Genomic DNA, 55,389 nt, shown 5'->3' with positions numbered 1-55,389 from the left:
AATGTATACAGCGGCATCGTGGATCAGTGTTGATACTGCATTCTCATCGATTCCTGTCTTGTCCTCCTGAACGTGTACCTCGCTGGCATAACCCAGTGTGGCAAAGAAGCTCATTGATGACTCAAATATATGTCTCACGTCCTCCTTTGCAGATACGACATATACCTTTGCCTTTCTGCTAGGTGGTACGTTCATTCCTGTACGAAGGTTTCTGATGGCACGGACTGCTGCCTTGATAGTGTCAACAGCGGCCTCGTCAGCCTCAAAGTTCCACTCGTCTGTGTACTCAGGCCACTTGGAGATCATGATCGACTCCTCCTCGTCCTGAATGTTGCAGAAGATCTCCTCTGTGATGAATGGCATGTATGGATGAAGAAGCTTAAGTGCCTGGATCAGAACTGTCTTAAGTGTCCAGAGTGCTGCTGCCTTTGTCTCATCCTCATCGTTGTAGAGACGAGGCTTAACCATCTCGATATACCAGTCACAGAACTCCTCCCAGATGAAGTCGTATACCTTGGATACAGCGATACCAAGCTCGAACTTCTCCATGTTGTCTGTCATCTCTTTTGCAAGTGTGTTGACCTTGGACAGGATCCAGCGGTCAGCTATTGTCAGGTCTGACAGCTTCACATTTGTGAAATCTGCCTTCTCCATGTTCATCATGATGAAACGTGTTGCGTTCCAGATCTTATTTGCAAAGTTTCTGGAATTCTCAACTCTCTCCCAGTAGAAACGCATGTCGTTTCCAGGAGCATTTCCTGTTATAAGTGTCAGACGAAGGGCGTCTGCACCGTACTTATCTATAACCTCAAGCGGGTCAATACCATTTCCAAGTGACTTACTCATCTTACGTCCCTGGTCGTCTCTTACAAGTCCGTGGATCAGCACATGCTTGAACGGGCTCTTGCCTGTCTGCTCAAGTGCTGAGAATACCATACGGATTACCCAGAAGAATATGATGTCGTATCCGGTTACAAGCACGCTTGTAGGATAGAAGTATTCATACTCAGGTGTCTTATCCGGCCAGCCAAGTGTTGAAAATGGCCACAGTGCAGATGAGAACCATGTATCGAGCGTATCCTCATCCTGTGTGAGATGTGTACATCCGCACTTTGGACATACTGTAGGTGTCTCACGGCTGACGATGGTCTCGCCGCACTCGTCACAGTACCATGCAGGGATTCTGTGTCCCCACCAGAGCTGTCTTGATATACACCAGTCACGGATGTTCTCAAGCCAGTGGATGTATGTCTTGTCGAACTGCTCAGGCACAAATGAGAGCTCATCGGTCTTGATGATGTCAAGTGCTGCCTGTCCCATCTCCTTCATGCGGACGAACCACTGAGGCTTGATCATAGGCTCTACAGTTGTCTTACATCTGTCATGTGTTCCTACGTTGTGGCTGTGTGGAACTACCTTTACGAGAAGTCCCAGTGCGTCAAGGTCTGCCACCATCTGCTTTCTTGCCTCGTAGCGGTCCATGCCTGCATACTTGCCTCCGAGCTCATTTATGGTTGCATCATCGTTCAGTATATTTATCTCCTCAAGATTGTGACGCTTTCCAACCTCGAAGTCGTTAGGGTCATGTGCAGGTGTGATCTTTACACATCCTGTTCCAAACTCCTTGTCAACATATGGATCTGCGATAACCGGGATCTGTCTGTCTGTAAGTGGCAGCTCCAGCATCTTTCCTACTATATCTGTGTATCTCTCATCGTCAGGATTTACTGCAACGGCTGTATCTCCGAGAAGTGTCTCCGGTCTTGTGGTTGCTATCTCCACAAATCTTCCAGGCTCTCCAACTACAGGATAGTTGATATGCCAGAAGAATCCGTCCTGCTCCTCATGTATAACCTCAGCATCTGATATGGAAGTCTTACATACAGGACACCAGTTGATGATCCTTGAGCCCTTGTAGATGTAGCCCTTCTCGTACAGTCTTACAAATACTTCCTTGACTGCCTTGGAACATCCCTCGTCCATGGTGAATCTCTCTCTGTCCCAGTCAGCGGATGAACCCATCTTCTTGAGCTGGCTCACGATACGGTTGCCGTACTCTTCCTTCCATGCCCATGCATGCTTTAAGAACTCCTCACGGCCGATCTCTTTCTTATCTATTCCCTGCTCCTTCAGCTTCTCTGTAACCTTGACCTCGGTTGCGATGGCTGCGTGGTCTGTACCAGGCTGCCACAGTGCTGAGTAGCCCTGCATTCTCTTGAATCTGATAAGTATATCCTGCATTGTATTGTCCAAGGCATGTCCCATGTGAAGCTGTCCTGTTACATTTGGAGGTGGCATTACGATCGTAAATGGCTTCTTGCTCCTGTCAACCTCTGCGTGGAAATACTTCTTCTCCTCCCACTTTCTGTAGAGTCTGTCCTCTATCTGGGAAGGATCATATGTCTTCTCTAACTCTTTCATCTCATTCTTCCTTTCTATTCTTCCTGATCTCTTACATGTTGATATATACTTTTACAAAATTTTTCACAAAAAAACCCGCTCTCCGGACATTCTGTCAGAAGGGCGAGTAAATATTCGCGTTACCACCTTGTTTTGTATCTCATCTTATCCTATAACGGGAACGCCCCGGCATGGCCTATCCTTATCATGATCTTTCAGCCATGCAGCTCAGAAGCTACCTTCACAAGTCTCTGTCAGGAACGGTCTCACAGCCCACGAACCATTCTCTCTGTCTGACTCCACATGCTACTCCTCTTCGTCACAGCATTTGCATATATCTTCTTTATTCATTGTGATAGTACAACATAGGCTGGCTGTACGTCAAGCACAAAGTCATCCTATCTGGTTTCTGAACTGATCCTTGAGTGCACTCAGGATGGAATTCATACGCCTGTCATAGTCCTCTATGTCGCCGTGCATTCTGTTGTACACAGCCTTCTGGACTTTGTTGTATATGGACATCTCATGTACATCCTCCTTTGAATCAGCGATCTCGTTCATCAGATCGTCCAGGAATCCGGCCGGCATACCGCGCTTTCTTATCTCCCTCTGGAGTGTCGCCGTGTCCACCGTCACCGCCATTACACAGAAGTATTCTATCAATGACTCATTGTTCTTATTCAGCGCAAATGCTCTGATGAAAGCATCCTTTGCCTCCTCAAGCTGAAGATTGCCCGCCAGCGCAACGCCTTTGTTGTGATATATATTTCCAAGGAACTCATCGTACTCACCATGTGACTCCTTGTACTCTATGATGTCATCGTATATGGCGTCAGCCTTGATGTAATGCTTGTACATCATGTAGCTGTCAGCTCTCTTCTTGTCCAGCTCATACGGCTTGAGAGTCCTGATCCTCTTGCACTCGTCCATGAATTCCTTCACTTCATCCTTGCTGTAGAACTCACCAAATGTAAGTATCTCCACCATGATATCCTGGATATACGCATTCTTGGCATTGAGCGCGTCTATCTTGTCCGCAAGATCCTCCATGTCTATGGCCGTTCTCAGCCAGTTGCTGAGTCTGTCCGCAAGGTCGTCTTTACCTATGAGCACCATATTGTTGAATATGTAGTAGCACAGCTCCTCATATGAATATATGGTTATCTTCGTATTGAGGAATGTGTACGGATTGTCCGCTGTCTTTGTCTTACAAATAATAATTCCACTCATATGTGTATCACTCTCCCGGATCAAAATGCTGTCCTCTGAGGTATGACGGGATGCTGAACGCACTCTGCTCATACTCATCGGAATCTTCGTCATCCAAATCCTCTTCATCTATGGTTTCTTCATCGTCCGGCTCTGACTCGTCGATCTCAGTCTCGCTGTCATCTGCATCGTCTGTAATGTCATCTGATTCTGATTCGTCATCATCTACCTCATATGCAGCATCCACTGATTCCGTTTCGTCATCATCAATTTCATCTGAAATGTTCTCAGGATCAGAGACCGCATCATCTTCTAACTCTTCAGCCTCCGTCATATCCGCCGCATCGTCGTCAATCTCTTCCACAACATCCTCTGCTTCTGTTCCGAAATCATCCGGCTCTTCCACAGTCTCCGGCTCCACAGGTGACGCTGTTCCGTAATATACCACAGGCTCTTCATGTACCTCCGGCTCGGCTTCCACCGTCTTTGCATTACCATGCTCCACCGCCGGATCTTCGCCTCTCAGTTCCTCGGTGTCACCCATGCGTATCCTGAGCTCCTCTTCCCTTCGCGCCGCCTCAAGCTTCTCCGCATGCTTTCTCCTGATGGCTCCTATATCAAATTCTTTTCTGTATATCTTATTTGTGGTAGGATACAAACTTCCAAATCCAAGATCACGGATGACTATCGCGCCCTTATCCGCACCATAATACTCCACGGATATCGACAGCTTTGTCGTCTTCTTTGGTCTCGCCGGAAGTCCGTATATCTCCACAGTCTCCCGCCATTCTTCCTCAGTCAGTATATCCTGGTATACGATCTGTATCCTTCTTGTGTTGTCGAGGAATACCTCTATGCTTCCGCGGGTGTTGAACCACTCAAGCCCGCCGTATGCTATCGGCCAGAACGTCTTCTTCTCATCCATGAGATTTATTCCGATATTTGTCTTGACCGTCTGCTCCGTATCTATAAAATATCTGCTGAGCGCCTCCGTGTACACACCGCCAAGCGATCTGTAACATGCACCCTTTGTATATATATTCTGTCCAACAAATACCCTTCTGCCCTGACACAGGACCGCCGCCGACTGCTTCATCCAGTTGTCAGCAAATCCTATTCCCGTGAGGAATACAGAGGATATAAACACCTGTGACATACATTCCTTAACTATATCCGCAAATGCCTCATCCATATCCTCATGGTATTTTCCAAATCTTTTCATGTTCATCCTGTCATGGAAGTTCACATGCTCAACGGTCACTATCAAAGGATATTTCCTTGTCATATCTATCCTGTAAAAATCCAGCCCGCTCCTGCCGAAATCAAACAGTCCCACGCTGTTATTCCTGAGCGGCTCAGGCTGTGCAAATATATAGCACAGGCCACTGTCCAGATGGCTCACTATATTAAACTGGTCATGGGTCAGACGGAGTGCCGACTTAAGTCCTCTGACTGCAGCTATGATGCGCGGATCTGTGTCAGCCACTGTGACTGTCAGTTTCTTTATCACAAAACCCTCAAACTGCTCGGTAAACTGTCTTATATGCAGTATCATCATCTTCACAAGAAGATCTCCCGCCTTATAATTACGCCCCGCAACTTCTATATTCTCATTTCTCAGGGTACGCTCATACACCTGATCCACAACCGTTCCATTTTCCTCGAACCTGCAGGCTGAAGCCTTCGCCCCTGCACACCAGCCAGCCAGATCTATGAACTTGTAAGCTTCACTCTGTCCGTCATCCGACTTTTTGTTGTACGCGCTGTAGAACATGATGTTAGGGAGCATATATGTATCCCTCGCCTCCTTGTGGTACACCGATTCCGGCTCCCGCGTGTCAACATTATAATAACTAAGCTGTGTATATTCCGGGCCAAGATCCAGACCCAGATATAACTGTGTGTCAGACATAAATTATGCCCCTCCTTGTGAAAAATCAAAAAGTTAAAGCAACATCAAATTGGCGTCGAAGAAATGGCTGTTGTACAGATATGTGTCCATTGCCTGTATGAGCTCATGGTCATTTCTTGTCTCCTGGCTAACCAGCATGCTATTGATAAGTTCAAAGCTGCTGCTTCCATCCTTATGGAATGTCTCATTTTTGAGTATGTCGCTCTCAACCACGACTGAAGTTCCAACCACTCCATCGATGGAGTAGACAAGCGACTCTCCGTGGAATACGACAACTTCCTTAACATACACTCCCGGAATTATCTCATTCATCCTCTCGGATTTGTAGTTTGCCATACTGCTGCTCTCCTGTCCAAAGCTGTAGCTGACCCATACCTGCTTTCCGCTTTCACCCTTGAATATGACATATGTCTTGAATCTCATATCCCCTGGCAGCTTTACGATCGACTCAAATTTTCTGAAGAACGGAAGTATCTTGCTGTATTCTATAAACTGTTTTACATTTGCCTTGATCCATTCCTGCTGCTCCTCAGTGTATCGTCCACTTCGGTTGCTAAAATAATACAGCAGGCTCATTCTGGATATCTCGTCCTTTATATTGCCCTTGGCGATCTCCTTGTACAGATCCTCCATTATATATGAAGGGATCTTCTGATCCTTTATAAAATACTGGTGCGCGCAATATCTGAGGAAAGCTTTCACCACCATGCCTCGGCTGCGGCCGCGATAGTACACCTCAAATATATCGTATATGGACTCTATATATCCGTCCGCGAACATCATCTGTGCGAGTATGTTCTCAGACAGCATATCAATATTTCTGTAATTTGAATTGACCGACTTGAAGAGATTTGCCATCTCCTCGAGTGATCCGTTGTAATTGTTGATGAGATATGACAGTATCTTCTGTCCGGCGTACCCTCTCCTGTATATATACACGCATATGGATATGAGCAGCCTGCTCTCATCGTATCTCTTGTCATCGATTCCAAACTCGGCTATCTTGATCAGCTCATCTATATCCACATCCACATAGCCAAATCTGTACATTCCCTCAAATGCATTCTCATACATATCCAGAGCTATATAATATGTATTTATCCTGGAAGCATATGAAGGATCCACGTAATCCAGATCTATCTTGGACAAATATTTTCCGAGAATGTCCGCATCGAAATTCTCATGATAATACTCAACCATATGGGTAAGCGCTTCCTGTCTCACCCTGTAGCTCACCTCAGGGCAGAGTGCGATATCTCTGGCAAGATTTATCTCCTTTGCATCCCTGTGTGTAAATATATCTATATCGTTGTAGAGGAACAACAGGTATCTGTAATCCCTTGGACTGTACTCGTGACAAATGTCCAGATAGCTCCTCTCGTCTACGATTCTCTCCATTCTGTACTGTACGGTGCTCACATATCTGCCGCCGTTGTCATCCAGAAGTGTGACTATGGCAGACGGCGATATTATCTCTACATATGCCTCACCATTAACCACCGGAACCTTGACCTCTCCGCCAAGCTCACTGTGGGATACCAGTATGTGTGTTATATTCTCATTATCACACACGAACTTTCTCTTGAATATTATGTTGATGAGCTTTGTGGCAAATTCCGGTTTCACCGTATCAGGATCAAGGAATTCATCGTATATGACTGTCAGGTCATCGCTCACATTTCCCTGAAGTATCATCTTCTCCATGAAACGCTCAATGGCAGGGACAAAATCTCTGTACACCGACTTCTGGTTCTCCTTGTTCATGATGACATTTGCATATATATATGCCAGCTCCTCGTCCGTCAAAACGTTCTTGTAACTGAAATATCTGAGTATAGCCTCCGGTATCTCATCGTAGTGGTTTTTGTCCATGCTCCTGATAAAGCATTCATTCAGGCCAACATACTTGAGATCCTTGTCCGATGCGTCACTGTAATATCTGTGATAACACGGATCGTACATCTTATTCTTGATCAGTATTCCACAAATGGCATCCAGAGTCGTCCTGTCATGCCTCATATCGTATATCTGCTCAAGCATCTTAAATGCCTGCTCGTCAAAATCCTTCTGTCTCGAAGCAGTCTTGACAAACTCCACGATGACATCCTCTGAGACAAATTCATTTCTCATGCCCCATCTGAGGGCTGCGATCTCAAGCGGTGCGATCTTCTTCATCATGAGAGGCTGCTTGTTGAACATGTCGCATATCTCAAAGTATATTACCGGACTGTTTACACCTGAGTTAAACAGCTTCTGTATATCCTCGTAGAGAACCCATTTGTCCTCTGTATAATTCACATCCACAAATAACAGTATCCAGAAATAGAACAGCCTGTTCTTGTCATTTGCCTCAAATCTTTCTCTGACCATGGCAGCAGTTCTGTCTATGATGAACTTCTCCCTGCGCAGAAGCGACTTCAGGTAACTGAGATAACACTTCTCCATGTCCTCCATGCTTGTGAAATTGGCATCCGCATCTATTCTCAGAAATTCCTGCTCGACAAATTCCGTGTGTCCCTCCAGGATCTGCATATGGAGCAGTCCCAGCCTGTACATGCCATACTCCGGTCTGTATTTTATAAGGGTGTTCAGGGCATCCCTGGTCTCCGCTATGTACTTCTTCAGATCGATCTTGTCCGTTCTGAAGTCAATATATGCACGGATCAGAGCCTCCTCCGCCCTCTTGATGGTGAATCTCGTCTGCCTGCTCTTTGGAGTCATCTTGATGACCTCAGGCTTTCTGATGCTCACCTGTATTCTCATATTCTGATAAGTGTTCCATATATAAATGTAACCCGATGACTCCCCGTCGTGGATCTTCTGCGGATCTATGAGGAAACTGAGGTCAAATGTGTTGCCATCGAAGCTGTTCCACTTCAGCACGCTGGTCTCCGGTATGAGGAAATCGCAGTCCGATGCTATCTTGGTATTCGTGTAGCCCCAGGTGTTCTTGGTGATCGTAACCGATGCCCTGACCAATTCGGATGGCATCTCAACCAGCAGATCGTTCTGAGCCACGGACAGTGTGAGTGCCCTCTTCTTGTGTGTATACACAAGGAATTCCTCCATGGCCTGTCCTATGGACAGTGACATTCCCAGTGTGTCATACACCCTCTGAAGCTTTTCATCCCTGCCTATAAAGGTGCGCACAAAATCCTCGCTTCCGAATATCCTTATGGCATCCTCCCAGTTCTCCTCTGCATATGCTGCAAACTGGAACAGATCCTCGAGCTTCTTACCCTCGACCTGAATATATGGAGCGACTATAGCTATATGATAAGGGATGATAAACTCTCCCCCATCAGTGATTATATTTATATGACCCTTGAAGGATTTACCTTGCTCAATTCCTCGGGCGTCAAATGAATAGCTGACTCTGTTCTTCCTGCCCACAAATGTGTGACTCTTGAAATCCAGTATATAGCGGCTGTCGTATACCATCAGTTTCACTGCACAACTGTTTGAAGAATCCACTGTAAACTCTCCATCATACACAGTTCCCGCCTCGATATTCAATTCTATCTTGCTGACTGATATGGCTACCGCTGGTCTGTCAACCTTAAACTCACCACGAGCATACTGTTCAACTATTCCCTTCATCGTCTGGTCTCCTGTATCTATTTCTATTGTCTTTTTGTCAAAAATCACTCATAGTGGTTGTATTTGAAGCTTCCAATCGGTATAATTGACAAAAAGACATATATTCAGATTATAACAAAATATTGTCTCTTTTTAAACAATATATACAGAAAAATAACTTAAAACAACTGAAAAAGGGGTTTTTTTATGAAAAATGGGGTTATCAATCTAAAAACAGAGAATCTCCTCAGTCAGGTCGAAACTGTTCGTGCAGATCTTAACATGAATCCACTGGGAGTTCCCGAATCTGTTACTAAAGCTATTGCGGACAACATGAGTCAGTTATCAGTATACCCTGATCACACCACAAAGAAATTAAAGGAGGCCATATCCGCATACTCCGGAGCAAAGACAGACGACATAATCGTCGGCGGTAGCTCCTATGAATTTGTCAAGATACTGTGCGAATTTACCTCGCCTAAGAAAGCTATCCTGATAACACCTGGAGCACAGAATTACGAAAAGCTGCTCTCTATGAACGGCTGTGAGATAATCTACTACTCCACACCTGAGGAGGAGGATTTCACCCTCGATATCGCAGATTTTATATCGAAGTTGTCAGAGGACATCGATATTATATTTATATCGAATCCTAATGGTACAACATCACAGATAATCGATGCAGAGTCTTTGGAATTTATAGCCAAGATATGCGATGGCAATAACATAACCATGGTCGTTGACGAGGAATACATGGATTTTGTTGATGATCTGGAGAGTAATTCTGCCATTCCTCTCACATCGGAATACGAGAATGTTATCGTGCTGCGAAACACAACGAAATTTTTTTCAGTTCCCGGACTCAGGCTGGCATATATGATCACACCGAATCCTGTTCTCAAGAAAACACTTGAGATCACCGGACTGCCATTTGCGATAGGCAAGCTTGTGGAGGTCGCCGGAGTCGCCATGTTCACCGACGAAAAATACATTGCCGAATCAAGAGAGCTCATCAGAACCGAGCGCAACCTTGTGTACTCGGCACTGTCCACCCACAAGTCGATCAAGCTGTACAAACCGGCCGCCAACTTCATACTGATCCGTATCCTGAGGGATGCTATTTCCGCGGGTGATGTGGTGGATTACTGCATGCCAAAGGGTCTTTATATACGAAGCTGTGCTGATATAGGCGGACTCGACAACAAATACATAAGATTCTGTTTTATGAATCCAAAACAGGATGACCTGCTGGTCAACACCGTACTGGAAATAGTCTAGGAAATTACTGTTTTATTTACAGACAACATAATAATAGAAAAGGAGAATTTAAACTATGGAAAACATGACAACCAAGATCACATCGTCTTATAACAATGCACTGGACATCAAGGTGGTTGACGGACACTTCGCAACCAACCACTCCCATATCAACAAATACATCGACATGACAACCCTCAAGAGCAGAAGAAAAATGGCTCTGGCCGCTGCCAAATCTATGGCAACTGAGTACGTGGCAACCACCATCGTCGATACCATCGTATGTATGGATGGCACAGAAGTTATAGGTGCATATCTGGCAAATGCCCTCACAGAGAACGGTATCGTGTCCATGAACCAGCACCAGACCATATACATCATGACACCTGAGGTTCATTCTTCAGGCCAGCTCATATTCCGTGATAACCTTCAGCCAATGATCAAGAACAAGAACGTTCTCCTTCTCCTTGCATCGGCAACCACCGGCAAGACAATCAAGCAGAGCATCGAATGTATTGAATACTACGGTGGAAGCATCTCAGGAATATCAGCTATCTTCTCAGCTACAGACGAGGTTGCAGGCCACGAGGTTCACTCTCTGTTCAGCAAGAAGGATATCGACGACTATGCTTCTTATTCCGTTGACGAGTGCCCTATGTGTAAGGCCGGCAAGAAGATAGAAGCCATTGTCAACAGCTATGGTTATTCGATGCTGTAATACCACAGAAACAACACAACCTTTCCCTCGCCGCTCACATAAACTAAAACGGCTGCCTCGATGGCATATGGCCTTTCTTACCGAAAACCACATACCATCAGGGCAGCCGTTTATTTTATATTATTCTATTTCCCAAGATAAAATTTCTTTGACCTTTTATGATATACGATCACTCCGGCCAGTGCACCGATCACCGCTGCCACAATAAACCATGCCCATGTCGGCACATCTTTGATATTGTAGCATCTGATGTTGATCCACATCTGGTTGATATCCTTGGTGGCATCCTCATCGAAATACTCCATGACCGCACTTCTCTCTATGGCGTCCTGTGACGGATACTGAGCCCCAAGCTGTCTGTTGACCTGTTCCGCAGGAGCTCTGAGAACGTAGTCAGGATCTGAGTTGTCCCCTGTGAAGAAATATCCAAGTGGATAATCAACAACATCCTCCTCGTCATCCTCTGCACCATAAGTGTAATCCAGATAAGAATATACCGTATCGTCATCCCCACCTGCTATGACTGAGGTATAACCAATGTAATACATGTTGCGGACTGCATTGTCAGGTCTTGACACAAAGTTGATAAACGCCTCGGCCGCCTGCTTTCTGTCAGCGTCACCGTCTATTCCATTTTTCAGCATGACCCATCCGTCAAAGTACAGATTTGTGCACTCCTCAGGGACCGCAAAGTCAAGCTTCACACCATCCTCCTCAGCCTGATCCATGGCATAAACTGCATCTCCTGACCACTGGTAATTCGCAACAACCTTTCCTGTTATCATGTCTGCCTTACCGCTGTCAGTCTCAAATGAATACACATTATCCTTTATGTCCTGAAGAAGATCCTGTGACTTTGCTATAGTCTCAGGACTGACATCGTTCATGATATCCTTGAGCTGCTCTGAGTAATCATCCTGAGCCCTGAATTCAGTGTCCATCAGCTTGTCCCTCTGCAGTGCTCCGACTGCGGCAAAGTAGGAATCTCTGACATTGTCTTTTATGGTGATCTGTTTTGCAAACTTAGGGTTGTTGAGGACTGTCCATGTTCCCGCCTCGTCAGCGGTCATCTTCTCCGGATTGTACAGAATTCCCGTAATTCCAAACATGAAGCCAGCTGCATATTTGCTCCAAGTCTCTCCATTTATCTCATGCGTCTCAAATGTATCTCTGATGTATGGCGACACACCATTTATATAATAATTCTTGTCGTTGTTCTCATCGAAAAAGTCATCGGACAAAGGCTCAAGCTTGTTCTCAGACATAAGCTTCATGATCATGTACTCCGAAGGACATACAAGATCATACACATCGCCGAGAGTCAGCATATTATAGAGATCCTCATTGGTGCCGAAGCACGAATACTGAACATTCACCTTCACACCATAATTCTCGTAATACCAGTTCTCGAAATCCTCCACCATGGAATTCTCACCAAATATAGTTGTTCCATTGTCCAGTTCCAGGGCTTCGTCTTCATCCCAACCACCCTCGTCAATGTACTCTTCCCAGCTGCACACCCTGAGAGTGACCTCTTTTTCAGTAGCAGATGCGCCGTCACTCTTGACAGAAGCAGCATCTCCTGTATCCTCCGCTGCCATTACCGGCAGCATCTGTCCGGCAAGCAATGAAACAGCCATGACTGCTGCCGCCAGCTTTCTGGAAATCGAACGTCCAAAACATCTATGTCTTATCATCGCTCCACCTCTTTCTTTCTTCCGGCCACATTCATAGCCACAACGATTATGACAACCAGTGCAAATATGACTGTTGAGAGCGCCCACAGGGCTGTCTTAACTTCCGTCTGTGAACCTTTTGTCGCATTTACAACGTAAGTACTTATGGTGTCAAATGTCGCAGGCTTGGTGTATGTCGCGATGAAGTAATCATCCAGTGACAGTGTAACAGCCAGCGCAAATCCCGAAATAATACCCGGAAGTATCTGAGGTATCACTACCTTTGTGAGTCCCTGGAAAGGTGTAGCTCCCAGATCTAACGCAGCCTCATACAGACTGCTGTCCATCTGCTTGAGCTTTGGCACCACTGACAGATATACGAAAGGTGCCGACAAAACCACATGGCCGATGACAAGTGGAACATAGCTGTCCTTGCTCATGCCAAATGCAACTATGAGCAGTATACATATAGAGAAACCTGTCACAACATCTGCATTTACAACAGGCACCTCATTCATGGCATTTATCGATGCTGAAGCCCATTTTTTTGAATAAAAAGCACCTATGGCACCGAGTGTTCCGAGTATGGTTGCTATCAGTGCTGAACCTGCGGCCAGAAACACAGTTCCAACGATCATTGACCTCAGCTCGTCCTTGGTGAACAAAGTCACATAATTGTGAAGCGACCATCCGTGAATGCTTCCGATATTTGCCGATGTTGTAAAGCTGTAAACAGCCAGTATCAATATAGGCATATATATGAGAAGAAGCATAATGCATATAAATATAATCTTAGACCATTTCTTCATTATAACAACGCACCTCCTCTGCTTCCGCCGTCGTCATCCGTGTACTTGTTTGTCACAAGTGTGAATACAAGTATTATCACAAGAAGGACGAGTGCTATCATGGAACCGCCGTTCCAGTTGTATGCTGAGAAGTAGCTTCCTATCAGACTACCCATGATGTATGTGCTGTTGTAAAGCATGTCAAGCACAACATAGTTAGTCATAGATGGCAAAAATACCATAACTATTCCGCTGACGATTCCCGGAACGGTGAGCGGAAGTGTAACCTTGACAAATGTCTGGAAGCTATTTGCCCCAAGATCCACAGCGGCCTCCATAAGGCTGCCGTCAAGCTTCAATATGGTTGTGTATATAGGAAGTATCATAAATGGCAGAAAATCATATGTCATTCCTATAACCGAATTGAGAAACGGGTGGAATGCCAGATTGCCCTCTATAACCGTGAGTACCTCCTTGAGTGCTGTGATCCTCAGTGTGAAGTTGATCCACATCGGGAGCACGAACATCATGACAATTACCGATTTCCTTTTCATCTCACTTCTCGCAAGTATATATGCGATCGGATATGCCAGCAGCAGACACACCAGAGTAGTCACTATGGCAAGCAAAAAGCTGTATGCCAGAGTACCTATGGTGTTCGGGCTGGTAAAGAATCCCGTCAGATTGTCAAATGTAAACCTGCCCTCGCCGTTGGTGAAGGCATAATAAATAATTACAAACAGTGGTGCAACTACAAAGCATATGAGAAATAATGCGTATGGGATGCCCAGCTGTTTTCTTGAAAAACGTAAGCCGTTCATGTTCATCCCTCCATCTATTTCTTAAGTGAAAACTTCATCTTATCCTCTGGAATTATCAGGCTGACTCTGTCCTCCATGTTCCACAGGTACTCGTCATCCACGATAAAGTCCTCCTCATTGTCAGTTCTCACCACATAGCTGTAGTGGTCTCCCTTATATATAAGATTGATGATATGTCCGCAGATTATACCAGCTTCCTCGTCATCACTCATGTCGATATCCTCTGGAAGTATAGATACTATTACCTTGATCTTCTCACGGTCTATCGCCTCACCATTTGCATCCACCAGCACGCCATCCTTCATGGCTGAACCCGGAACGATCTCCGTGAGGTCGCATGATACCTTACCGTCAAATACGCCGAGGGCATAATTTCTATTGACTGAGCTCTCAATCTTGTTGATTGCAGTCTCCGATATCATGATGTGTATTCCATCAGGTTCAACATTGAGGCCAACCTTGTCTCCAACCTTGGCGGACTTTGTGGTCTGAATAACTATCTCATTCCTTCCGGACTCAACGGTGATCTCATAGTGAACACCCTTGAACACAACAGATGTCACAACTCCCTTTACAGCGCCCTGTTCAGGTGTGGTGATCATCACATCCTCCGGCCTTACTACGGCGTCCACCTTCGTTCCAATCTCCACGTCATCCAGACAGACAAATTCTGCACCACAGAATCTTACCTTTAACTTGCCCGTCATAATTCCGTTGAAGATGTTACTCTCGCCTATGAAATCCGCAACAAATGCATTCTTTGGCTCATTATATATATCTTCAGGAGTTCCTATCTGCTGTATCTCACCCTCGCTCATGACAACTATCTTGTCTGACATGGTGAGTGCTTCCTCCTGGTCATGTGTTACATAGATAAAAGTGATTCCCAGCCTGTCATGCATTCCCTTGAGCTCTATCTGCATCTCTTTTCTCATCTTGAGATCCAGTGCGCCAAGAGGCTCATCCAGAAGAAGTATCTCTGGCTCATTGACAAGAGCTCTCGCTATAGCTATTCTCTGCTGCTGTCCACCCGAAAGCGTGGCGACTTTTCTGTCCTCAAAGCCCTCAAGGTCAACCATTTCAAGGACCTTCTTGACCTTCTTCACGATCTCTGCCTTAGGAAGCTTCTTGAGCTTGAGGCCAAATGCTATGTTGTCAAAGATATTCAGATGTGGGAACAGCGCATACCTCTGAAATACCGTGTTGATAGGTCTCTTATTTGGTGGAAGCTTGCTGATATCCTGTCCATTCAGTAATATCTCTCCTGAAGTAGGAATCTCGAATCCTGCTATCATTCTAAGTGTCGTGGTTTTTCCGCAGCCTGAAGGGCCTAAGAACGTGACGAACTCGCCTCTCTTCACTTCGAGGTTAAAGCCGTCAACTGCTGTGAATCCATTGTCATAGGTCTTGACAATGTTTTTCAATTCAATGATATTGTTGGAATTATTGTTGTTTTTTTCCATTTATTTCCTCCTTAAGTATCGTGACATACTCCGTCACTTACTTACAGTGCCCCAACAAAGCGCATTTGTCATCTGCCATTCCAAATGGACGACAAGAGCGACCGCCCCGCCGTCAGCGGACAACAAATCCACGCTCCATGTATCACTGCTGTATATCTCACCAGCCCGGGGAGCAAATAACGAAAAGCCTATCTGATAGCTCTCCTCGCATGAGCACAACTTTATCTTGCCCTCATACTGTCGGGGAATCAAAAACATGTTAAGAAAAAACCCCTTTATGATACCGGGTGATGGCATGGATCACGGTTAGTAGCCCTATCCACCTGCCTCTCCATGTCGAGATACATTTTAAGGCACGGTATCCAGGGTAAAATAGCTAACAGACTTCCTATTTTTCCCAAAATCCATGAAGATCATTCTGCATTTTATGCAGAAAAATCGACCCTGTCTCCAAACATTCCGCATATTCGCGGCTGCATCCCTGCAATTTGAAACAAAGTCGATTTATTCTAACATATAATCATTGGTAATGATATATATTTTCATTTAATTCTTTAACAAAACAGGTCGTTACCTGCTATTTCATTCTGAACAATTCCGGAATGACTCAAGAGGCAGTCACATTTTACTGAATCCGTCAAATCCGAATCGCTATTCAAATAATAGCTAATAAATTCTAGATCAGAAGTACCGCCAACTGCACCAGTGCTGACAGCCATATGAGAACCACCAGATATATCTTTGCCGCTTTTGTCATGTCGAACCTCCACACACATCCCTTTTACAACTTGTTATTATTATGTTCTACGAGAGGGATTTTATGCCTGAACAGGCACAAGTTTACGCAAAAATCATCTGATGATACTTCTTTCCGTTTTCCCATATTTCCATGTATATACATACGTAAGCTTCATCTGCCCGTGCTCTGACTGCCATTCAAGATGTCCGTCTTTCATCCGAAAATCTATGCCCAGCTTGTCCGTGTCTATCTCTCCTGGCTGGTATGTTCCATCTTGACCGTCACGAGATACATCGCCGATACCAGCGACCTCGTATCTCACCTTCTCAACATCCGCCTCCACCTGCGCTTTGGCCATGTAACCAGCCGCAGAAAACATAGCCAGATCAAAAATCACGGATACAAAGCCAGCCAAAAGTACAGTCATTATCTTCTTGAACAGATAGGTTCTTACCTTTCTGTCATCGACTGGTTCAAGCCTTCCTCTATATCTTCTATTGTCAGACTGTCTATAATATACAACTGCCCCAGTCACCCAGAATACAGCAACAATACACAGGCATATTCCAGGAATCGACACTCCGGGGAGCCAGCGCCACCACCCTACATAATACTTTATAACCACCACTGCAAAACAAAGTGCACATGCAGCCGTGATACATGCTGATATCACGCTATCCCTGTCCCTTCCATCAACGATGCAATAATCTTCTCGTTCTCTCGGCAGATTTTCCAGCACACAATTATATTTCCTTCTGTCATCTGGAACCTCATATCCGGCCTTGATCAGTTCTCTCAGGTACAGCCATGCGTCCATGCAGGCAAGCCACAAACCAACCATAGGGTAAAATGTAATAACGCTGGTCACCATCATAACATCGCAAAATGTACTGACAATATCATCAAAAAACACACCACAGATCATTCCTGCAAGTGTAGGAACAGATACCACCACCGCGGTGATCAGAATTATACGCATTACGCGCCTGTCATATTTTATCTTCATACGTCTTTACCCCATTTTTGAACATCAAATAACTTACTATCTCTTACATGCACTACATCAATGCCAGCCCCACAAACATTTTAACTGCTGTCTCTATGATCTCATCCGGGAACTCGAATCCCGCCGTATGGAGCTGGGCATGATCCTCACCATCGCCTACGCCGAAGAATGCTCCCTTTGTCTCCTGCAGATAGTATCCGAAGTCCTCCGACCACCTCATCGGTTCAGCAAGTTCTGTAATCACAATATTCTGGTCAGCAGCACATTTTCTAAGTTTGTCCACATTCACAGCATGATTTTCCGTTGCCGGGAACCGCTCTATCTCCTGTATATCAAGGGTGAAGCCCCCATCGTCCGCAGTATTTTGTGCAATCTGCTTTATCTCATCCACATACCCGGCAAATACCTTTTCTCTCTCAGCCCTCACCGTCATGCGCAACGTTCCTTCTGATGCAGCCACACCGTAATTGGCACTTCCAATATCCATTCCGATGAGCGTCATCCTGACAAATCCCCTGCTGCGGTTGTACTCCTCAGTAAGCTTCTCTATCTCCAGCAGCAGCCTGGCAAGCGCAGGCCCCGGATTCTTTCCCGCCTCAGGATATGCCGCATGGCTGGCTGTCCCTATCATATGTATCTCAAGCCCCGTTGATGCGCATGCAAATGTTCCATCTATCGTCAGCACATGATTTCTCGGATATCCCGGTATGTTATGAAGTCCATAAATCTCACCTATATTCTTCTCAATTATAAGATCTCTGCACAGCCTTGCCCCGGCACCGATCTCCTCGCCGGGCTGGAAAATGAAATAGACGTCCCTGTGCGTATTTCCGCATTTTTCCATTGCACGGGACAGCCAGGCCGCAGCCCCACATAATATACTGCTATGTCCATCATGCCCGCAGTAATGTCCCGGCTTTCCATCCTGCCCACACACTGCATCCATGTCTGCCCTGAACGCGATCGGCGTTCTTTCTTCATCCCCTATTATGTCATAAGAAGATTTCAGCACCGCATAAAACCAAGCACCTCTATCCACGATCTCAAGGTCAGTATTCTCCCTGAGAAACGACATGAGCATCGCCTTAGTCCGCATCTCATGCATCGAAGCCTCAGGAATGCTGTGAAGCCTGCGCCTGAGGTCATATATCTTTGTCATCAGCTCTTTGTCAATTTCCATAATGCCTCCGTGCTCCTTCTCATCTATCACAGCCCAAGACACATCCTTACAATACCGAGTATCAGCATATGCACTGGATAGAACAGGTAATTCACCAGCTTATTCTGCCTGCCGCGCTTGCCATTGTATGTCAAAGTCAGTCCAAACCCCAACAGTGCCCACGGTTCCTTGAACATCGCCAGGTAGCAGAACGGTATTGCAATTGCGGACTTTTCATGAAATATATACAGGAAATATCCTATAAGTATGGCATGGTAGTCATAATCAACCGCAAGATTCATCGATATAAGACACACTATGGCAACTATCGGTATCGTTGCTATAAACCATACTGCCTTGGGAAGCTTCTCCATTTTTTTCCTCAGCACATCAATGATCCATATCATTGCCAGCACCATCGCCAATGTAAACATAATATTATTTGCATTCCATTCAAAGAATACGCCACTGGAGAACATGTCATAAGGGATCTCAGATATCACGCCAAATATAAGCAGCATTCCAAGATACTTCCACTTGTTTCTCGTATGAAAATATCCTTCCACCAACATATATATGAATATCGGGAAAGCTATCCGCCCCAGGACATCAAATACATCACTTACAGCCGATATTATTCCACCATCCAGATACGGATACAGCAATGTCTTATTCGTATGATCTATGAGCATTGAAATGAACGCTATATACTTAAGCTGTGCTCCGGAAAGCAGACCTATTCCGTTCAATGTTATTTTTCTGCACGTTTCACAAGTTGCACCCTCTGCCTGCTCAAAGTTATTTTTTATTTTATAATTATGAACTTTCATGCAATTTCTCCTTTGTTTTCCCAACATTTACTGATGTTTTAGTCCTAATAAGTACAGTAGTCGTTTTTAGGCCCCCGCACTTATGCACTACCACACTTTTCAGCAGTGTTTTCACTATAAGTATAACATAACTGCATTGAATAACAGAGCTTAACTTTTTTTCAATACGCTTAAATTTATGACATTGCGCATTTACATGTAGTCAGCATATTTGCTGGATAAATAAACAAAATACCAGTCTGCAAAATCAGATGTTTTTCTAATCTTTGCAAGCTGGTATCCGATCACCCTCTGTGTCAATCAGAGCATATGACCTATATGTTCAGATCGTATTTCTCCACCTCAAGTTCCACACATCCGTCAGTTTCAAATACAATAGCCTGAGCATTGCGCGGTGTATATATAACTGTAGACAGCACTTGTTCTCCATCATTTACAAATATCTCTATGGAATTCCAATCCATCACTATTCTCATTTTTGAAAGTCCATTGCCATTCTTGATTTTGACCTTGCGCACACAGTTTGTATCACGTATCCATCCCGCAAATGTTCTGTCTATCTCAAGCATTTGTGCTCCCGGGGTATAGCTGACATTGGTTTCATGAATCTCATTCTTTGCAAAGTGCATTGTAAAATGTCCGCATTCAGCTTTCTTTATATCAACTGTCATATCGATAACTCTGCCGTTAATGCCTTCATATGTCTTCTCACCACGCAAAGTATCATTAACTACCAGCTTGTTCTGCCTGTATCCACAAAGCTCTCTGACCGGAGTCTGAATCAGCTTGCCGTCAGAGATCATTAGTTCTCTTGGAACTGCCATCATACATGCCCACTTCTGTCCACGTGGCAGCGTATTTACGCTGTCCCAAGACTGCATCCAGCCAATCATCACTCTTCGTCCATCAGGTGTTCTTATAGTCTGTGGTGCATAAAAATCAAATCCACTGTCCACAGATACCGCTTTTTCATACTTGAAAATATGTTTCTCTTCATCCACATCGCCTGTGAAGAATACCACGTTATTTCCATTGTGAAACTCTCCATCTGCTGACATGTCCTGTGGGGATACTATAAGCACCTTATGTCCATCCATCTCAAAATAGTCTGGGCACTCCCATACTGCGCCAAATCTGCCTGTTTCATCCTTTGCAAATACTGATTCAAATTTCCAGTTGTACATATCATCTGAAGAGAACAGTACAACCTGAGGGATTCCATCATATGTCCGGTTTCCAGCCAGCATATAGTACCTACCGTCCGCATCCTTCCAGACCTTCGGATCTCTGAAATCAGCACGGCTGCATTCCTCCGGCATGATCTTCCCATCAACAACAGGATTGCTGGATATTTTTTCATAACTAATTCCATCGCCTACAGCCATACACTGGTTTTGTATAACATTCTTAGTTCCACCAGCCAGTTTTTCCTCAACTACTCCTGTATAGAACAATACATGCTTCCCGTCATTCTCTATTGCAGTTCCTGAAAAGCAGCCAAATGCATCATAATCCGAGTCAGGTGCCAGTGCTGTTGGAAGCTCCTCCCATCTTATAAAATCATCTGAGGTGGAATGTCCCCAGTGCATAGGTCCCCACTCCGTGCTGTATGGATGGAACTGGTAAAACAAATGTGCCTTTCCTCCATATATTGAAAACCCATTTGGATCGTTTAACCAGCCCACCGGAGTTGTGAGGTGGAACTCCGGCTTGTCTGCTCTGTCTACTCTGTTCTTTTCTATATATTCATCTGCCTTCTGGCATGTATACATACTGTGACCTCCTTCTGCTTGATTAGATTGTTTTTTCGGTTGTGCTGTCAAAGAAGTGCAGCTTATGTGGCATGAATACGAACGAAACCTTGTCGCCTATCTGGCTTATCTCATACTTTGATACTCTTGCAACAGTCTTGCTTCCCGCAAACTGGAAATACAGATTATTTTCATTTCCCGTCCACAAGAAGATCAAACCGCCCACACCCTTTTATTTATCTGAGGTGTGGGCGGTTTTTATCAAAACTTTTGTCCTATAAGTTTAAATATCATTCTGTCTACTGCGCATGCTCGAACTGATGCTCTTTGTAGTGATGAGCCTCCTCCAGCATCATGTCCTTGACCTTCATAAGTCTGACCTGGGTGCTTCGCTCATTCTCATCAAGCTTCATGCTTATATACTTTATTCCCTCCCGAGTCTCCGGGATGATAACATGCTCAAGAGCATTTACACGCCTTCTGGTCTTCTCTATCTCCGCTGCGAGCATCTGGCAGGACTTCTCCACCTCCGCCAATCTCAGCATATCAGGAAGTATATCCGAGAGGGACTTCACTGCATCGTCCAGCTCTCCAGATGTAAATGCAAATCCATACGAATAGATGTCATTTGAATTTGCGCTTTTCGTCTTATAGTCGTACACAGGAATATCAACACTCATTACATTCCTGTCGCCAAGGGCGATCCGCACCTCCTGCTTCGGAGCCATGAGCGCCGTACTCAATGTCTGCTCATTCATACCCGCCTTCGCTATTACAAAGCCTGTGTTGGCAGCTTTGATGCCAGCCTCAACCTTCTTTCTCAGTTCCATATTCTCTCTTGCCATGTCAAGGAACTGCCTCATCAGCTCATCTCTTTTATCTTTCAGGAGCTTATGGCCTCTGGATGCCGTGACCAGCTTCTTCTTAAGCCTTGTCAGCTCCATTCTGGTTGGATTAACCACAACATTAGCCATCTGTCTTCTCCTTTCTTCCAAATATATTTTCAAGCTACTTGACATGTATTACAAAGACAACGTGTATATGGCAATTTTGCACGAATGCTTTAAATATATAGCAATCCACTGCATTACCATGAGCAGGACATTTGAGCCCGCCGGTACTCAGCGAGCATGCGAGCGCTAGTACCGCTGCAGGGTGAAACGAGCGAAAGCGCTCCTGCTCAGGTATGCAGTCGAATGCTATATTTCACAATCTTCCCGCAAAATTGCCTACCCACTACTTTCCGTAATACATGTCAAGCCACTTGTCGTCGATACGTTTCAGCTCGGCTCTAGGAAGAATGGAGAGAAGCTTCCAGCCTATGGCAAGTGTCTCCTCAATACTTCTGTCGGTGCCGTACCCCTGGGATACATACTCCTTCTCAAATGCCTCTGCAAACTTTGCATATATAATATCTATATCCGAAAGTGCCGACTCACCCAGGATAGTCATAAGTTCCTTGGCATCCTTTCCTCTTGAATAAGCTGCAAATAACTGGTTCATGGTGCTGGCATGATCTCCTCTGGTCTTGCCCTCACCGGTTCCCTTATCCTTAAGTCTGGACAGTGATGGAAGTACATCGATAGGCGGTGTGACTCCCTTTCTGTACAGCTCTCTTGAGAGAATGATCTGTCCCTCTGTGATATATCCCGTAAGGTCTGGTATAGGATGAGTCTTGTCATCCTCAGGCATGGTCAGGATCGGTATCATGGTTATACTTCCATTCTTACCCTTCTGTCTTCCGGCTCTCTCATACAGAGTTGCCAGGTCAGTGTACATGTATCCAGGATAACCACGGCGTCCCGGAACCTCTTTTCTTGCGGCTGATACCTCACGAAGTGCATCCGCATAGTTCGTGATATCCGTGAGGATTACCAGAACGTGCATGTTCTTCTCAAATGCAAGATACTCAGCGGCGGTAAGTGCCATTCTAGGTGTGGCGATTCGCTCAACAGCAGGATCATTTGCCAGGTTGATGAAGAGGACTGTTCTGTCTATGGCACCAGTCTCCTTGAAGCTCTCTGTGAAGAAGTTTGCCTCTTCAAACGTGATACCCATGGCTGCAAATACGACGGCGAATGGCTCATCTGTTCCGCGCACCTTTGCCTGTCTTGCTATCTGTGCTGCAAGCTGGCTGTGCGGAAGTCCTGAAGCCGAGAATATCGGCAGCTTCTGTCCTCTTACCAGTGTGTTCAGTCCGTCTATGGCTGATATACCTGTCTGAATGAACTCAGACGGATAGTTCCTGGCAGCCGGATTCATCGGCAGACCATTGATATCTCTTCTCTCATCAGGAAGTATCTCAGGGCCGCCATCTATAGGTCTTCCAAGTCCGTCAAATACACGGCCAAGCATATCTTCTGATACGCCGAGCTCCATACTTCTTCCAAGAAATCTTACTTTGCTGTTTGAAAGATTGATACCTGTCGAGTTCTCAAAGAGCTGTACCAGGGCATCCTCACCATTTATCTCAAGGACCTTGCATCGTCTGATCTCTCCGTCCGCCAGCTCAATCTCACCCAGCTCATCATAAGCTACATTCTCAACTCCGTGCACCAGCATCAGAGGACCCGCAACTTCCTGTATAGTTCTGTATTCCTTTGGCATAGTCTTAGTCCTCCTTCTCTATAGCTTCCTGAAGCTCCTTGTCAAGCTCCCTGGATATCTTCTCGTACTCTTCATCCACATTCTCAGGAAGCACATATTTGAATCGTCCGATCTTTTCTCTGATCGGCATGTTCAGAATATTTCTTATGCTTGCTCCACCGGCCAGTGCCTGCGCTGACTCCTCATAAAATGCCATGATGAGCTCCATCATCAGAAACTGCTTGTGAAGCGGTGTGTATGTGTCCACATCATGGAATGAGTTCTGGTGAAGAAAATCCTCTCTGATAGATCTCGCCGCCTCCATCTTCAGTCGGTCTCCCGCTGAAAGGGCATCCATACCTACCATCTTAACGATCTCATCGAGCTCTGCCTCCTCCTGAAGCAGGGTCATCATCTTCTGTCTGTCGACCATGAACTTTTCATTTACATTTTCCTCGAACCATTTGCCCATATTGTCCACATACAGAGAGTATGAGGTCAGCCAGTTGATGGCAGGAAAATGTCTCTTGTACGCAAGCGATGAATCCAGTCCCCAGAATACCTTGACGATTCGAAGTGTTGCCTGTGAAACCGGCTCGGAAATATCACCACCCGGAGGAGAAACCGCACCGATAACCGACAGTGCACCGGTTCTGCCCTCGCTGCCGAGAGTCTTGACCATTCCGGCTCTCTCGTAGAACTGTGCAAGTCTTGAACCGAGGTAAGCAGGGTAACCCTCCTCACCAGGCATCTCCTGCAGACGTCCTGACATCTCTCTGAGCGCCTCAGCCCAACGCGATGTGGAATCCGCCATGAGTGCCACCGAGTAACCCATATCACGGAAATACTCAGCTATAGTTATACCCGTATATATAGATGCCTCTCTGGCCGCAACCGGCATATCCGATGTGTTGGCTATGAGGACTGTTCTCTGCATGAGTGAATGTCCGGTCTTCGGATCCTTCAGCTCTGGGAACTCGTTCAGAACATCTGTCATCTCATTTCCGCGCTCTCCGCATCCGATGTAGACAACGATATCCGCCTCAGCCCACTTTGCAAGCTGATGCTGGATAACTGTTTTGCCGCTTCCGAAAGGTCCGGGAACCGCAGCCACTCCTCCCTTTGCTATAGGGAAGAATGTATCTACAACTCTCTGTCCTGTGATAAGTGGCATGATCGGTGGTATCTTTTCCTGATATGGACGGCCCTTACGAACCGGCCACTTCTGCATGAGTGTCAGCTCCCTGTCACCCTTGTCTGTCTCAACCACACACACAGTCTCCTCAACTGTGAATTCTCCTGCCTTTATCTCTTTGATGGTTCCTGTCACACCATAAGGCACCATGATCTTCTGTGTGACGACCACAGTCTCCTGAACTGTTCCTATCACATCGCCTGCCGACACCTTATCACCCACCTTGGCAGTCGGCACAAATGTCCACTTGATATCTCTCTTCAGCGATGGGACTTCAACTCCTCGCTTCAGGTTGTTACCACATATCTTCATGATATCATCCAGCGGTCTCTGGATTCCATCGTATATACTGCTTATAAGTCCCGGTCCCAGCTCAACCGACAGAGGCATTCCCGTTGACTCCACCGGTGCTCCCGGTGCAAGTCCTGATGTCTCCTCGTATACCTGAACTGATGCCTGATCTCCATGCATCTCTATGATCTCGCCGATAAGTCTGCTCTCACTTACACGCACCACGTCGTACATATTTGCATCACGCATGCCCTCTGCGATGACCAGTGGTCCGGCGACCTTCTTAATCTTTCCTGTAGCCACTTAACAGCTCACGCTCCCTTCTATACTCACTCGCTCCATAGATAATTGCGAATCCTCTTTCCGATATGATTGAGGCAGTTTAGTATATCAAAATCGAATTATACCGATTTCGCAATTACCTATATCCGCTCGTTTCACCATTATTTTCTAATCATTCTTCATTAAATAATATGTCCGAGCCTACAGCCTGCTCAACGGATTTCTTTACTCCCGCTATTCCGGCCCCTGTATTGCCAGATATCCCCGGTATGAGAATGATCGCAGGCTTCATAACCTCTCTGTATCTGTCTATCTCTTTATTGAGATCCGAAGCCAGTGCCTCGGTCATATATATGACTGCATAATTGTCCTCCGCCAGCCTTTTCAGCAACGTGACCCCATAATCCAGATTATCTACAGGGAATGTATCCAGGCCCAGAGTTGCAAATCCGTATATACTGTCATAATCGCCCATAACAGCTATCTTATACATACATCTCCCTTACCCTTTCCCTGATAGCCTCCTCCGGAAGCTGGTTCAGCTTGCATGTCAATATGATCCTGACTGTCTTTATCTCGTTGAGCCTCGCCAGAATGTACGCCACTATCGGTCCCACCGTAAATGGGTTGTACTTCTGAGGCTTTATCGTTTCTATAATACGGTTGTCACACCATCTCTCAAATGCCGATGCCGACTCAGAAAGTGCCTCTGCCCCACCAGCGTATGCTGTATCTGCAAGGTATCTCTCTATCTCCTCCATGCCAGCCACCGCAGCCGTCGCCAGCCTGTCAATATCCAGAGTATTGCACTCCGCCATGGCTCTCTTCATAAAATCCTTGTTTTTACCTGTCTTCATGGATCTCACCGCTATCTTGATATCTGCAACAGCCACCGTCGTCTCTGCATAATCCCTGAGCAGGCTGTCATCTGCCTTCTTTGCAGCCTGCATGATTGCCAGCAGTGTTCCTCGGTCTATCACAGCATCGCACATCTGTCCATCTCCAGCCTGTGCCATACAGTCCCAAGCCTCCCTCGCGCAGTCTCTCATGTGTTCTGGGAGTCTGTCCCACGCCTTGTCACTTACGATGGACAGCATCTTCTGACCGTCTATCTCGGCATTGTCGAAGAACACATGGGCAGGAGTCTCCCCGGCAACCACAGTCTTGATCGCCGCCTTGAGGTTGTGATACAGATCTGGAAGTCTTATGACATCGAACACGGACATATCATCCACCATCTCAGCCACAGCAGCCCACGTCTTGTCAGTCTCCGCCCTAAGTATGTCATTTTCATCCATACTGGCTTTATCACTATCGCCCCAGCCCTTCTCTATGATGAACTGAACCGCCTTCTTGTAGGAATCCGTGGCCACGAGCTGTTCTATGACTGCCTGACTCATAAGCGTCATCTCAAGTGCCCTGATCCTGGCAACTGCATATATATATTTGTCTGCCATCTGCCTACCTCCAGCTATCTGTTATCAACAAATAATAATTCATTTACCTTGTCTGCCAAATGTTCTCTGTTCGCGTCCAGCATTGCTCTGAATGAACAGTTTTCCTCGATTCCTCCGTAGATCAGGATAAATCCTCCATCTATATCACAGTTCCCATTGGACACCTTAAGGCTTCCTCCATGAGCTGCAGCTATCTGCTCTATCTGCTTCTCAGTCTGTGGTGTAAGTCGTTTTCTGTCTTTCCCGGAGAAACATATCTCTCCGCTTTTCGGCTGTACCGACTTCTCCAGACATTTGACGATCACCTGGAAATACTCCTCATCTGGGAGCGCCACCATTGCGTCATATGCCTTATCCAGCATATTCCCAATTATTGACTGCTTTGCCGCAAGTATCGCCTGTCTCTTCTTAAGTTCTGATGAGGACTTTGCCCTGAATGATCCGGACTTTTCTGCCTGGGCAACCTTCTCTCTGGTCTCCTCATTCATCTTATCCACAGTCTTTTTGGCATTTGCAATGATGGAATCCGCGTTTCTGGCAGCCTGAGCTTTGATCTCTTCAGCTTCCTTCTGCGCTTCCTGAAGGATCTGTTCTACGATTGTTTCCAATCCCGTCATAAAGTACATCCTCCTTACAAAAAGTTATAATTTGATTCCATTTACCGCAAGAATTGATACCAGAAGTGCAAGGATCGCATATGTCTCAACCATGGCTGGGAAAAGCATCGCCTTACCAAACTGATCAGGCTTCTTTACAACTATTCCAACTGCTGCAACTGCTGTCTTGCCCTGGTGCATTGCTGATACAAGACCAACTACCGCTATTGGAAGACATGCTGCAAGCATCATAAGTCCCTGTGCTACTGTGAGCTCCTTCGGTGTTCCTGAAAGGATTCCTATGTTGGACAATGCTATGAATCCAACAAGAAGTCCATAGATACCCTGTGTACCCGGAAGAAGCTGGATGATAAGAACTTTTGCGAATTTGCTTGGATCCTCACTTACTACACCTGCTGCCGCCTGACCAGCAACTCCTACTCCATATGCAGATCCCATGCCTGCAAGAATTACTGCAAGCGCAGCTCCCACTAATGCCAAAACCGTTCCCATTGTCATAATATTTTCTCCTCCTAAAATAATGATTGACGGACGGCAATGTGAAACCATCTACTTTATGTTAGTCTTCCTTTGGTATATATTGCCTATCCGGGGTCGCTCCCGCTTATTTCACCCTGCAGCGGTACTAAGGTGCTGCTTACGCACCACCTAAGGACCGGCGGGCTCAAATTCCCCTGATAGGCAATATATACCAAACTCGACATAATATAGTTTTACGATGTTTCACATTGCCTGTCTTTGATATTTTTTGACTTTAAATGATATTCTTTTATGTTTCGGATGAGAAAATTTATGATGTGTCTTTCCTATTATTTAACTTTCAACTTCTTCTTCATTATTTTCTCATATGCAGGAACTTTACTTCCTTAGTCTCTGAAACATATACCTTGAATATCTTATTCCTACCTTTATTTCTTATTTCTGCACTTCTGTACCACTTACTATATCAACGTACTTCGTATTCTCCCTGAACGGCCTGAATGGATTGCCGCCGCCCTCGTAGAATTTGCCGAAGAACTCTACATACTGGAGACGGCATGTATGCACGTATGCTCCCAGCATGTTGATCGCAAGGTTGAACAGATGTCCTACTATAAATACGATGACGAACACTATGGCTCCGAATATTCCATCGCCAGCCATGCTTCCCATCTGGTTTATTACCTGTGCTATAACTCCCGTCGCAAGTCCCAGAGCAAGAAGCCTTGAGTACGACAGCAGATCTGACAGCCAGCCTGTCAGGTTGTATATGTCATACAGCCCAAGCGCAAGCCTGAGCACCGGATTCTTGTGGTCTCTTCCCGACATGAGCACGATGATCGCAGCTCCCACAATCGCCAGTCCGTAGCTTGTATTCTTAAGCCAGCCAGGGAAATTGAACTGCATCTGTGCTATGGATGCGAACAGCTCCGTCGGCATGAGCATCAGCACAAGTCCTGTGATGAGCATGAACCACGACAGCACGTCGCATATGAATGACTTCGCATCTCCCTTCTTCAGACACATATATCCCTTGAGTGCCAGTCCGCCGAACAAATGTATAAGTCCGAACAGCAAAGAGAATAACAAAAGCTTCATCGGGTCATCCAGCGGTGCAAACCATACCGGCTTGAACGTCACCTCGTGGTGGAAAAACGTCCTCGATACCACCGTTATCAGGTCTCCGAAAAAACCGCCAAATAATATTCCCCATATCAGTGTGGATATACCACAGTACATGAACAGACGCAGGGACTTTTGAAGTCCGTTCTCCATCTTCGGGAATTTCCTGATCAAAATAAAACATGCCAGGAATATGATGAGTCCATACGCCGCATCGGACAACATGAGTCCGAACAGGAATATATAGAATATCGCCATCGGTGTGGTTGGATCCATCTCACCTTTTCCCGGAAGTCCAAATGACTCCAGTACACCCTCCGCCGATGCGAACATCTTCGGATTCTGAAGCTGTATAGGTGCCGCTTCATCCTCCGGAACATCATATACATCAGCCATCAGGCTGAAATTCTCATTGAGTACAGCCACTACCCTGTCTGCATCTCTCTCCAGCACATATCCCGATATGACAAATGTGCTCTTTGACTGGAGAAGGCTTCCAAGAACCTTATATTTATCCGCCCTTATGCGGTAATAGTCAGCCAGAAGTCTCAGCTTGTCTCTGTCATCAGCCATGGATACTAGTTCATTCTTCTTGTCCTCTATCCACTGTTCGAACTCCCTTATATCCGCCCTGTACTTATCCGTCTTCTGTTCAGGTGTTCTTTTGGAGAAATACGAAATTCTTGTAAATCCATGGGATCTCAATATCTCCTCCACCCTCTGTGATACAGTTTTAATGGCTATTGCCACCATACAAGTCTGGTCCTTATCAGATCCTACAACAGTGACTGTGTATCCCGCTATCTCCGGTTCCGCAGAGCTTATATACCCCTGAATATCCGTCTCCGTGAGCCCCGGTGGCATAGTTCCGATCATCACATCCGTCTTCTCGGTCCCTGTGGTATTGATCGGTATGTCCATATTCAGCCACGGCGCCAATCCGTCTATAGCCACCTGACATTTGACTATTCCCGCCTCACAGCCGGCTATGTCCTTGCTGATCTCCTGGATCTTTTTAACCTTACGGTTATAATCCCATCTTCCAGCTATGATCTCCTGAATGTCAGCCTCTGACGCCTCCTGCCGTCCTTCCAGGCTGGCAAATATGGATTTCTCCTCCGGAGCATATTTATCAATTATCTGTAAGGCTTCATCTGTATTCTGTACTCTCTTCTCGTACTTTGCTCTCTGGCTTGTGGTACTCATCTTCCTGAAGTCATCAGTCTCTTCGTTATCAGTCTGTATCTCAACCATTCCCAGCGACTGGAGCTTCTCAAGAATTGCTTTTCTGTCCCTCTTCATGGCACAGATCTCAATCTTCTTCATAGGAAGTACCGCCATACATTTACCCCCTTTCTTAAAATGCCTGCAGGACTTTTCATCCCACCAGCTCTGCGATGATCATGGAAGTAACCTCGCCTTCCATGGACGATGCACGTTCCCTGAGATGTGCGATCTCAGCGGTGGCAATATCCATCGCCTTCACCGTGAGTTTCTCCTCCTCAGATCTGCCGGCTCCCTCGGCACTCTTCATGCTTTCTCTCGAAGCTGATCCTGCGGCCGCGATCATATCCGCAGCCTCCTTCTTTGCAGCAGCTACTGTATAGTCGGCTTCTTCCTTGGCCTTGCGAATGATCTCGTCAGCTTCAGACTCTGCATCGGTTATCTTCTTCATAGTCTCCTGCAGCATAACATTCCTCCCTTATAAAAATTTATGAGCAGACTCAATTCCATAAACACTTCATCAAAGCATCACTTTAGATTATTATGTCAAAACTCAAGTAATATTATTTTATAATGAGTTGGCTATATTGTAAATAAACATTTTGTAAAGTTTGTACAACCCCCTTGATATTTTTTTATTGTTAATGTACAATGTGACTATGTTGATAATACTTATGTTTATCCATTAATCATTTTTCTTCCTTTTAACGCGGTTATATGTCGAACAAATGATGCAGTTTGACGAAAACCGTATAAAAAAAGATCCCATGACAGTCTTGACCATACTGTCATGGGATTCTTTTTTGAGTATGAACGGGGTCCCCCTTACGGCATAACTTATGATACTACTCAATCATTCCGATTCTTCTTACGTGACGCTCATCATTTGAGAATGGTGTGTCGAGGAATATGTCGACTATCTTAAGTGCAAGTCCAGGTCCTATGACTCTGGCACCCATAGCCAGCATATTTGCATCGTTGTGCTCTCTTGTCGCCTGTGCCGAGAAGCAGTCGTGGCAGAGTGCAGCTCTGATTCCCTTTATCTTATTCGCTGAAATCGATATTCCTATTCCTGTTCCGCAGATGATGATTCCCTTATCACACTCACCTGAGGCTACTGCCTTTGCTGCTGCCTGTCCATATACCGGGTAGTCAACTGACTCTGTGCTGTAACAGCCAAAGTTCTTGTACTCAAGGCCTCTCTCCTCAAGATGCTTTATAACCTCCTGCATAAGCTCATATCCGCCGTGGTCACATCCAAGTGCTATCATGTTCTGATTCTCCTTTTTATATAATATTTTTTTCGAAATTAACTAACAGCTTATTATCCTGTGTCCTGCAGCCTTGATGAGACGGTTCATGATGGCGTAGCCCATGTCCCCCTCCTCAAATGACTCGCTGTATATATACTGTGCACCTATGTCATCACAGGTTCTGAGCAGACTGTACAGTCCGGCAGACACAGTTATCTCGTTCTTCTTGCTTCCGGCATCGTATACGTTCTCGCATACTCCGTCATCATAAAGACTGACATTGTCAGTGTCACACAGTATCGCAGTCTTGTATCCCTGTGCCTTTTTCTCCGCAACAAGACTTCTTATCTTCTCAGCAGCAGCCAGTCTATCGCCCTCTACTATGCTGAGTTCTCCCTTTGGAGCATAGTGTGTGTACTTCATCCCCGGAGCCTTAGGTCTCAGAGCATTGTTCATACCTGTTATCGCCGGATCTATAGTCACATCGCCAACGATATCCCTTATCATCTCCGGAGTGATATATCCAGGCCGTAATATAGTCGGTCTGTCCCCGGTCATGTCCACTATCGTCGACTCTATACCGATTCCGACTGCCCCACCGTCGATGATCATATCTATCCTGCCGTCCATATCCTGCTGCACATGCTGCGCAGTGGTCGGGGATGGTCGTCCGGACAGATTGGCACTTGGAGCTGCGATATACACTCCCGAATCCTTTATGAGCCTCATGGCAACCGGATGTGATGGCATCCTGATGGCAACCGTATCAAGTCCGCCAGTGGTCGTGTGCGGAACGACCTCTTTCTTGTTGAGTATGATGGTGAGTGGTCCCGGCCAGAATGCTTCCATGAGCTTCTTCGTGTCGTCACTCACTGTCTCCGCCAGTTCATACACGCTTGATGTCTCTGCTATATGGACTATGAGCGGATTGTCCGATGGCCGGCCCTTTGCCGCATATATCCGATGTGACGCATCCGGATTCAGCGCGTCTCCTCCAAGGCCATACACTGTCTCTGTCGGAAATGCTACAAGACCACCTCTCTTAAGTATCTCCGCCGCCTGCTCATACATGCGGTCGTCATCCACTCCTGCTTTTGCAATTATAGTGTTCATCACTTTACCTTCTTCTATAATAAATTGTTATCGCTTCTATATTATTGCATATACGCCCATATTTTAGCCCAGCACCGCATGTGTGTCAAATGTTTAGGCTATATTTGGGTAACATATATCATATAACGTCCGCCGCCGTCATATAAAATAGTAATTACACTTCCCGGGTATCACCGATGCGTACTTCCACCAAATTATACATACTTGTATTTGCCATAATATTTGCAGTAATACTTCCTCCAATCCTCTGCTACATATTTATAGTCCGTCCCGCAGACCATACAGCCGGGCAGGATACTTCCACCAATACAGGAAATGGGCGCGCATCCACCGAAGGTTTGGGCACCACAGATGCGGCAAAATCATTTACGATCCTCATCGATCCGGGACACGGCGGATTTGACCCGGGTAAGGTCAGCCCGGATGGGATCATGGAAAAGGATATAAATCTGGCCATCGCCTCAAAGCTGGCATCGGCACTTACGGATCAGGGATTTTCCGTGTATCTGACCAGAGACTCCGACAAGTCCCTGAACAGTGAAAATGCATCCAGCAAGAAGACTTCAGATCTGAAAGCCCGCACCAACCTCGCCACAAATGTAAACGCTGATCTCTACATCAGCATCCACCAGAACAGCTATTCAGCCGAGTATGTCCACGGAGCGCAGGTATTTTATTACTCCACTTCCTCCGGTGGTAAAGCCTTGGCGGAGTGCATCCAGGAGCATCTCATCTCCGAAGCCGATCCATCCAACACACGGGCAGCAAAGGGCAATTCCGAATACCTTGTTTTGCGGGAAAGTCCATGCACCGCCGTCATCGTTGAGTGCGGCTTTCTGAGCAACACAAAGGAATGTTCCGATCTGTGCAATGATGAATACCAGACCGCCCTAGCAAACGCCATCTGCAATGCAGTCTGTACATGGCATGAACAGCACGCCAAATAAAACCAGGAGCTCTGCTGTGACAGCGGCAGAGCCCCCAAATAGATGTTAAGTGTAATTCTGTGCATATAATTATGTTCTATATGCTACTGCTGCCTTTTAACCCCCTATAGGCATCACCCCCAAATAGTTTATTTTTCCAGCCCTGCCATGCAATGTAAAGACAGATGTGTTGTGATGTATTATTCTCCTTTTATGTGCCATGTGTCAGTTATGGAAATGTGTGAGCACTGTCATATCACTATCTCTGGGAATTGTATCTGAGACGATAAGAATCAGACAGAATTTGTAGAAAAATAAAGAAATGAGCTCATCTAAATATCCTGAGCACGTCCCGCTCACAACTCCACAATAACGCATAAAAAGCCATTTTCCAACCCCATTTGAGCATATTTTATGAAATTTTCATAAAAGTATACATAACGTAGAATTAGGGATATTTTTTCACGGAAAATTCCAATATTTTCTCCATATATCCTATTTACTTGCTTGACAAATGTGGTAAACTATAATACACATTTTAATACCATTAAATTATTGAAGGGGGTCGATTCTATGAAGATTGAACGTCTAAGTGAAAATCAGATAAGATGCACACTCAACAAAGCCGATCTCACCGAAAAGCAGCTCAAGATCTCCGAGCTTGCCTATGGCACACCGAAGGCAAAAGAGCTCTTCAAGGATATGATGCAGCAGGCATCTGTAGAATTAGGCTTTGAGGCTGACGACACTCCACTTATGATCGAAGCCATACCGGTATCACCAGATTGTCTCATACTCATTGTGACAAAGGTTGAAGATCCGGAAGAACTGGATACCCGCTTTTCCAGATTCTCAAAGACCAGCGAATATGATATTGATGACGATGACGAATACATGGATGATGATGACATAGATGACGATCTTGACGACAACGATGAGTCCAGGGATAACAACGGAACCATCGCAAGACTTGAGATCAGTGGATCCGGTTCCGTTCCACAGGGCGTAAGAGAGGCACTTGAGGGCATTTTCAACACCATATCCGGACTTGCCGGAACCGCAGGAGATTTTGCCGCTGCGGCAAATGGCAGCAATACATCATCTGATGACAGCACCACAGGCACTGCCGCCAGTACAACAGGCAGCACAAAGGAATCAGGTTCAGCAAGGGAGAGCATGTGCTCACTGTACATCTTTGACTCACTTGCAACCATCATAAGTGCAGCAAAACAGGTTGCTTCTTTCTACTTCAGCGAGAACTGCCTGTACAAGAATCCTTCCAACGGAAGATATTATCTGGTTCTCACGAACAGCAATAACACAAGCCAGGAATTTGTGAGAGTCTGCAATATCCTTGCAGAATACGGAACAGCACAGAAGCTCACATATGCCATGCCGGCACATTTCAAGGAGCACTTCACCGCTATTATGCCGGAGGAAGCACTTCAGACACTGTCAGCATTATAAGTAATAGCCAGAGATTCCGGCGCAGCAAAAAAGACGTACCGCACAAGCGATACGTCTTTTTGTTTTATATGTCAATATCATCATTCTCGATAACTGCTTTTGGATTGGTGTAGAAGAGCTCCGTCATGTAATCCTCTCCATACTTTCGCTCTATGTACTCAGCACACTCCCTGAGGTATGGTGCTTTATCCTCTGAATCCAATGCATCACTTGCCACAAAGTGAACAAGCTCTCCCTTGAGAAGCTTTCTCGAAAAATTCTTGATGTCATGTCCAAGATCTCCAACCACAGCCGATGCACTTATCTGTACATATGCACCAAACTGAATGAGCTCCTCGACCTTGTCCTCATCTTCCTCAAGGCATTCATACTGTTCTACATTGGCAACTATCGGTATATATCCGTCCATATTGATGTCTCTTATAGCTTCAGATATCGTCTCAAAATCCACATCGTAAGGGAATCTGATCATAACATACTTGCTGTCTGCCATGGAATCCAACTGACCAGATATGATCTTCTGGTGGTTCTCATCGTTATACTCTATCTCTCTTCCAAGATAGACTCTGTAATCCGGATCTATCTTTCCAGCTTCAACATTGAGCTGTTCCACAAGTCTGTCCAGTTTGTCTCCATCCATTATCGGATTCTTCTTGTTGTATGGCGGGGTGGCAACTATCGTCCTTATTCCCTCATCATACGCTATTCTGAGCATCTCTGCCGCTTCCCGGAAATTATCCGGTCCATCCTCTGTTCCCGGTAAAATATGACAATTAATATCTATCAGTCCAAATATTCCCTGCCCGGGAGGATTTGTTCCGTCTGTCTTCATATATCTCTCCATCCTTTATAGTACACCTGGTTACTTTGGCAAGTATACTACTCAGCCTCCTTTTTTGCAAGATAATCATTGATCTCCTGCTCAAGCTCCTCTGCATCAAGTCCGTGAACGGCTGCTGCCTCCTCAAGACTCTCTCCTGCTGCGGCAAGGCATCCTATGCAATGCATACCTGCTGCCATCAGTATTGCTGCATTTCCTGCATCAACTGCAAGAATGTCATTTATAAGCATGTCTTTACTTATCTTTACCATTATTTATATCCTCCTTAGATTGCGCTCTTACTCAGCATTCACATTATATTATACCCAATTTTAAATGTCTATCCCTTTTATTGTTACTTATTGATAAAACCCGTTGTTGATAAATATTATTATCACTTGCTAATTAATGAGTTTTGTTTTACAATAAGCGTGTGATTATTTTTACTTTATAAGGAGGAAACAATTATGGCATTCGTTATTGGCGATTCATGTATCGGTTGTGGTTCATGTGCTGGTGCTTGTCCAGTAGGTGCTATCAGCGATAATGGCGGCGTATTTGTTATCGATGGTTCACAGTGTATCTCATGTGGTGCTTGTGCTGGTTCTTGTCCAGTAGGAACAATCGCAGAGGAGTAATCTACATGATCCGTAACATTCGGATCCATGCTAAGTAACTTATACTACAACTATTATAAAGAAAACGGAGCGGTAACTCGCTCCGTTTTCTTTTTATCTTTATTCCTCAACATAAGTGTAGGATTCATTGTGCCACTGGAGCATCATATCCGTATACTCATCTCTTGACACAACTATCTCCTTGTCCTCGACAGGATCATAATATCTTATGTCTGCCTCATTATAGCTCACTATGAGAACATATCTGCCATCGCTTATCCTCGATATTACCGGTATTCCCGAACTCACATAACCGAGGAGCATATCCAGCGAAAGACCTGTAACATCTATGCCCTGTCTCTTTCCAAGAGAGTTAAGAGCCTCGACAGGATCTGTATACTGTGCTATATCATCCTCTGTCACCTGTACTCCCTGATACGTCAAAACCATGTACAGACAGTCGCCGAGTGACGCATCCACACTTCCCGTACTGCGATGGAATATTCCAGAGGCAATGGTGTTGTATTCCTGGCTCTCAGCCTGCCTGTATATTACCTCGCCTTCGCTTGACACCACTATACCTGATACAGACACTGCATAATTTATCGCATCACCCGCCACGTCATATATCTTTGAAAGTCCAAGATTGTCGTACACATGATAGGTCACCTTATCACGCACTACTGTCATTATCATACTTGCAGCATCAGGATCTATCTTTTCCTTTGTTATGTTCAGCGCCGGTATATAGCTCAGATACATATTTGACGGGACCGTAAAATACAGCCTGTCATATCCGGTTATGGATGACAGATGGGTAGTTCCTATCGTCTCCTTTGTATCGTCCTCCTTGAAGGTTATGAAATCATCGTCCACAGACTTGAATCCACTGTCGGATTTCTCTCCTCTTGTCAGATACAGCAGATTCGTATCCACATCAACCTGCATCAGATAATACCCTCTCTTTGCGTATTCCTTTATCTGCTCGCCATCGCTGTTTACTATATACAATCTGGATGCAGGTATGTTATCTCTGGACTCCTCGCTGTACCTCGTACCAACAAACGACTCGGCATCCACATCAACCTGCGCATCAGATATGCTTGACACTCCGTATACCATATCTGAGTCCTTAAAGCCATAGCATATCAGACATTCCCCTGCTCCGGCGGTTATCTCATAACTCTTTCCGGTATGCATATTCATCAGAGTCAGCTTTGTATTGCTGCTCTGGTCCTCGCTCTCTCCATACGCCATAACTTCCATGTTCACCGACACCTTGACATCGCTGGCTGACAGTCCCTCCGCAATATAAGACTGCTGTCTCGTCTTCATGTCCACGGCGTTCACCTTTCCGCCGAGCATGTAATAAAACTTATCTCCGTCGTAATATGTCAGTCTGGAGGTCTCGCTCTTCATAGCCTCATAAGGCACATTGCACTCGACGAACAGAAGCTCGTCCACCTCCAGAGTCGTATAATCAAATGTATACAGCGCAACTCCGAGCTTTCCCTCATGATCTCCGCTGTTCATATATCCATACACCGCAAATGTCATATTTCCATCTTTGTCAAAGCTTATGATGTTCATGTCATGGTCGGCGTAAGTGTTTGAGTCATTTGCATGGTCATCCATTCCTGATCCGTACACCAGAGTTATCTGTCCATCGCCGTAGTCATACATCCAGAGCTGTCCATTTCTCACAAATGCGATCTTCTTGTTATCCTCTGTATAGCGGTATTCCAGATCATCCGATGACACGATACCTATCTCATACACATTGTTTATGGCATCTATGCCGTCTTTGTCAAAATACTCGTCCACATATCTGTCATAGCTGAGCATGGTGATCTTCGGCTCAGTCTCCGTAACAGTATCTGCATCCTGTTCATCCGAATAGGCCTCATCATACGAAGCTGTTTCGTCAAAATATATTCCATCAGTGCCGGCTCCGTCCGCCTCATCAGTCTGGCTGGCAACAGGCACATCCCTGTAGCTGATCTTATAGAACTCCTTAACTGTATAATAGCTCATGACATCCTGCGATGTGATGGACATGGCTTTATATTCCATCTCGATCACCGCATAGTTAACATCTATCTCCTTTATATATGTGTTTACATCGCTTATAACCGTAGGCTTAAGTCCATCCCAGAGGAGATCCGAGTATGCATTTGCAAGGTTCACATGTCCCAGTCCGTAGGAATCTCCCGTTCCGCCGCCCGTGTATTCCTGCTTGTAGGTTCCTATGACAGATTCCGACTCCAGCTTGTCAAATGCAAATGTCGCATCGTGGAAATCCTTTGCGGCATTCAGCAGTTGAGACTCATGATAATTGTCATTTACGACCACTCTGGTATAGTATGAAGCACTCCTGCCATCACCGCTCTTAAGCTTGACAACCAGCATATACTCCATATCCTGCTTGAGATCCATTCTCGCACTTATATCAAGCACATCGTAGCCATCAGTTCCCGAGGCCGCCTCCAGATCACCCTTCTCTATAAGGGAATCTCCGGATATCGACCTGATCTCATACGAATACGACGCATCCTTAAATGCATCATTCTCCACCATTATCTCAAGATTCTTATTCTCATCTATCGGCGTCACAGAGTCCCTGAGAAGTGTGAGGTCGACCTCCCCTGTATAACCATGCATACAATTGAGAAGCGAATCGCCATAGCTCACATAAGCTAATGGCAGCTCTGCATCCTTCATCTCCGCAGCCAGATTCTTGTAACTTCTATTCTGAAATATATTGACCAAATATATTGTGATCACAAATATTGCTGCCATCACAAGTATTCTTACAAGTACATTTATTTTCTTCTTCACTTAATAAAACCTTCTTCTACGTCTTCTATGCCTGTCGCGTCTCATACAGAATTCATTGCACACAAGCAGTTCGATTATATTTCTCATAACACAATTGGCGCATCCGGGTCCCTCTGGGACATATGGCGGTTCCTCGTACGAAGCTTCACCTGCCGAAGCCATTCCTGCATAACAATCCTCCGATATCTGTCCACTTTCGCTCAGATCATCGTACACCCTTCGCGCAACACGGCGCATCTCTTCTCTGTCAGGATATTGAACAAGCATCGGACTGCCCTCATACTCGAGCTTGTCACACTCCTCCTCCACGGCCATGCTGACCTTTCGGAGTTCTTCCGGGTACATCTCCTTCATGTACTCAATATCCCTCATCATTTCATCTGTCCCATCATCACAGTCAGGAAGCATGATTCCTGTAGAACTCATACTGTATCCACCAGTCTCACCCATACCGGGTATCACAGGTGTCTTGATATTATAGACATTTCCATCCCTTATAAGCCCCCTGAGGTTTTCATCGTCCGGGCTGTAAGGAATATACTTAAATTCTTCACTCATACAAATCTCCCTATCTGCATTGTTGTGTGTCTATTACATAGATATGCAGATGGGGAGAATGTGTGAATATCTCTGTTACTTTTTTCAGAGCTTACTTTATCTGTCTCCGAATGAGATGCCAAGTGTTCTTGCCTCGCTGATGATGTCGTCATCAGGAGATACGTATTTGAGCTTTCCTGCACTCTCTGAGAGTGGGATAGCTGTAACCTTGTTGTCAAGGAATACAACAAGCTTTCCAAAATCCTTTGCCTTTATGAGCTCTGCTGCCTTTGCTCCAAATCTTGATGATATGACTCTGTCATATGCATCCGGACTTCCACCTCTCTGGGTATGTCCAGGTATTGCTATTCTTATATCCTGTGTTGTGTACGCCTTGAGCTTATCAGCCAGCTCATACGCAACTGATGGATATGGATTGTTGGCTATCGCTTCTTTTCTCTTCTTCTTTGGAAGCTCTGCGATCTCCTTCGGAATAGCACCTTCGGCAACTGCAACTATCGTGAAGCCCTTGTTGTCCTTTGTTCTCTTGTCTATAGCCTTATATACCTTATCGATATCGTATGGGATCTCCGGGAGCAGGATCACATCTGCGCCACCGGCGATTCCGGCGTGGAGAGTTATCCAGCCAACCTTGTGGCCCATAATCTCAACGATAAAGATTCTGTTATGCGATGCAGCGGTTGTGTGGATACAGTCTATTGTCTGGGTCGCTATATCAACAGCACTCTGGAAACCAAATGTCATGTCAGTTCCCCACAGATCATTGTCTATGGTCTTTGGCAGACCGATGACATTGAGTCCCTCCTCACTGAGGAGATTTGCGGTCTTCTGTGAACCATTTCCACCTAAAACGCACAGGCAATCCAGCTTCAGCTTCTTATAGGTATCCTTCATGGACTTTACCTTGTCAAGACCATCCTCAGTTGGCTCTCCCATGAGCTTGAATGGCTGTCTTGAACTGCCGAGGATCGTTCCACCCTTGTTGATAATACCTGAGAAATCAGCCGGCTTCATCTTGATATAGTTGCCTCTAATGAGTCCCTTGTAACCCTCAAGGAATCCATAGATCTCAACCTCGTCAAACAATTCATACAAACCCTTTGCGATTCCGCGCATAGTTGCATTTAATGCCTGACAGTCACCACCACTAGTCAAAAAGCCTACTCTTAACATACTCTGCACCTCTTTCTTTTATTTTTCTTATGTACACAGACTGTCTGTATACATTATAAGTATACTCTTCCCTCAAGAGCCCTCAGAAGCGTAACCTCATCTATACACTCCAGATCTCCGCCTACAGGCACACCGCTTGCTATACGGCTGACCTTGATACCGGCCGGCTTCACAAGCTTTGATATATACATCGCAGTCGCCTCACCCTCCGGGCCTGAACCTGTAGCGATTATGAGCTCATCCACATCTTCATTCTGAAGCCTTCTCATGAGCTCGGATATCCTGATATCCGCCGGGCCGATACCCAGGGCAGGATTTATAACTCCGTGGAGCACATGATAAACGCCATCAAACTGTCCTGTTCTCTCATATGCCGCCAGATCCCTCGGGGTCTCCACCACCATTATCACCTTGTGATTCCTATTTGGTGAACTGCATATAGGACATACCTCCCTGTCAGTTATCGTATAGCAACAACTGCAGTATTTTATGTTCTTCTTTGCATTCACAATGGCATCGGATAACGCCAGCGCCCTCTCCTCAGGCATACTGATTATGTGAAACGCCAGTCTCTGAGCCGTCTTGGAGCCTATTCCCGGGAGTCTTCCCAGCTCTTCTATAAGTCTGTTTACTTCTCCTCCATAAACTTCCATTAGAACGGCAATCCTCCAAGTCCCATTCCACCTGAGATCTTGCCCATACTGCTATTGTAGTCATCCTCCTGTGCTCTCAGTGCCTCGTTCACAGCCGATATGATAAGATCCTCAAGTGTCTCTATATCATCAGGATCAACAACCTCAGGATCAAGCTTGATCTCCATGAGTTCCTTCTTACCTGACACCTTTGCAGTGACAACTCCTCCACCTACAGATGACTCATACACCTTATCCTCAAGTGTCTTAGTTGTCTCCTCCATCTGCTTCTGCATCTTCTGTGCCTGCTTCATAAGATTGTTCATATTACCAGGCATCATACCTCCTGGGAAACCGCCTCTCTTAGCCATTACAATAGTCCTCCTTATTCTGATTAAATAATTTATAATATGATATCATCATTTCTTATCTATTGGAAAGTTGATCTTGTTCAGGTTCAGTATATTCTCCGTCTCAAGCCTTCCATTATCACTGTGGGAATTCCTTGTACAAAGTATCTCAAATTCAATCTCTCTTCCAAGATATTCCTCGATCACACTCTTCACATGCTCCACATTCTCAGGCTTGTCAAAGTATAACTTCGGCATATCGTCATCCGTCAGCGGGATCATGAGCAGAAGTCTTCTGTGATCATCAGACAGTATGAGCTTCGTCCTTATGGCCGGATCAGCATCATTTCTCTTGAGATATCTTCTCGCAGGAACCGACAGCTTCTCCAGTATATCATTCCAGTTCTCCGCAGCTCTCTGCAGATCCTCGAACTCTGCCTTTGGAAGCTCATTTGCCAGCTTGTCCTGATATTCCTTCATGCCCTTCTGATCTATCACATCGTCAGCCGGGCTTACGGGGGCAGCACTTTGAACCGGCGCAGCCTGTATGCCATTTGCCTCAAGGTCATCAAGCTTCTTCTCAAGCATCCTTACCCTCTCGATCAGACTTGTGGTATCAACCTCCATCTGTGGTCTGCACAGCTTTATGACAGCCATCTCAAGCACTATCCTCTTCTGTGAGGAATACTTGATGCTGGCGGCTGTATCCGAGAACACGTTTATATATCTTACTATTGTGCTCTCCTCCATATGACCGGATATCTCTCTTATGCGTTCCAGATTCTCCTTGGTCATATCCAATCTGTCGCCCTCCGCCGAGGACAGCTTGACAACGAGTATATTCCTGAGAAACCATGTAAATTCATTTACGAAACGGCCAAGCTCACGTCCCTGCCACACAACTTCGTCAACCACATCTATGGCATGTTCAACATCAGATTCCAGCACGCACTCCAGAAGTCTTGCAAATGTATCTATGTCCACAGCTCCTATGGTCTCAAGCACATTATCATATGTAAGCTTCTGTCCGAGATTGAATGCAACGCACTGATCCAGAATAGATAAGGCATCTCTCATGGAACCATCGCCGGATTTTGCGATATAATCTATCGCCTTCTTATCCGCATCAAGTCCCTCCCTGTTCATAAGCTCCTCCAGTCGATCCGAGATGACATCCACCGGGATACGTCTGAAGTCGTACTTCTGACACCTTGACGATATGGTTATAGGTATCTTGTGGGACTCCGTGGTAGCCAGTATGAATATTACATATGATGGCGGCTCCTCGAGAGTCTTTAACAGAGCGTTGAACGCTCCCGGGGACAACATATGAACCTCATCTATGATGTATACCTTATACTTGCCCTCAGTAGGAGGATATGCTACCTCCTCCCTTATCTGCCTTATATTGTCAACACCATTGTTGGAGGCCGCATCTATCTCAATGACATTAAGCGATGATCCATCCGATATGGCTCTGCAGCTTGCACATTCATTACATGGGCTTCCGTCCACCGGATGCTCACAGTTACATGCCTTGGCAAATATCTTGGCGATCGAAGTCTTACCTGTTCCTCTCGTACCGCAAAATAAAAAGGCATGACCAAGTCTATCATTCTTAATCTGGTTTCTAAGAGTGGTAACTATATGATCCTGCCCCTTTACCTCATCAAAAGTATCAGGTCTCCATTTTCTATATAAAGCTACATACGACATCACCAATACCTACCTTTGTATCATAAAACTCACACAGACTATTATATCTGAATTTACATTTTATATCAATCAGATAAGCAATATTTGAATATGGTATTGCCTGGTGCCTATACACAGAACATCTCTGTCCGCAAGCTGCCAGCTCCTGCCCGCCGGAAGCCTGATCCCATTTATGACAGTTCCATTTGTGGAATCAAGATCTTCGACATAGATCTTCTCTGCATCCTCGTATATCCTTATGTGCCTTCTACTGACGCTGATATCCTCTATAACCTGATCCGCCTGTCGTCTGTCCCGCCCCAATACAACTCCCTCCGGCGTCACCGGAAATTCAGTAGCCACAATGCCTCCGTCTTCGATCAGTCTCACAGACAGTCTCTGCTCCTGTGCGGACTCTCTGCCATCGAGATTATGCTGTGTAAGCAGGGTTGTACAGTCATCCTCCGAGCCAAGCACCGTGGTATCGCCAGGTATTTCGTCAGCCAAACTTACATGTTCCAATGCATCAACATTCTGTTTTTTAGGTCTTCTGTTTTCATCTTCCTCCGCATATCGCAGCTCTGAGCACTCCACGCCCTCCTGTCCCCGCCGTTCATCCTCAGCAGCAGACAGCTTCCTCTTCATCTCCACATAGACAAATAACTCCACGGACAGCACGATGAGTGCCAGCATTATAAATCTCACATCCGCCGCATGCCCCTGTATATAAAATTGAACAGCCGCTATTCCCGTAAATGCCGCCACAGTAAATCCTATGAGTATGAAAAATATCCTATCATATTTGTTTTTCTCCGTTGTCGGTATCGTCAACGCCGCCGCACTGCTTTGATCCGTTCCGAACACCTCATCCATCAAAAGCTCCTGCTCACGGGCCGCAGCCAAAGATTCCACATTTCTTTTTCTATTGCCGGAGCAGCATTTTTCCTGCTCACGGGCAGAGACCTCATCCACATATTTCTGCATCCGCTCCATGTCATAATTTGCCGACACCACCATGTCATATATCTCATACATAAAATCCACAAGCTCAGTGTCCCTGTGATCTACCCTCTTTATGATCTTCTCCACAAGATTCTTTATTCCCATTCTGACATCCGTTCCCTGTCCCGGCACATACACGTATCTGAAACTCTTCTCTGCATCCGAGTAAAATATCTTGTCGGATTCTATCAGAAGATTGTCCGGCTCAAGCATGTATTCTCCCGTCTCCATGACCACACTGCACAACGATCTTATGAGAGCAACAGCCTGCTCCATGGACATTATCCCCCTGTCAGATATATCGTCCAGGCTCTTCATGCCATTTATTTTGCAGTATATGAACATATCTCCGTTGATGGCCCTGAATTCCGGCTGTATTATTCCCTCGACAAAATTATTGTACAGCATGTCCGTCTCATAGGAATTTATGGCTGCTGCACTGACCTCCACCACAAAAAAAGTGTTAATTCCCTCTACCTGGCAATAACTTACCATATTCCTGCCACCTCCTAAGTTCATTTCCTACATCCCTTATCTCCTGTCTGGCCGCAGTCTTTCTGTCACATCTGCCGTCATCTATCAATATCTGTATCCCCGGAAATGACTCTCTGTAAGTTATCTCCGCAACCAGATTCTTCCCATTCATGGCCATTTCCGCATTCACACCATCGGCACATATCACGGTCTCGGATACATTTGTGGACATCGCTTTCTCTGCACTGTCCGTATCCCCCTCACCACTCTCATTGATCCTGTATTCCTCTCGGTTGTACAGTACCAGATATGCCTCCCCCGATGCCGCCGCATGGTTAAACGCTATAAACAACATGTTCATCACCACAAACACGGCACACACAAGTATCGGTGTTATCAGGCACATCTCCAGAACTATAGATCCATTGTCATCCATATATCTGACTCCTCCTGTCTTTTCTTCTCTTCTCCTATCTTTTCCCGCACTCAGAGCACTGAGGAAGTCCCCCGCACTCTGACTTTTTCTTTCTGTATATCGTCCGCTTCAAGCCGGAGCAGCCCAGCGAATAGTGATATTTGTCTCCCTGTTCAGTGACATAGATCACACCATTGCTTTTATATCTTCCACAGATCCTGCACGCCGAAAGCCCGGAATATCTGTCATCCAGAACCTCCCCACTCACGCTTCTCACAGATATCCTGATATGGTAACAGCTCCGCGAGTTGTGGTACACCGAACCATTCTCAGCCACATACACATACTCATCATCATCGTCATCATCCTGCGACCTGTCATATCCCAGGTACGCCCTCTGTCTTATCCTGTCCACGCACCCCACGGTAGATCCTCCGGCAAATGGCAGATTGATCTTCAGCATATATCTGACCTTGAGGCACACAAATCCGTCATCCGACAGCTCTGCATTTATCACCTTAACCCCGGACATTCCGCCGTCGACATATGTGTTCACCGTGCCTTTGTCATCTATGTACTCCCTGATCTTCCTGTTCGCCAGCACGAGCGACACACCATCTGCCATACCTTCAGCATACGGCCCCATGTCCGCGCCCTTTTCGGCTAGCTCATACGCATAGCTGTATTCCGCAAGATACGCAGCCGTCTCATGTAAGCCCTCATATATCACAGTCCGTGTCCGTATACATCCGGCCATGGCAAACACAGTCAGCATGGCAAATATAAACACTGGCAGCACCAACGATGCCTCCACACTGGCACTACCACGGTCACATCCCAAAGGAGCTGTCTTATATATTCTCCTGCCATACCTGATCCGAACAAAATCTATAGTAATATGCGCTTGGAGAGGCGATTTATCTTTCATATATTTACTTTTCAACATACAACAAGAGAACATATAACACCCCCCTTCAGGATATTTTCATATCTCAATAACTCACACACTGCCTGAAGCTGTACCTGTACAGTCCGTCATCTATCTTCGATACGCCCTCGTGATCTTCTATAAACGATGCAAATTTCCTGTCCTGACTGACCTCAACATCAAATGTCAGAGAATACATCATATTCTTCATCTCAAACGACTCATCCGTCTGTCTGAAATTAAGCTGTATAAGATCCGCCATCCTGTAATACATGCCTCCTTTATTCTCTATCAGAAGTATCGCCAGATAATCCCTGTAGCTCACAGCATCCACGCCTTCATAGTCCACGGAATCCAGATTCATCAGCTTGTCAAGATTGTTGATGTCCGTCACCCAGTATTCGTCTGTCTTCATAAACTGAACGCTTTTGCCGTCAAGCAGCAGCCTTATATCAACAATTGTCTCAGCATAAGCCCAGCATCCGAGCAGCAGATATTTCGCCGCCCCATAGGTGACCCCCGGCACAAGAGCCAGCACCGCAGCTATGGATGACACTTCGGCCATCTTTGCGCTGTCTGAGAGCAGATATGCCAGATTGAGCGGCAGTCTGTGAAGCACTATCCTGTTCACGACCCCCTGCAGATTGTCATGGTCATTATCCTTTCCGGCGATAATGTATTCCACCTCACACTCAAATGGTCTGTCCTGTTTCCTGTCAGTAAATGTATTGAAATTCGCCAGTGCATACCCGACACCATATATGTCATCCACTATTCCGGTCTGTGATCTCTCTCCATCCAACATGAGCTGCCTCTGGAATTTATCCAGATCGTCAAATTCTATGTCCTCCCACTGTCTCGTATCCTCCGCCTGTCCGTCTGACGGAAAGCCATCCAGATCGTATGCCTGATCTGACACCACCCGCCCGGATGGCGTGACAACATTCAGAAGTCCACCTGTCAGGATGCTTTTCAGCGCTTTTCTAGGATCCGTACCGCTCCAACTGCTCTCATCCTGATTCGACTCATTCTTACCATTTTCCACAGCTCCAGAAGCATCCTCCATGGCCTTATCCCCGGATGTTATCATCTCAAGAATGTCTTCTATTCCCTTCTCCTCCATGTACACCTTCATATGGTCGGTTATCTGCAGCTTCATATTCTCGCAGTCATTCTCCAGAAGTCCCCTGCACTCTGCCAGCGCCACATCTTCAACGCTCATATTGTCGCCCTGACCATTTTCCAGAGTATATTCCAGATAATCCTGCGCCATCTGCTCAAGCTTTCCCTCACCGTGTCCGCCAAATGTGCTGTCGACCGCCAGCAGATGATACTCCTCAAACAACTCCTTGTCGTACGCCGCCTTCACATCACAGGCTGCGCCCTCGGCCGCCATTGCGGCCTTGGCACTGCCCATTCTTATCCGCGCCATCTCAAGCACGGAGAGCCCCAGAAGCAGCATGGAGATCAGGATTATACTCAGAAAAACCGTTACATGTCCCTGATTTCTCATACAGCTCCCCCTTAATATATCTTCTTTGCACTCTTGTTGATCGAGTTCCATATGTTGTTCACCAGAGAAGTTATCTGCTGCTTGAATATGACGCACATCGCGATCAAGACCACCATTATAAGGATTATTTCGACCACTCCCATACCTGACTCATCTTCCATAAAATCTTCCCATCTCTTCATACATTTTTCCTCCTTAAAACTTATTATCTTAAAAATTTATTATTGCGGGCAGCATGACTATTACCATGACCACTCCCAGCAGAACCACCATCGGAAGAAGCAGCTTTGTCCCGGCTTCCTCCCCCTTTCTCTTCGCCATCTCCTTTCTGGTCTGCATTGCGTTCTGCTCCTCGCCCGCCATCATGATCAATATATCTCTCGTGCCTTTCTTCACATTCTGTGACAAAAGCGACATGAGCTTTATATACATCGGCAGATTTATCCTGTGCCCCATGTTGTAGTAAGCCTCACTCTCGGATACTCCTGCCTGGATCTCATTTAGCGTATAAATCAGTTCCCTGGTCAGAACACTCCCGCCCTGATCCGTACCGGCACAATCTTCCCTGCCACTCTTCACTATCCTTGCAAATGCACCTCTGACCGTGACTCCTGCTCCAAGATAGAGCGTCAGCTTATCCACAAGCTCCGGGTACTCCGACATGAGCTCGTCGGATCTCTTTTTTTCCATTCCCTGGATCTTCGACCTGTTTCCACCCCATATACAAATGGCTGCGAAACCACCGAGAAACAGTATCATAAGACCGCTTCCGCCTCCCGAGGTGGGCCTGACCGCATATCCGTTTATCTGCTCCGGCAGCGCCACCTCGCTCGAATCTCCACTTCCCGCCTGTATCTCCCTGATGCCTTCCCTTATATCCTTCAGAGCCTTTTCCCTGCCTGTCTCTTCCCTTCCGCACACGCGTATCTGATATGTTCTCTCCGCGCTCAGCTCCCTGTATGTAAGAACAGCCGTGATGGACACTATTCTGTCTTCTCCCTCCGCTATATCGCCGATACGTCCATCGGACGACACCAGCTCGTTGTCCTCGCTTATCCACTGCACATCGAGTCCGAGCGCATCCAGGTGATCCACAAGCTCCAGATCATATATCACTTCGTCGGGGGATTCATTTTCCCCAAGATACAGGTCTTCAATCTCACCAAATCCCTGCTCAAACACTGCTTCCATATCGTCAGGATCATATTCCAGCGGCATGACATCCACATCAAAATCAGTCTTTTCTCCATCTATGTCAGTCTCCAGAGTGACGGTGGACACATCCCCTCCGTACCCATCTCTGGTGAGCACCACCTGATGAGGCGCAAATGCTTCCTTTGCCACAAGGATCACCGCAAGAATACATGTCACCAAAAGCGTCAGCAGGATCTTCGCAATAATGTCTGTGTACATCTCCGCACATTTATCCCTCGCCGCGGCATCCGTACATATGTATACCCTCTTTATCTTCGTGAGCATCTTGTCATTGTCCATATGCGGTTCTATCCAGCCGTATATTTTTCCCGCAGCCCTTTTCAGCATATCCATCATCCTTTCACATATGTATATCTGTGATCTTTCTGCCCCATATCACCGTCGCCGCCGTGATCACCAGACACGCACTCATGGCAGCTATCCCCAGAGCATTGCCATACAGCGCATCCATATATCCAGGATTACACACCCTCAGATACAGAATGATGACAAATGGCATGGCAGACATGATATTCTGCTCCAGCCGTTTTGACGTTATCATCGTGTCTATCTCTTCCTCCACTTCCAGACGCCTGTCAATATTTTCAACCATCTTCTTCATCATCCTGATGAGATTTCCCCCGGAGCCCTTTGCAACTGCGACCACATGAGCAAATTCCTTCACATCCTGAAGTCCTGACCTGTCCGCCATATCCCTCAAAAGACTTTCAACATCAGAGCTCATCTCAAGGCCGTTTATTATGAGCAGCATTTCCTGTCTGATATAAGATTTCCCCTGATACATTCCGTCCAACTCGTGACAAGCTGGAACAAACGCTTTTTCCAATGAATATCCCGCCGCCATATTTGCGGACAGGGACAGCAGCATTTCCTTAAATTCATTATTAAGTTTATTCTTTCTCTGCCGGCATTTACCATCGGCAATTTTCCTGAGAAATACCAGAATCCCCGGCGTGAACACCAGGCACGGTATAAGACTGTCAAAGAAGAGCACCGACACCATCACCGCTATGACTGAATACACAGCGATACCGGTTACGATTTCCCTGACACTTAGTTTATAAGAATCATAATCTATACCCTGTCTCAGCACACATCCCTCCTTGAATCACTGCTCTCATTAACGCTTATAAGTCCAGCCGCCACGAGCTTTGATGTGTTATGAAGATCATTTATCTTTCTAAGCATTCCTTCCACTCGCCCCCTGTCCTTTCCCATATTGCTCTCATGAAATTCATACAATTTATTCATGACAAATTCACCTCCTTCCAGTCCTGTGACCTCGCTTATCTCTATACATCTTCGGGATCTGTCCCTCAGTCTTCCAAGCTGGACAACTATGTCCACCGCCGACGCTATCTGCTGCCTTATCGCCAGAACAGGCATATCCGCACCCATCAGAACCATGGTCTCAAGCCTCGTCAGCATGTCCCGGGCAGAGTTTGCATGTCCTGTTGACAGGCTTCCATCGTGTCCTGTGTTCATGGCTGTAAGCATATCTATCGCCGCCGCATCCCTGACCTCACCCACTATTATCCGTGAAGGTCTCATTCTAAGGCTCGTCTTGATAAGATCCCTTATGCTCACCGCATTTTCGCCCTCGACATTTGCACTTCTCGCCTCAAGGCTCACCAGATTGTCGATGCCCGCAAGCTGAAGCTCCGCCGAATCCTCTATCGTAACAATTCTCTCATCCGCCGGTATATACCCTGACAGGGCATTCAGAAATGTCGTCTTGCCCGCGCCGGTTCCTCCCGAGATGATTATGTTGTAGCCCGCCACGACCAGATTCTTCAGGAAATCAGCAACCTCCATGGTGACTGATCCGATCTCCACCAGCTTGTCCATGGTCATCTTGTCCTTCGGAAACTTTCTTATGGTCATCACGCTGCCGCTCAGGCTCACCGGCGGCAGCACCACATTCACTCTCGAACCATCCTTAAGCCTTGCATCCACTATCGGCGATGCCTCATTTACTATCCTGTTGCACTCCGCTACGATGCTCTGGATTATGGTCTTGAGCCGTTCCTCGCTCTCAAATGCCTTGTCATACCTGTACATCCTTCCTGCCCGCTCGACAAATATATTGCTGCAGCCATTTATCATTATCTCAGTCACCGCTTCATCGTCGAGAAGCTCTGACAATATATCAAGCCTCCTCAGACTGTTGAACAGTTCCTTCTTCAGCGCAAGCTTATCCCTCACGCTCAGCACATTCCCGGACTCAGATTCGAGAATACACCTGTCGATCATATCGCTGACCTGCTCATCTCCTATGTCACCCGACATATCTATACTCTGCATGACCTTGCTTCGTATCAACTGTCTGTCATCCTGTTTCATCTTCTGCTTCCTATTTCACTTTCTATAAATCTCAGCATCTCCGCACTTCCCGGAACCGCCAGCGGCACGTTCAACCTGTGCAGCCTCCGAGCAATCTTGCCGAGCTCCCTTCTCTCCAGAACCCTCTCGAACATCCCAAGCTTGTCCTGGGACAATTCATCCTTAAGCTCAGGAACCATTATCTCGTCAAATGCCCCAAGTATCGCCAGATCCTTGAGAACCGCCTGTCCCATATCAAACACAACCGTTGTATATCTGCCCCATCTGCGGAACTCGTCTATGAGCCACACCATATCCTCCGTGTCCAGCTCCAGTGCATCTATGTACGATCCCAGATATCCAAGCACGCTGTATTCCTCAAGCTCCACGATATTTTGCTCCATATATCCGGTCAGATCCGGTGACCTCTGTTTCACCAGATATATCACATTCGCCAGAACGTCCTCATGGTCGTGAAATGCACTGTACTCCTCCATGCCCACATACAGGCCGCCCCGCACCTCATCATTCATGCACAGGCTGACCGCAAGGTTTGTCTTACCACACCTCCCTATGGGTGATATAACTGCATACGACCTGAACAGCTTTCTTCTGCGGTCCGTATCGTCTATATTCATATATCTGAGGATCTCTGAAGAAATGTTCCGTACCCTGGAATATTTGAATATCCTGTTATGGCTGATCTCTTCTGATCCATCGACTCTATCCCTCGTCATAAATATCATCCGGCAGGCCACCGGCACTTTGCTCTCATCCAGAGGAATATTCTCATCCATCAGCAGAACATCCAGAGTCTTAGTCTCAAGATACCCATACAGTTCTCCCTCCGATGAAAATGCAAGCGCAAACAGCGGATTGTCCCTGTCCGAATTGATATGGTTCATAAGACTTATCATGTAAGCCCTGTCACCATCCAGTATTCCAATCTTGTACTGCTGAATTTTGTCACCTCCACTCTGTAGTGCACACGTAATACATGACTCCGCCCATTATGGCAGCAGAGAAATGTACCCTGGACTTCATCAGATTCCTATAAAATTGTTTTGTTGAAATTTCTTTACGATTCGTAACTGACATTAAAACTTCTTTTAAAAGAAAAAATAAAGATATAACTCCTCCGGCCAAAAAGGAGTAAACAATCACCCGGATCACATCGGTTCCTACAAATGTGCCAGCCGTCGCCAGCAGCTTGATATCACCTGCCCCCAAGGCTTTTTTGTGAAATAATACAAACAAGATCACCACAGGAATAACACAGCCTGCCACACTGCTCAGAAGTCCATCACACGGTCCTCTGACAACTGCCGACATCAGGAATCCCTGTATCATGCCAACTGCGATAAGCCTGTTCGGAATCCTCCAGTCTCTGAAGTCCGATACCACCGCCATGCTCACAGTTGCGATCAATGGTATTACATAATATATGATCTCTGTCCTCCCTTCTCTCTGAGTTGTAAGCACACCTTACACCCTCTCTCAGCCTTTGTAAAGGGGGGATTTCATAAAGAAAATTTTATAAATTGCGGCTATATACAGGCTGTATATTGCCCAATTTCAATATACAAAAAGCCCGTCCTGTTACGAACGGGCTTCTGATTTTACAGCATGTATATATAATTTTTTTTACTAAAATTGTCCATTTCCCATGTTCTGATTGTTATTTGGGTTCCGGTTATAGTTCTGGTTAGGACTCTGATTAGGATTCATATCAGCCTGCTTCCTTGCCGCCATGGCATTATCAATGTTCTGTATCTCGCTCCTGCTTATGGCTATACTGTCCTGAAGAACCTTTACATTGTTGAAATACTGGAGCAGCTCCTGAGGTGGATTCTCCTTGTTCTGCTCGTAGAAATACTTGCCAATCTCGACCATGTTCCTGTCGATCATCTGCACCTCATTTGATATCTTGTTGTTGAGCTTTGCCTTCTGCGCTGCGTCCTTCGTCTCATCCACCGCATTATTTGCAAACTTCTTGGTCTTGTTGAACACATCCTGGAAAAAATCTGACATATCATATACCTCCATGTAATATAGATCTTTCTTTATCTGCCTTAATATATCCATGTAAAACTAAAAAAACCGGGAATATGGGTGTTGATTCCATAATCCCCGATTTTTAATTTGACTTTGTTTCTCACTATGTCATGTATACTTATGACCTTTCACATCAGTCGTCTATGTACTTATTCAGTGTATCAACCACATCATTGAGATTATAAGGCTTTGCGATATAATCATCAAGCTGGTTCTCAAGGATCCTCTCCTTGTCACCGAACATGGCTCTCGCCGTAACCGCAATGATCGGAAGTCTCTTTCTCTTCTCCTTGCGCTCTATCTCCCTGATCTCCTGTGTAGCTGCTATACCGTCCATAACTGGCATCTGTACGTCAAACAGTGCCGCATCATATATCTTGGTCTTGAACAGTTCAACAGCCTTCTGGCCATTCTCAGCTATATCGTATGAGAATCCTGCCATACCGAGAAGCTTACCGATAACCTGCTGGTTGACCGGCTCATCCTCTGCAACAAGTATCCTTGCCTTGCTGTGTGCATTGATGGAGAATACCGCTGGCTCCTCCTTCTCCTTGAGAAACTCATCTGCCGCATCCGCAGCCTTGATGACCTTGAGAGGTATCTCAACAATAAATGTTGAACCTATATCTTCCTTACTCTGAACTGTGATGTTACCACCCATCAGCTCAACGATCTGCTTGGTGATGACAAGTCCCAGACCTGAACCACCGTACTTTCTTGTATCTGATGCATCTACCTGGCTGAATCTTATGAACAGCTTGCTCATGTTAGCCTCTGAGATACCTATACCGGTATCTGCAACTGCCATTCTGATCTTAATCTTGTTGTCCCCATCATCCATGGATGCTATCTTAACTCTTACGCTTCCCTCGGATGTAAACTTGATAGCATTTGAAAGCAGGCAGTTGAGAACCTGCTGGATTCTCTGTCCATCACCGCGGACAAGCTTTGGAATATTGCTTCCAAATGAACAGTCGAGCTGCAGTCCCTTGTTGGTTGCGATCGGAACCTGTGCAGCAACTGTGTCCTCAATGGCAGTCCTGATGTCAAATGTCTCTTCCTTGATCTTGTACTTACCAGCCTCAAGCTTGCTTATATCAAGAATATCATTGATAAGTCTGAGCAGTGTGTCTGCACAGTTCTTAGCTGTGATAAGGTTATCTCTGTAATCAGCCTGAAGATCCTCAGCCATAAGTGTGAGCTGGAGCATACCGAGAATACCGTTTATAGGTGTTCTTATCTCGTGGCTCATGTTTGCAAGGAACTCGGCCTGTGTCTTGTATGCTGCATTCGCATCCACGATGGCCTTGCTGAGCTTCTCCTCAGTCTCCTTCTGCTTGGTCACATCTATGACTACCATGTTGATGTAATCAGCCTCAGACTTATACATAACCGTGTTGAACACCTTCTGAAGTGACTCCATGGTGATCTCAACATCCATCAGATCTCCCTCTTTGGTGC

At 45.9% G+C, this 55,389-nt stretch carries 50 protein-coding genes and 1 other annotated feature; of the genes, 5 read left to right on the top strand and 45 right to left on the bottom strand.

The window, feature by feature from the left end:
- From AB5150_RS09965 to AB5150_RS09950, 4 genes are all read right to left on the bottom strand, one after another.
- Positions 1 to 2,421, bottom strand: a 2,421-nt coding sequence (locus AB5150_RS09965) for a valine--tRNA ligase (RefSeq protein WP_368291770.1), incomplete at its 3' end; no start/stop codon positions are given.
- Between the two features lie 95 nt (positions 2,422 to 2,516).
- Positions 2,517 to 2,732: a binding site (T-box leader), on the bottom strand.
- A 61-nt stretch (positions 2,733 to 2,793) separates the two neighbouring features.
- The gene (locus AB5150_RS09960; RefSeq protein ID WP_117549702.1) at positions 2,794 to 3,630 is read right to left on the bottom strand and encodes a hypothetical protein; all 837 of its coding nucleotides are present in this window, start codon (positions 3,628 to 3,630) and stop codon (positions 2,794 to 2,796) included.
- A gap of 7 nt (positions 3,631 to 3,637) precedes the next feature.
- Positions 3,638 to 5,521, bottom strand: coding sequence for a DUF5716 family protein (locus tag AB5150_RS09955; RefSeq protein WP_368291769.1), 1,884 nt, complete (start codon positions 5,519 to 5,521; stop codon positions 3,638 to 3,640).
- Between the two features lie 33 nt (positions 5,522 to 5,554).
- The gene (locus AB5150_RS09950; protein ID WP_022217545.1) at positions 5,555 to 9,121 is read right to left on the bottom strand and encodes a DUF5717 family protein; all 3,567 of its coding nucleotides are present in this window, start codon (positions 9,119 to 9,121) and stop codon (positions 5,555 to 5,557) included.
- A gap of 186 nt (positions 9,122 to 9,307) precedes the next feature.
- On the opposite strand from AB5150_RS09950, the gene AB5150_RS09945 reads away from it, so the two are divergent.
- Positions 9,308 to 10,378 carry a histidinol-phosphate transaminase gene (locus tag AB5150_RS09945; RefSeq protein WP_368291767.1) on the top strand — a complete coding sequence of 357 codons (1,071 nt, stop codon included), beginning with the start codon at positions 9,308 to 9,310 and terminating at the stop codon, positions 10,376 to 10,378.
- Between the two features lie 55 nt (positions 10,379 to 10,433).
- Positions 10,434 to 11,075, top strand: a complete 642-nt coding sequence (locus tag AB5150_RS09940; RefSeq protein WP_368291766.1) for a phosphoribosyltransferase — start codon at positions 10,434 to 10,436, stop codon at positions 11,073 to 11,075.
- A 125-nt stretch (positions 11,076 to 11,200) separates the two neighbouring features.
- Here the strand turns inward: AB5150_RS09940 and AB5150_RS09935 are convergent, their stop codons facing one another.
- The 21 genes from AB5150_RS09935 to AB5150_RS09835 form a co-directional block, all read right to left on the bottom strand.
- A complete protein-coding gene (locus AB5150_RS09935; protein WP_055271937.1) occupies positions 11,201 to 12,772 on the bottom strand; it encodes an extracellular solute-binding protein in 1,572 nt (523 codons plus the stop codon).
- Positions 12,769 to 13,560 (bottom strand): ABC transporter permease, encoded by a 792-nt coding sequence (locus AB5150_RS09930; RefSeq protein ID WP_015534261.1) that lies wholly within the window; start codon positions 13,558 to 13,560, stop codon positions 12,769 to 12,771. The genes AB5150_RS09935 and AB5150_RS09930 overlap by 4 nt, the downstream gene beginning before the upstream one ends.
- Positions 13,560 to 14,360, bottom strand: coding sequence for an ABC transporter permease (locus tag AB5150_RS09925; protein ID WP_015534262.1), 801 nt, complete (start codon positions 14,358 to 14,360; stop codon positions 13,560 to 13,562). Before AB5150_RS09925 ends, AB5150_RS09930 begins: the two co-directional genes overlap by 1 nt.
- Before the next feature lie 14 nt (positions 14,361 to 14,374).
- Entirely contained in the window at positions 14,375 to 15,823 is a 1,449-nt protein-coding gene (potA, locus tag AB5150_RS09920) for a polyamine ABC transporter ATP-binding protein (RefSeq protein ID WP_015534263.1), read from the bottom strand.
- Between the two features lie 33 nt (positions 15,824 to 15,856).
- Positions 15,857 to 16,081 carry a hypothetical protein gene (locus AB5150_RS09915; RefSeq protein ID WP_015534264.1) on the bottom strand — a complete coding sequence of 75 codons (225 nt, stop codon included), beginning with the start codon at positions 16,079 to 16,081 and terminating at the stop codon, positions 15,857 to 15,859.
- A 593-nt stretch (positions 16,082 to 16,674) separates the two neighbouring features.
- Entirely contained in the window at positions 16,675 to 17,568 is an 894-nt protein-coding gene (locus tag AB5150_RS09910) for a hypothetical protein (RefSeq protein ID WP_368291763.1), read from the bottom strand.
- Between the two features lie 52 nt (positions 17,569 to 17,620).
- On the bottom strand, positions 17,621 to 18,748 hold the full coding sequence (locus tag AB5150_RS09905; protein ID WP_368291762.1) for a M20 family metallopeptidase: 1,128 nt from the start codon (positions 18,746 to 18,748) through the stop codon (positions 17,621 to 17,623).
- A 26-nt stretch (positions 18,749 to 18,774) separates the two neighbouring features.
- The gene (locus tag AB5150_RS09900; RefSeq protein ID WP_055146242.1) at positions 18,775 to 19,557 is read right to left on the bottom strand and encodes a TraX family protein; all 783 of its coding nucleotides are present in this window, start codon (positions 19,555 to 19,557) and stop codon (positions 18,775 to 18,777) included.
- 314 nt (positions 19,558 to 19,871) lie between these two features.
- Positions 19,872 to 21,329, bottom strand: coding sequence for a glycoside hydrolase family 32 protein (locus AB5150_RS09895; protein ID WP_368291761.1), 1,458 nt, complete (start codon positions 21,327 to 21,329; stop codon positions 19,872 to 19,874).
- A 22-nt stretch (positions 21,330 to 21,351) separates the two neighbouring features.
- The gene (locus AB5150_RS09890; RefSeq protein ID WP_227135321.1) at positions 21,352 to 21,525 is read right to left on the bottom strand and encodes a hypothetical protein; all 174 of its coding nucleotides are present in this window, start codon (positions 21,523 to 21,525) and stop codon (positions 21,352 to 21,354) included.
- 82 nt (positions 21,526 to 21,607) lie between these two features.
- A complete protein-coding gene (locus AB5150_RS09885) occupies positions 21,608 to 22,282 on the bottom strand; it encodes a V-type ATP synthase subunit D (protein ID WP_004850770.1) in 675 nt (224 codons plus the stop codon).
- Between the two features lie 262 nt (positions 22,283 to 22,544).
- Positions 22,545 to 23,915 carry a V-type ATP synthase subunit B gene (locus tag AB5150_RS09880; RefSeq protein WP_004850771.1) on the bottom strand — a complete coding sequence of 457 codons (1,371 nt, stop codon included), beginning with the start codon at positions 23,913 to 23,915 and terminating at the stop codon, positions 22,545 to 22,547.
- A gap of 4 nt (positions 23,916 to 23,919) precedes the next feature.
- Positions 23,920 to 25,683, bottom strand: a complete 1,764-nt coding sequence (locus AB5150_RS09875) for a V-type ATP synthase subunit A (protein WP_022217533.1) — start codon at positions 25,681 to 25,683, stop codon at positions 23,920 to 23,922.
- A gap of 151 nt (positions 25,684 to 25,834) precedes the next feature.
- Entirely contained in the window at positions 25,835 to 26,155 is a 321-nt protein-coding gene (locus AB5150_RS09870; protein WP_022217532.1) for a V-type ATP synthase subunit F, read from the bottom strand.
- Positions 26,148 to 27,119 carry a V-type ATPase subunit gene (locus AB5150_RS09865; RefSeq protein ID WP_022217531.1) on the bottom strand — a complete coding sequence of 324 codons (972 nt, stop codon included), beginning with the start codon at positions 27,117 to 27,119 and terminating at the stop codon, positions 26,148 to 26,150. The genes AB5150_RS09870 and AB5150_RS09865 overlap by 8 nt, the downstream gene beginning before the upstream one ends.
- Before the next feature lie 14 nt (positions 27,120 to 27,133).
- Positions 27,134 to 27,736: a V-type ATP synthase subunit E gene (locus AB5150_RS09860; protein WP_022217530.1), complete on the bottom strand. Its 603-nt coding sequence runs from the start codon at positions 27,734 to 27,736 to the stop codon at positions 27,134 to 27,136.
- 24 nt (positions 27,737 to 27,760) lie between these two features.
- Positions 27,761 to 28,234 carry a V-type ATP synthase subunit K gene (locus AB5150_RS09855; RefSeq protein WP_004850778.1) on the bottom strand — a complete coding sequence of 158 codons (474 nt, stop codon included), beginning with the start codon at positions 28,232 to 28,234 and terminating at the stop codon, positions 27,761 to 27,763.
- A gap of 417 nt (positions 28,235 to 28,651) precedes the next feature.
- Positions 28,652 to 30,679: a V-type ATP synthase subunit I gene (locus AB5150_RS09850; protein ID WP_368291757.1), complete on the bottom strand. Its 2,028-nt coding sequence runs from the start codon at positions 30,677 to 30,679 to the stop codon at positions 28,652 to 28,654.
- A gap of 37 nt (positions 30,680 to 30,716) precedes the next feature.
- Positions 30,717 to 31,028 carry a vacuolar (H+)-ATPase G subunit gene (locus AB5150_RS09845; protein WP_022217528.1) on the bottom strand — a complete coding sequence of 104 codons (312 nt, stop codon included), beginning with the start codon at positions 31,026 to 31,028 and terminating at the stop codon, positions 30,717 to 30,719.
- A 379-nt stretch (positions 31,029 to 31,407) separates the two neighbouring features.
- Complete coding sequence (rpiB, locus tag AB5150_RS09840) at positions 31,408 to 31,833, bottom strand: ribose 5-phosphate isomerase B (protein ID WP_015534276.1); 426 nt, start codon at positions 31,831 to 31,833, stop codon at positions 31,408 to 31,410.
- A gap of 42 nt (positions 31,834 to 31,875) precedes the next feature.
- A complete protein-coding gene (locus AB5150_RS09835) occupies positions 31,876 to 32,928 on the bottom strand; it encodes an L-threonylcarbamoyladenylate synthase (RefSeq protein WP_015534277.1) in 1,053 nt (350 codons plus the stop codon).
- A gap of 176 nt (positions 32,929 to 33,104) precedes the next feature.
- Here AB5150_RS09835 and AB5150_RS09830 point away from each other — a divergent pair, with 176 nt between their 5' ends.
- Complete coding sequence (locus AB5150_RS09830) at positions 33,105 to 33,875, top strand: N-acetylmuramoyl-L-alanine amidase (protein ID WP_055271943.1); 771 nt, start codon at positions 33,105 to 33,107, stop codon at positions 33,873 to 33,875.
- Positions 33,876 to 34,427: 552 nt separating this feature from the next.
- On the top strand, positions 34,428 to 35,321 hold the full coding sequence (locus tag AB5150_RS09825) for an adaptor protein MecA (RefSeq protein ID WP_015534279.1): 894 nt from the start codon (positions 34,428 to 34,430) through the stop codon (positions 35,319 to 35,321).
- Positions 35,322 to 35,385: 64 nt separating this feature from the next.
- On the opposite strand, the gene AB5150_RS09820 is transcribed toward AB5150_RS09825, so the two are convergent.
- Both AB5150_RS09820 and AB5150_RS09815 read right to left on the bottom strand, forming a co-directional pair.
- Positions 35,386 to 36,153 (bottom strand): CpsB/CapC family capsule biosynthesis tyrosine phosphatase, encoded by a 768-nt coding sequence (locus tag AB5150_RS09820; protein WP_022217525.1) that lies wholly within the window; start codon positions 36,151 to 36,153, stop codon positions 35,386 to 35,388.
- Between the two features lie 47 nt (positions 36,154 to 36,200).
- A complete protein-coding gene (locus AB5150_RS09815) occupies positions 36,201 to 36,413 on the bottom strand; it encodes a DUF1858 domain-containing protein (RefSeq protein ID WP_015534281.1) in 213 nt (70 codons plus the stop codon).
- Positions 36,414 to 36,608: 195 nt separating this feature from the next.
- On the opposite strand from AB5150_RS09815, the gene AB5150_RS09810 reads away from it, so the two are divergent.
- Complete coding sequence (locus AB5150_RS09810) at positions 36,609 to 36,779, top strand: DUF362 domain-containing protein (protein ID WP_015534282.1); 171 nt, start codon at positions 36,609 to 36,611, stop codon at positions 36,777 to 36,779.
- A 99-nt stretch (positions 36,780 to 36,878) separates the two neighbouring features.
- Here the strand turns inward: AB5150_RS09810 and AB5150_RS09805 are convergent, their stop codons facing one another.
- From AB5150_RS09805 to AB5150_RS09720, 18 genes are all read right to left on the bottom strand, one after another.
- On the bottom strand, positions 36,879 to 39,596 hold the full coding sequence (locus tag AB5150_RS09805; protein ID WP_368291755.1) for a hypothetical protein: 2,718 nt from the start codon (positions 39,594 to 39,596) through the stop codon (positions 36,879 to 36,881).
- Positions 39,597 to 40,154, bottom strand: a complete 558-nt coding sequence (locus AB5150_RS09800) for a hypothetical protein (protein ID WP_015534283.1) — start codon at positions 40,152 to 40,154, stop codon at positions 39,597 to 39,599.
- Positions 40,155 to 40,250: 96 nt separating this feature from the next.
- Positions 40,251 to 41,327: a 6-phosphofructokinase gene (locus tag AB5150_RS09795; RefSeq protein WP_015534284.1), complete on the bottom strand. Its 1,077-nt coding sequence runs from the start codon at positions 41,325 to 41,327 to the stop codon at positions 40,251 to 40,253.
- 53 nt (positions 41,328 to 41,380) lie between these two features.
- Positions 41,381 to 41,980 (bottom strand): recombination mediator RecR, encoded by a 600-nt coding sequence (recR, locus tag AB5150_RS09790; protein WP_022217523.1) that lies wholly within the window; start codon positions 41,978 to 41,980, stop codon positions 41,381 to 41,383.
- On the bottom strand, positions 41,980 to 42,330 hold the full coding sequence (locus AB5150_RS09785) for a YbaB/EbfC family nucleoid-associated protein (protein WP_015534286.1): 351 nt from the start codon (positions 42,328 to 42,330) through the stop codon (positions 41,980 to 41,982). The genes recR and AB5150_RS09785 overlap by 1 nt, the downstream gene beginning before the upstream one ends.
- Positions 42,331 to 42,378: 48 nt before the next feature.
- Positions 42,379 to 44,025, bottom strand: a complete 1,647-nt coding sequence (gene dnaX / locus AB5150_RS09780; RefSeq protein ID WP_055280322.1) for a DNA polymerase III subunit gamma/tau — start codon at positions 44,023 to 44,025, stop codon at positions 42,379 to 42,381.
- Between the two features lie 69 nt (positions 44,026 to 44,094).
- Complete coding sequence (locus tag AB5150_RS09775) at positions 44,095 to 45,501, bottom strand: DUF6382 domain-containing protein (protein WP_022217522.1); 1,407 nt, start codon at positions 45,499 to 45,501, stop codon at positions 44,095 to 44,097.
- The gene (locus tag AB5150_RS09770; RefSeq protein WP_015534289.1) at positions 45,470 to 45,916 is read right to left on the bottom strand and encodes a hypothetical protein; all 447 of its coding nucleotides are present in this window, start codon (positions 45,914 to 45,916) and stop codon (positions 45,470 to 45,472) included. The genes AB5150_RS09775 and AB5150_RS09770 overlap by 32 nt, the downstream gene beginning before the upstream one ends.
- A 34-nt stretch (positions 45,917 to 45,950) precedes the next feature.
- Positions 45,951 to 46,694, bottom strand: a complete 744-nt coding sequence (locus tag AB5150_RS09765) for a hypothetical protein (protein WP_055146220.1) — start codon at positions 46,692 to 46,694, stop codon at positions 45,951 to 45,953.
- Between the two features lie 193 nt (positions 46,695 to 46,887).
- Positions 46,888 to 48,336 carry a DUF5702 domain-containing protein gene (locus tag AB5150_RS09760; RefSeq protein ID WP_015534290.1) on the bottom strand — a complete coding sequence of 483 codons (1,449 nt, stop codon included), beginning with the start codon at positions 48,334 to 48,336 and terminating at the stop codon, positions 46,888 to 46,890.
- Between the two features lie 11 nt (positions 48,337 to 48,347).
- On the bottom strand, positions 48,348 to 48,518 hold the full coding sequence (locus tag AB5150_RS09755; protein WP_015534291.1) for a Flp1 family type IVb pilin: 171 nt from the start codon (positions 48,516 to 48,518) through the stop codon (positions 48,348 to 48,350).
- Between the two features lie 28 nt (positions 48,519 to 48,546).
- Positions 48,547 to 49,878 carry an immunoglobulin-like domain-containing protein gene (locus tag AB5150_RS09750; RefSeq protein ID WP_015534292.1) on the bottom strand — a complete coding sequence of 444 codons (1,332 nt, stop codon included), beginning with the start codon at positions 49,876 to 49,878 and terminating at the stop codon, positions 48,547 to 48,549.
- Between the two features lie 13 nt (positions 49,879 to 49,891).
- A complete protein-coding gene (locus AB5150_RS09745; RefSeq protein WP_055271948.1) occupies positions 49,892 to 50,644 on the bottom strand; it encodes a type II secretion system F family protein in 753 nt (250 codons plus the stop codon).
- The gene (locus tag AB5150_RS09740; protein WP_015534293.1) at positions 50,638 to 51,894 is read right to left on the bottom strand and encodes a CpaF family protein; all 1,257 of its coding nucleotides are present in this window, start codon (positions 51,892 to 51,894) and stop codon (positions 50,638 to 50,640) included. Before AB5150_RS09740 ends, AB5150_RS09745 begins: the two co-directional genes overlap by 7 nt.
- Positions 51,891 to 52,835 (bottom strand): hypothetical protein, encoded by a 945-nt coding sequence (locus tag AB5150_RS09735; protein ID WP_330410625.1) that lies wholly within the window; start codon positions 52,833 to 52,835, stop codon positions 51,891 to 51,893. The genes AB5150_RS09740 and AB5150_RS09735 overlap by 4 nt, the downstream gene beginning before the upstream one ends.
- 4 nt (positions 52,836 to 52,839) lie before the next feature.
- On the bottom strand, positions 52,840 to 53,355 hold the full coding sequence (locus AB5150_RS09730; RefSeq protein ID WP_022217516.1) for a prepilin peptidase: 516 nt from the start codon (positions 53,353 to 53,355) through the stop codon (positions 52,840 to 52,842).
- Between the two features lie 165 nt (positions 53,356 to 53,520).
- Positions 53,521 to 53,904, bottom strand: coding sequence for a hypothetical protein (locus AB5150_RS09725; protein ID WP_055271950.1), 384 nt, complete (start codon positions 53,902 to 53,904; stop codon positions 53,521 to 53,523).
- Between the two features lie 157 nt (positions 53,905 to 54,061).
- Positions 54,062 to 55,389, bottom strand: a 1,328-nt coding sequence (locus AB5150_RS09720) for an ATP-binding protein (protein WP_368291752.1), incomplete at its 5' end; no start/stop codon positions are given.

It is taken from the genome of Coprococcus sp. RTP21281st1_F1_RTP21281_210402, assembly GCF_040915325.1.
Lineage (GTDB): Bacteria > Bacillota > Clostridia > Lachnospirales > Lachnospiraceae > Coprococcus > Coprococcus aceti.
This window is presented reverse-complemented; position numbering and strand designations above follow the sequence as displayed.

Coding starts and splice junctions, on each gene's coding strand:
- AB5150_RS09930 (WP_015534261.1), bottom strand. CDS start 13,560: ATGAAGAAATGGTCTAAGATTATATTTATATGCATTATGCTTCTTCTC.
- AB5150_RS09960 (WP_117549702.1), bottom strand. CDS start 3,630: ATGAGTGGAATTATTATTTGTAAGACAAAGACAGCGGACAATCCGTAC.
- AB5150_RS09795 (WP_015534284.1), bottom strand. CDS start 41,327: ATGTTAAGAGTAGGCTTTTTGACTAGTGGTGGTGACTGTCAGGCATTA.
- AB5150_RS09885 (WP_004850770.1), bottom strand. CDS start 22,282: ATGGCTAATGTTGTGGTTAATCCAACCAGAATGGAGCTGACAAGGCTT.
- AB5150_RS09750 (WP_015534292.1), bottom strand. CDS start 49,878: ATGCTGAAAAGGGCTGCGGGAAAAATATACGGCTGGATAGAACCGCAT.
- AB5150_RS09740 (WP_015534293.1), bottom strand. CDS start 51,894: ATGAAACAGGATGACAGACAGTTGATACGAAGCAAGGTCATGCAGAGT.
- AB5150_RS09895 (WP_368291761.1), bottom strand. CDS start 21,329: ATGTATACATGCCAGAAGGCAGATGAATATATAGAAAAGAACAGAGTA.
- AB5150_RS09950 (WP_022217545.1), bottom strand. CDS start 9,121: ATGAAGGGAATAGTTGAACAGTATGCTCGTGGTGAGTTTAAGGTTGAC.
- AB5150_RS09910 (WP_368291763.1), bottom strand. CDS start 17,568: ATGAAGATAAAATATGACAGGCGCGTAATGCGTATAATTCTGATCACC.
- recR (WP_022217523.1), bottom strand. CDS start 41,980: ATGGAAGTTTATGGAGGAGAAGTAAACAGACTTATAGAAGAGCTGGGA.
- AB5150_RS09900 (WP_055146242.1), bottom strand. CDS start 19,557: ATGAAAGTTCATAATTATAAAATAAAAAATAACTTTGAGCAGGCAGAG.
- AB5150_RS09945 (WP_368291767.1), top strand. CDS start 9,308: ATGAAAAATGGGGTTATCAATCTAAAAACAGAGAATCTCCTCAGTCAG.
- AB5150_RS09880 (WP_004850771.1), bottom strand. CDS start 23,915: ATGCCAAAGGAATACAGAACTATACAGGAAGTTGCGGGTCCTCTGATG.
- AB5150_RS09825 (WP_015534279.1), top strand. CDS start 34,428: ATGAAGATTGAACGTCTAAGTGAAAATCAGATAAGATGCACACTCAAC.
- AB5150_RS09835 (WP_015534277.1), bottom strand. CDS start 32,928: ATGAACACTATAATTGCAAAAGCAGGAGTGGATGACGACCGCATGTAT.
- AB5150_RS09755 (WP_015534291.1), bottom strand. CDS start 48,518: ATGAAGAGATGGGAAGATTTTATGGAAGATGAGTCAGGTATGGGAGTG.
- AB5150_RS09760 (WP_015534290.1), bottom strand. CDS start 48,336: ATGAGAAATCAGGGACATGTAACGGTTTTTCTGAGTATAATCCTGATC.
- dnaX (WP_055280322.1), bottom strand. CDS start 44,025: ATGTCGTATGTAGCTTTATATAGAAAATGGAGACCTGATACTTTTGAT.
- AB5150_RS09800 (WP_015534283.1), bottom strand. CDS start 40,154: ATGAGTGAAGAATTTAAGTATATTCCTTACAGCCCGGACGATGAAAAC.
- AB5150_RS09845 (WP_022217528.1), bottom strand. CDS start 31,028: ATGCTGCAGGAGACTATGAAGAAGATAACCGATGCAGAGTCTGAAGCT.
- AB5150_RS09770 (WP_015534289.1), bottom strand. CDS start 45,916: ATGGATGACAATGGATCTATAGTTCTGGAGATGTGCCTGATAACACCG.
- AB5150_RS09955 (WP_368291769.1), bottom strand. CDS start 5,521: ATGTCTGACACACAGTTATATCTGGGTCTGGATCTTGGCCCGGAATAT.
- AB5150_RS09820 (WP_022217525.1), bottom strand. CDS start 36,153: ATGAAGACAGACGGAACAAATCCTCCCGGGCAGGGAATATTTGGACTG.
- AB5150_RS09785 (WP_015534286.1), bottom strand. CDS start 42,330: ATGGCTAAGAGAGGCGGTTTCCCAGGAGGTATGATGCCTGGTAATATG.
- AB5150_RS09830 (WP_055271943.1), top strand. CDS start 33,105: ATGCGTACTTCCACCAAATTATACATACTTGTATTTGCCATAATATTT.
- AB5150_RS09725 (WP_055271950.1), bottom strand. CDS start 53,904: ATGTCAGATTTTTTCCAGGATGTGTTCAACAAGACCAAGAAGTTTGCA.
- AB5150_RS09870 (WP_022217532.1), bottom strand. CDS start 26,155: ATGTATAAGATAGCTGTTATGGGCGATTATGACAGTATATACGGATTT.
- AB5150_RS09935 (WP_055271937.1), bottom strand. CDS start 12,772: ATGATAAGACATAGATGTTTTGGACGTTCGATTTCCAGAAAGCTGGCG.
- AB5150_RS09775 (WP_022217522.1), bottom strand. CDS start 45,501: ATGGTAAGTTATTGCCAGGTAGAGGGAATTAACACTTTTTTTGTGGTG.
- potA (WP_015534263.1), bottom strand. CDS start 15,823: ATGGAAAAAAACAACAATAATTCCAACAATATCATTGAATTGAAAAAC.
- rpiB (WP_015534276.1), bottom strand. CDS start 31,833: ATGATAGCACTTGGATGTGACCACGGCGGATATGAGCTTATGCAGGAG.
- AB5150_RS09940 (WP_368291766.1), top strand. CDS start 10,434: ATGGAAAACATGACAACCAAGATCACATCGTCTTATAACAATGCACTG.
- AB5150_RS09810 (WP_015534282.1), top strand. CDS start 36,609: ATGGCATTCGTTATTGGCGATTCATGTATCGGTTGTGGTTCATGTGCT.
- AB5150_RS09865 (WP_022217531.1), bottom strand. CDS start 27,119: ATGGCAGACAAATATATATATGCAGTTGCCAGGATCAGGGCACTTGAG.
- AB5150_RS09860 (WP_022217530.1), bottom strand. CDS start 27,736: ATGACGGGATTGGAAACAATCGTAGAACAGATCCTTCAGGAAGCGCAG.
- AB5150_RS09915 (WP_015534264.1), bottom strand. CDS start 16,081: ATGTTTTTGATTCCCCGACAGTATGAGGGCAAGATAAAGTTGTGCTCA.
- AB5150_RS09925 (WP_015534262.1), bottom strand. CDS start 14,360: ATGAACGGCTTACGTTTTTCAAGAAAACAGCTGGGCATCCCATACGCA.
- AB5150_RS09855 (WP_004850778.1), bottom strand. CDS start 28,234: ATGACAATGGGAACGGTTTTGGCATTAGTGGGAGCTGCGCTTGCAGTA.
- AB5150_RS09905 (WP_368291762.1), bottom strand. CDS start 18,748: ATGGAAATTGACAAAGAGCTGATGACAAAGATATATGACCTCAGGCGC.
- AB5150_RS09850 (WP_368291757.1), bottom strand. CDS start 30,679: ATGGCGGTACTTCCTATGAAGAAGATTGAGATCTGTGCCATGAAGAGG.
- AB5150_RS09815 (WP_015534281.1), bottom strand. CDS start 36,413: ATGGTAAAGATAAGTAAAGACATGCTTATAAATGACATTCTTGCAGTT.